The organism is Bacillus sp. LM 4-2 (assembly GCF_000978495.1).
In the GTDB taxonomy this organism is placed as follows: domain Bacteria; phylum Bacillota; class Bacilli; order Bacillales; family Bacillaceae; genus Bacillus; species Bacillus subtilis.
The window spans coordinates 2,647,437-2,705,107 of record NZ_CP011101.1 but is presented as its reverse complement, the minus strand read 5'-3'; the positions used below and the strand labels follow the sequence as shown (position 1 = coordinate 2,705,107).

The window sequence follows — 57,671 nt, the reverse complement described above, 5'->3', positions numbered from 1 at the left end:
CGGCCATAATAATCTAGCTATTGCAGCAGACGTATTACATGATGGAAAAATGATGGTTCAAAGCCTATTGGAGCGTGGATTTCCATTCGACCGCAATGAACGAGGCGGTGTTTGTCTTGGAAGAGAAGGGGCCCACTCATACAACCGCATATTTCATGCAGGCGGAGACGCAACAGGCAGGCTGCTTATCGATTATTTGCTCAAACGGATCAACAGCAAAATCAAATTAATCGAGAATGAAATGGCAGCAGATTTGCTTATAGAGGACGGACGATGTATCGGCGTCATGACAAAAGACAGCAAAGGGCGGCTCAAGGTAAGGCACGCAGACGAAGTTGTGCTGGCTGCCGGCGGCTGTGGAAACCTGTTTCTTCACCATACGAATGATCTCACTGTCACAGGTGACGGTCTTTCTCTGGCTTACCGGGCCGGGGCGGAATTAACGGATTTGGAGTTTACTCAGTTTCACCCGACACTGCTTGTGAAAAATGGTGTTTCCTACGGGCTTGTTTCAGAAGCTGTCAGAGGGGAAGGCGGATGTTTAGTAGACGAAAACGGCCGCAGGATTATGGCTGAACGGCATCCTTTAGGTGACCTGGCTCCAAGAGATATTGTCTCACGGGTTATTCACGAAGAAATGGCAAAAGGAAATCGCGTTTATATAGACTTCAGTGCGATTTCTGATTTTGAAACGCGTTTCCCTACCATCACCGCTATTTGTGAAAAAGCAGGGATTGATATCCACAGCGGAAAAATTCCTGTTGCTCCGGGAATGCATTTCTTAATGGGAGGTGTTTCAGTTAATCGCTGGGGAGAAACGACAGTGCCGGGGCTTTATGCGATTGGCGAGACAGCATGCTCCGGTTTACATGGAGCAAACCGGCTTGCAAGCAATTCTTTATTGGAAGCGCTGGTATTTGGAAAAAGGGCAGCAGAGCATATTATCCAAAAACCGGTTTATAACAGGCAATATCAATCAGGGCTAGAAACCAGTGTCGTCTACGAGGTGCCGGATATAGAGGTGTATGAACTGCAAAGCAAAATGACAAGCCACATGTCTATTCTGCGGGAACAAAGCAGTTTGATTGAGCTTAGCATCTGGCTTCATACGCTGCCTTTTCAGGAAGTAAATGTGAAGGATATCACAATTCGGCAGATGGAGCTTTCTCATCTATGGCAAACTGCAAAGCTGATGACGTTTTCTGCGCTTTTGCGGGAGGAAAGCAGAGGGGCTCACTTCCGAACCGATTTTCCTCATGCTGAGGTGAGCTGGCAAGGAAGACAAATTGTCCATACAAAAAAAGGAACGAAGATCAGAAAAAACGAGGGGATTTGGAACAATGAATCATTTACAGCTGAAAAAATTACTGAATCACTTTTTTCTTGAGGATATTGGGACAGGGGATCTTACATCGCAGTCTATTTTTGGAGAACAGAGCTGTGAAGCGGAGATTGTTGCAAAGTCAGAGGGTATTTTTGCAGGAGCAGCGATCATAAAAGAAGGCTTTTCGTTATTGGACGAAAATGTTCAAATCATTTTACACAAAAAAGATGGGGACATGTTGCATAAAGGTGAAGTGATTGCCGAGTTACACGGTCCCGCAGCTGCGCTCCTTTCAGGAGAGCGGGTCGTATTAAATCTTATTCAGAGGCTGTCAGGAATTGCGACAATGACAAGAGAGGCTGTTCGGTGTCTGGATGATGAACAGATTAAAATTTGTGACACGAGAAAAACAACACCGGGGCTCAGAATGCTGGAGAAATATGCTGTCAGAGCCGGCGGTGGGTATAATCATCGATTCGGTTTGTATGACGGCATCATGATTAAAGATAATCATATCGCAGCATGCGGCTCTATTTTAGAGGCGTGCAAAAAAGCCCGTCAGGCCGCAGGGCACATGGTAAATATCGAGGTGGAAATTGAAACGGAGGAACAGCTGCGGGAAGCAATTGCAGCTGGAGCGGATGTTATTATGTTTGACAACTGTCCGCCTGATACGGTCCGTCATTTTGCAAAGCTCACACCGGCTCATATAAAAACTGAAGCCTCTGGCGGGATTACGTTAGAATCTTTGCCTGCTTTTAAAGGGACGGGTGTGAATTATATTTCATTAGGATTTCTGACTCATTCCGTCAAAAGTTTAGATATCAGCATGGATGTTACGTTATCAAATGAATCTGTGGAGGAATGCCGTTATGTCAATTCTTGATGTGATCAAACAATCGAATGATATGATGCCCGAAAGTTATAAAGAACTATCGAGAAAGGATATGGAAACGCGCGTTGCCGCCATTAAGAAAAAGTTCGGCAGCAGGCTCTTTATACCAGGCCATCATTATCAAAAGGATGAAGTGATACAATTTGCTGACCAAACAGGCGACTCCCTGCAATTGGCCCAAGTAGCGGAAAAAAACAAAGAAGCGGATTATATCGTATTTTGCGGCGTTCACTTTATGGCAGAAACCGCCGATATGCTGACAAGCGAGCAGCAAACGGTCGTCCTGCCAGATATGAGAGCTGGATGTTCTATGGCTGACATGGCTGACATGCAGCAGACCAATAGGGCATGGAAGAAGCTTCAGCATATATTTGGAGATACGATCATACCTTTAACTTATGTGAACTCCACTGCGGAGATCAAGGCATTCGTCGGAAAGCATGGCGGAGCAACTGTAACTTCTTCGAATGCGAAAAAAGTGCTTGAATGGGCGTTTACACAGAAAAAAAGAATTTTATTTTTGCCTGATCAGCATTTAGGGAGAAATACGGCTTATGATCTGGGCATTGCGCTTGAAGATATGGCTGTGTGGGATCCGATGAAAGATGAATTAGTAGCTGAATCCGGGCATACGAATGTGAAAGTGATTTTGTGGAAAGGGCATTGCTCTGTTCACGAGAAATTCACCACTAAAAATATCCATGATATGAGAGAGCGAGACCCCGACATTCAGATCATTGTGCACCCGGAATGTTCACACGAAGTCGTGACACTAAGCGATGATAACGGATCAACGAAATATATTATCGACACAATCAATCAGGCTCCGACGGGAAGCAAGTGGGCAATCGGGACAGAAATGAATCTTGTTCAGCGGATCATTCACGAGCATCCAGATAAACAAATCGAATCACTCAACCCTGACATGTGCCCTTGCCTGACAATGAACCGAATTGATTTGCCGCATTTGCTGTGGTCGCTGGAACAAATTGAAAAAGGAGAACCTTCAGGCGTCATCAAGGTGCCAAAAGCCATTCAGGAAGATGCACTCCTTGCTCTGAATCGAATGCTTTCGATCACGTAGATCAGAAATATTTTCCCTTCCTTTACTCATAACTTCTTTTGTTCAGGCATATGTTGTGAAGAAACATATTGTAATCACAGCTGAACTGTTCACGTTTTGCATAGGAGGGGAAAACGTTGAAAATCCATATCGTTCAAAAAGGCGATTCGCTCTGGAAAATAGCTGAAAAGTACGGAGTCGATGTTGAGGAAGTGAAAAAACTCAATACACAGCTTAGCAATCCAGACTTAATCATGCCTGGAATGAAAATAAAAGTGCCGTCAGAAGGAGTCCCGGTCAGAAAAGAGCCAAAAGCGGGCAAAAGTCCTGCGGCCGGGAGTGTGAAGCAAGAACATCCATATGCGAAAGAGAAGCCTAAATCCGTTGTCGATGTAGAAGACACAAAGCCGAAAGAAAAGAAGTCCATGCCGTATGTCCCGCCGATGCCTAATTTGCAGGAAAATGTGTACCCTGAAGCTGATGTGAACGATTATTATGATATGAAACAGCTTTTCCAGCCTTGGTCGCCTCCTAAACCGGAGGAGCCAAAAAAACATCATGACGGAAATATGGATCATATGTATCATATGCAAGACCAATTTCCACAACAGGAGGCTATGAGTAATATGGAAAATGCAAATTATCCGAATATGCCTAATATGCCAAAGGCGCCAGAGGTAGGCGGTGTAGAAGAGGAAAACGTTCATCACACAGTTCCGAATATGCCGATGCCGGCTGTTCAGCCTTATTATCATTATCCGGCTCATTTCGTACCGTGTCCGGTGCCTGTTTCGCCAATTCTTCCAGGATCAGGATTATGCTATCCGTACTATCCGGCACAAGCTTATCCAATGCATCCGATGCATGGATACCAGCCAGGCTTTGTATCGCCTCAGTATGACCCGGGTTATGAAAACCAGCATCATGAAAACAGCCATCACGGACATTACGGTTCATACGGTGCGCCGCAATACGCATCTCCGGCTTATGGATCTCCGTATGGACATATGCCGTATGGCCCTTATTACGGCACTCCCCAAGTAATGGGAGCATACCAGCCTGCTGCGGCTCATGGTTACATGCCATACAAAGATCATGACGACTGCGGCTGTGACGGTGATCATCAGCCATATTTCTCTGCGCCTGGCCATTCGGGAATGGGAGCTTATGGAAGCCCTAATATGCCATATGGCACAGCTAACCCAAATCCAAACCCATATTCGGCAGGAGTTTCTATGCCAATGACGAACCAGCCTTCTGTAAACCAAATGTTTGGCCGGCCGGAAGAAGAAAATGAGTGATCGTTCGGAACGATGTAAATCGTTCCTTTTTTTATTTTCAAGCTGATCACTGCCAAATGGAGAGAACTGACACGCTTAACATGCCTCCCATACGCACATGATAAAAGCGAGCAAACATGCTCAATTCGTCCACGGGGGGTTTTTCCATTGGGTAAAAAAATGACGATCGCTAGCCTGATTCTAATGACAGCCGGCTTAACAGCATGCGGAGCAAACGATAATGCTATGAATGATACGCGCAATAACGGCAATACCCGTCCAATCGGATATTATACAAATGAAAATGACGCCGATAGACAGGGAGACGGAATCGACCACGATGGTCCTGTTTCTGAATTAATGGAGGATCAGAACGACGGTAACCGAAACACCACGAATGTAAATAACCGTGACCGTGTTACTGCTGACGATCGTGTTCCTTTGGCAACTGACGGAACATATAACAACACGAATAACCGAAACATGAATCGGAATGCAGCGAACAACGGGTATGACAACCAAGAAAACAGAAGACTGGCTGCAAAAATTGCCAACCGTGTGAAACAAGTGAAAAACATCAATGACACACAAGTTATGGTATCGGATGACCGAGTAGTTATCGCAGTCAAAAGCCACAGAGAGTTCACAAAGTCTGACAGAGATAATGTCGTAAAAGCAGCGCGCAACTATGCAAATGGCCGTGACGTTCAAGTATCAACAGATAAAGGGCTGTTCAGAAAACTTCATAAAATGAACAACCGCTAGGAAGGAAGGGCTGCCGGAAGTGATATTCGGCAGCCTTTTTCTTTGCATCAGCGAACAATTCCCATTAAAGTGTACATAGAAAATGTAAAAGAAGGTGAAAACATGGCAGGCCATTCCAAGTGGAAAAACATTCAAAAAAGAAAAAATGCACAGGATGCAAAGCGCGGCAAAATATTTATGAAGCTGGCAAAAGAAATCTATGTGGCAGCGAAAGAAGGCGGAGCGGATCCAGAAGCAAATTCAGCATTGCGTCTTGTCATCGAAAAAGCAAAAGGCGCCAATATGCCGAATGAAAATATAGATCGGGCCATTAAAAAAGCTGCGGGAGGCCAAGATGGAAGCAGTTATGAAGAAATCACCTATGAAGGCTACGGCCCTTCAGGGATTGCCGTCATGGTTGAATGCGTAACAGATAATAAAAACCGAACGGCGTCAAATGTGCGGACAGCCTTTAATAAAAATGGCGGAAGTCTGGGAGAAAGCGGATGTGTAGCCTTTTTATTTGAACGGAAGGGTTTCATTACGATAGACCGCACTGAACGGCAAATAGAAGAAGATGAGCTCATGCTTGATGTGCTTGAAGCAGGAGGAGAAGAGCTGCGAATTGAAGAAGACCTATATGAGGTTTTCACAGAGCCTGAGCATTTTGAAGAGGTGAAAACAGCCCTCGAATCGAAATATCCAATTTCTTCGGCGGAGGTGACCATGCTTCCCAATACCTATGCAGATGCCGATGATCAGGCTGTTGAGAAGCTGGAAACATTAATAGACATCTTTGAAGATGACGATGATGTTCAAGAAGTGTATACAAACTATCGCTCATAAAAAACCGGCACGATGTCATATCGGGCCGGTTTTAGTATGTTCAGGAGACACGTTCACTATCATGAGTGTATTCTTTCTCCCAGAAATCAGCGTTTTTGATACCCAGCGCTTTTGGATCAAAGACCGGGTCTAAGCCCTGCTTCTTTTGGCGCTCATAATCCTTTAAAGCAAGAAGCGCCGGTTTGGCAAGCAGCACAATGGCAATGACGTTCAGCCATACCATAATGCCAAGCCCTGCATCCCCTAATGCCCAAGCTAGTGAAGCTGTTTTCACAGTACCATAGAATGTGGCGGCTAAAATAATCAGTTTTAAGCCAAGCATTGCCCATTTGCTTTCTCTGCCTCGTGCTAAATAGGCGATATTTGTTTCTGCGATGTAGTAATACGCCATAATTGTTGTAAAAGCGAAGAAGAATAAAGCGATGGCAACAAAGCCTGCACCGAATCCGGGAAGAACACTGTCAATTGCCGCTTGTGTGAAACCAGGTCCTGCTTCTACGCCTTTAAGCTGGTGAACGATAAAGGAACCATCTGCAGCCTGGGTATTGTACATGCCGGTAAACAAGATCATGAAAGCTGTAGCGGAACATACAAACAAGGTGTCAATATAAACAGAAAATGCCTGAACCAGTCCCTGCTTGACCGGATGAGAAACCTCTGCAGCGGCTGCCGGATGCGGGCCTGTTCCCTGGCCGGCTTCGTTTGAGTAAATGCCACGTTTAACGCCCCAGGAAATCGCCATGCCGATCAAGCCGCCAAAAGCGGAATCCAATGCAAAGGCGCTTTTGAATATTAATGAGAGCACAGCAGGTAATTCAGACACATTCATGACAATAATAATCAAAGACAGCAGGATATATCCAATGGCCATAAATGGAACAATCATTTGCGCCGCACTGGCAATTCGTTTGACGCCGCCAAAAATAATGAACCCTAATAATAAAACCAGACCACACCCTGTGACGAAAGGAGAGATACCGAATGCATTTTGGATCCCAGCCGCAATGGAGTTGGACTGTACGCCCGGCATTAGAAAGGCCATTGCAATAAGGGCAGCAGCGGCAAATAAGACGGCAAACCACTTAATGCCTAAGCCTTTTTCTATATAATAAGCAGGGCCGCCCCGATATTGACCGTCTTGTTTCACTTTGTAAATTTGAGCAAGCGTTGATTCTACAAAGGCACTCGCCGCCCCGATAAAGGCAATCGCCCACATCCAGAACACTGCACCGGGTCCGCCGAATGCAATTGCTGTCGCCACTCCCGCGATGTTTCCTGTGCCCACACGGCCGGACAGCGCAATCGATAACGCTTGGAAAGATGAAACGCCGGCTTCAGAGCTCTTGCCTTTGAACATCTGAACAATCATTTCTTTTAAATGTCGGACTTGTAAAAAACGGGTCATAATTGAAAAGGCGAATCCAATTCCCAATAAAATATAAATGACGGGCGTACTCCATAAGACCGCATTCAAACTAGCAACAAAATCTGCCATCAAGCTTCCCCCTCACTTCAAATTCGAATACATGTATAAAAAGGATTTTGGTCTAATCGAACTATTTCTACAATCGATTTGTCACATTATATGACCTGTAATTATCAATAAGAAGAGGAAGGGAAAAAGAAAAAACGCGGCGTATCGACTACGCTGCGTTTTTCTACAGAGGCAAACTTATGGCAATTGTTATAAAATCCTTCAGCAACAAATAGCCTAGTTCAGTCAAACCGTATATAAAGGATAAAGCAATCACAAAATGATTGAAATGCTTGTCATCATTTGTTCCGTTTATCTTATTCATGTTTCATCACCTCGCTGACGCCTGCGGCGGTTCTTCACGGATCCAATGATCATCTTTTCGCCAATCATATGTTTCATCAGTATCAAGATGTAAAGTCTGATTGCCGATTTTCACTGTATTGTGATTGACCCACGTCACTGCTGGGCGGCTGTCTGGGTAATTCCAGTAGATTGTTCTCTTGACAAGTGTTTTTTCATTTGCAAGTTCACCTCTGGCTGCATCTAAGCTCAAGGTGTTTTCGGATACATAAGTGTTTAACGTATAGCTGCCGTCCGGCGATTCAACCGATTGGACGAGATTTCCTTTCGGAACGTTTTTTAGTGAAAATAACATCCAATAGATGGCGCCGCCGAAGAAGACCAGCAGGGCAAACATAATAAGCGGGATGTTGCTGCGTGTCTTAATGTCTCTCCCTTTTTTTCTCTCATTTTACTATATATCGGATTCATATGATCTTTACATTTCTTTAAAATTACCTTAATAAAGCAATGATAAGATGAAATAAAGCCAATAAAGGGTGAGGGGAGACAGAAATGGAGAAAACGTATTGTCATTCCGGCGAGAAGGACCCAGAAGCGGTCTACTTAACTGTGAGAGGCTATCGAATTAAGCTGTCGCCTGAACAAATGAAACTGATTTCTGCCGTCAGAAAGTAAAAAATACATGATAAAGGCAGCCGCTTGTGCGGCTGCCTTTTTGATTTAAGAATATTTTCTTTTCCGCTGTGCGAAATGCTTTTGAAACCAATCTTTCTTATATAAAAATGCGATGATCTCCAGCCAAAAACCCGGAATCTTTTTGGGGAATATCGGTTTTTTGTAGAGTGCATGATATGCGGATTTTAAGTCGTCCCACTGCGTGCATGTTTTTGTCTGCTCAAATCTCGCAACATCAATCACCCGCACCGCCCCGGTTTCTGTCAATATCAGATTCCGCAAATGGATATCTGACGGGTTCAGGCCGGCAGCCCGGGCGTCAGAAAGTGCTTCTTCAACCTGCTGAATCATGTCATCACTGATCGCAATGCCTTTCTTCAGACAGTTATAAAAGGTTTCACCTTTAATATATTCCATGAGAATAAATGAATCGCCAGTTTCGTAAATGTCAGGATAGAATGCGGACCCGGCTAATTTTTCATAGATCGCTGCTTCTTTGACTGCTGTCGCTTGATATTCCGGAAAAAATACTTTCAGCGCCATTTTTCGACCGCCTTCTGTTAAGGCAAACACATAGGCGCTTCTTCCCTTGCCGATTAGTGTTAATTCCTCGGATTTCTCTTTGACTTTATCAAATCTGCTGTTCTTGCGGTATATGACGGTATGGGCCAGTGCCTCTGCTTTTGTCAGCATTTCATTCACCTTCTTTGCTCTATTTTATGCAGCTGTTTATAGGAAAATCATAAACTGTTCAGGAAAAAGAGCCTAATTCTAGTGTATCTGGTCTTGAAGAAGAAGGCTACTTATAAGCATGAATTGTGATAAAAGAGACATAGAACGTTTAATTTCCATTCTTGAAAAGCGCTTACAAATGGGATAGTATTAATTTTAAATAAAGCGCTTTCGTGAATGATCAAGGGGGAAGAAGCCATGACAAAACAGATTGTGACAGGGATTATCGGTGCAGGCCGCATCGGCAAACTTCATGTTCAAAATATAAGCCGGATTCCTCACATGAAAATAAAAGCAGTCTCTGACATTCAGGCAAGCCGTATAAAAAGCTGGGCCGACAGTCATCAGATTGAATACATAACCTCTGATTATCGTGATTTATTACATGATCCTGATATTGATGCTATTTTTATTTGCTCTCCTACAGCCGTACATGCACAGATGATCAAAGAAGCAGCCGAGGCGAAAAAGCATATATTTTGTGAGAAGCCCGTTAGTTTCTCTCTGGACGAAACGAGTGAAGCGCTTGCGGCTGTCCGGAAACACGGGGTAACACTTCAAGTCGGATTTAACCGCCGCTTTGATCCTCATTTTAAGAAAATCAAAACGATTGTTGAAAATGGTGAAATCGGTACACCTCATTTATTAAAAATCACGTCCCGGGACCCAGAACCCCCGAATATAGATTATGTCCGTACGTCAGGCGGATTGTTTATGGATATGTCGATCCATGATTTTGATATGGCCAGATATATTATGGGAAGCGAAGTGACGGAAGTGTATGCCAAAGGGGCGGCTTTGGTGAATCCTTCTTTTGCAGAGCTGGGTGATATTGATACAGCTGTTATTACACTGACTTTTGAAAACGGTGCCATGGCTGTGATTGATAACAGCCGCCAAGCTGTGTACGGATATGACCAGCGGGTTGAGGTTTTCGGGACGAAAGGCTCTGCAGCGGCTGACAATAGCAGGCCGACAACGGTTGAGGTGTCAACAGCTGATTTTGTGATGAAGGATAAACCGCATTTCTTTTTCCTTGAACGCTATAAGGATTCATATGAGGAGGAGATTCTCCGTTTTGCAGAAGCGATCGGCACAAACCAGGAGACTCCCTGCACCGGCAATGACGGTTTACAGGCCGGAAGGATCGCCAGAGCAGCACAGCAATCGCTTGCTTTTGGCATGCCTGTCAGCATTGAGCACTCTGAAAAAATCGCTTTTTAATCTAACAGGATTACAATTCAGCAAGCTTGGGTATATACTCCATTGATACTTTAAGTAGGCGGTGGAGAAAATGAATACAGTACATGCTAAAGGAAATGTTTTGAACAAAATCGGAATTCCTTCTCACATGGTTTGGGGTTATATTGGCGTTGTCATCTTTATGGTTGGAGACGGCCTCGAACAAGGCTGGCTGTCTCCTTTTCTCGTTGATCATGGTCTCAGTATGCAGCAATCCGCATCGTTATTTACCATGTATGGCATTGCTGTCACCATCTCAGCTTGGCTCTCAGGAACGTTTGTCCAAACTTGGGGGCCGAGAAAAACGATGACTATCGGATTGCTTGCATTTATCCTCGGTTCGGCCGCTTTTATCGGCTGGGCGATTCCTCATATGTATTATCCGGCTCTCTTGGGCAGCTATGCTCTTAGAGGCTTGGGATATCCGCTGTTTGCATACTCTTTTCTCGTATGGGTGTCATACAGCACCTCTCAAAATATTCTCGGAAAAGCCGTCGGATGGTTTTGGTTTATGTTTACGTGCGGCCTTAACGTGCTCGGCCCGTTCTATTCCAGCTATGCGGTTCCGGCCTTTGGAGAAATCAATACGCTTTGGAGCGCTTTACTGTTTGTGGCGGCAGGCGGATTTCTGGCCTTGTTTTTTAACAAAGATAAATTTACTCCGATACAAAAACAAGATCAGCCGAAATGGAAAGAATTGTCGAAGGCATATACAATTATGTTTGAAAACCCTAAGGTAGGCATCGGCGGAGTGGTCAAGACGATTAATGCGATAGGACAATTTGGATTTGCCATCTTTCTTCCTACTTATTTAGCACGATACGGGTATTCGGTTTCGGAATGGCTGCAAATATGGGGGACGCTGTTTTTTGTGAATATTGTGTTTAATATCATTTTCGGTGCAGTCGGAGATAAACTTGGCTGGCGCAATACGGTCATGTGGTTTGGCGGTGTCGGATGCGGTATTTTTACGCTGGCGCTGTATTACACGCCTCAGCTGATCGGGCATCAGTATTGGGTGCTCATGATTATCGCCTGCTGCTACGGCGCGGCTTTAGCAGGGTACGTCCCATTAAGCGCGCTTTTGCCGACGCTTGCACCTGATAATAAAGGTGCTGCCATGTCAGTGTTGAATTTGGGATCTGGTTTATGTGCGTTTATCGCGCCGGGCATCGTGAGTCTTTTCATTGGGCCGCTCGGTGCAGGCGGCGTGATTTGGATCTTTGCGGCATTGTATTTTTTCAGTGCCTTTCTGACGCGATTCTTGACAATTTCTGAGCAAAGCACAGATGTGTATACGGAGGAACGGTTTGTCAGGGAAAATGTGCAGACAAATTTTGATAAAACGGTTAAGCAGTAGCCTCTTTGGTCAAACTAATCATAAACGTGTGCAAAGAGGTGTAGAGGGTGAAACGATTCAGCACGGCGTATCTTTTGCTGGGCATTCTTTGCTCAGCGGCAGTATTTTTAATAGGAGCTCCTTCCCGCGCACTTGGCGCGGAAGTGGAGCACTATGAGCCGCTGCAGGTGCATGTGCAGCTTGAAAAGGTGTATTTGGACGGCGATGTCAGCATTGAGCATAAGCATGAAAAAGTGTTTTCTATGGATGATTTTTGGGCAGCTTATGCCGGATGGACGCTTGTGGAACAAAAAAAGGGATATGTGCTCTTTCGGAAGCAAATGGACGATATTTCTCCGCTCAGCAAGGTCAACGGGTATATCGGTGTATCGGATAATGGAGTGATTTCCACTTTTCATGGGCGGCCTGAGCCAGCTTCCGAACCAATTCAGTCTTTTTTTCAAATTGATTTAGAAAGGCTGGAAAGCCATATGCAAAAAAATCTGCTGAAAGGCATTCCATTTCGGACAAAAGCGGAGTTTGAGGATGTCATCGAACATATGAAGACATACAGCGGGTAACGCCCGCTGATTGAAGACATGAATTCATGTCTTTTTTTTCGTGAAAGAATGAGAGAGAAGCGAACATATGTTAACTTTTCTATAAGACTTTGGCTGTTTTTATGGTACAATGAAGAACAGTCAAAGAGGTGAATTTGCGTGATTGAATTTGTTAAAGGGACGATTGATTATGTATCTCCCCAATATATTGTCATAGAGAACGGCGGCATCGGCTATCAGATTTTCACGCCGAATCCGTTCATATATAAGGAGAGAAGCCAAGAAACGATTTTTACATACCATCATATCAGAGAGGATGCTTTTTCGCTTTACGGTTTTTCAACAAGAGAGGAGAAGGCGCTCTTTATAAAGCTGTTAAACGTGACCGGAATTGGCCCGAAAGGAGCACTTGCCATCTTGGGCTCGGGTGATCCCGGAGCGGTCATCCAAGCAATTGAAGATGAGGATGAAGCTTTTTTGGTCAAGTTTCCTGGAGTAGGAAAGAAAACCGCACGCCAGATTATTCTAGATTTAAAAGGAAAGCTGGCAGATGTTGTGCCTGAAATGATTGAAAATCTGTTTAATCATGAAGAAAGGCTTGAAAAGCAAACAGCGGAAACGGCTCTTGAAGAAGCACTTGAAGCCCTCAGGGTTCTCGGATATGCTGAAAAAGAAATCAAAAAGGTGCTTCCTCACCTTAAAGAAGAAATTGGGCTGACAACAGACCAATATGTGAAAAAAGCATTACAAAAACTATTAAAGTAAGGTGATGTTCATGGATGAACGGCTCGTCTCAAGTGAAGCAGACAACCATGAATCAGTGATAGAGCAAAGCCTGAGGCCGCAAAATCTGGCACAGTATATCGGACAGCATAAGGTAAAAGAAAATTTGCGCGTGTTTATAGATGCGGCGAAAATGAGACAGGAGACGCTGGATCATGTTCTTCTGTACGGGCCGCCCGGACTCGGAAAAACAACGCTTGCTTCGATTGTTGCTAATGAAATGGGAGTGGAATTGCGGACGACATCAGGGCCTGCGATTGAAAGGCCTGGTGATTTGGCTGCTATATTAACGGCGCTGGAACCGGGAGATGTATTATTTATTGATGAAATACATAGGCTGCACAGATCGATCGAAGAGGTGCTTTATCCTGCAATGGAAGACTTTTGCCTGGACATTGTGATTGGCAAAGGCCCATCTGCCCGCTCGGTTCGGCTCGACCTTCCGCCTTTTACGCTGGTGGGAGCCACGACGAGGGTGGGGCTTTTGACGGCTCCTTTAAGAGACAGATTCGGCGTCATGTCTCGCCTTGAGTACTATACACAAGAAGAACTGGCGGATATTGTCACAAGAACCGCTGATGTATTCGAGGTTGAGATTGATAAACCGTCGGCTCTTGAAATTGCAAGAAGATCGAGAGGGACGCCCCGCGTGGCGAACCGCCTGCTGAGAAGGGTGCGCGATTTCGCCCAAGTGCTGGGTGACAGCAGGATTACGGAAGACATTTCTAAGAATGCGCTGGAGCGGCTTCAGGTTGACCGCCTCGGTTTGGATCATATTGATCATAAGCTGCTGATGGGCATGATCGAAAAATTCAACGGCGGCCCAGTAGGCCTTGATACGATTTCAGCTACCATCGGCGAGGAATCGCATACGATTGAAGACGTATATGAACCATATCTGCTGCAAATTGGATTTATACAAAGAACGCCGCGTGGAAGGATCGTGACACCGGCCGTTTATCATCATTTCCAAATGGAGGCTCCCCGATATGACTGAATTTCCGAAGATCATTATGATTCTTGGTGCTGTTTTGCTTATTATCGGAGCAGTTTTGCATTTTGTCGGCAAGATGCCGGGAGATATTTTTGTAAAAAAAGGAAATGTCACGTTTTTCTTCCCGGTTGTCACTTGTATTATTATAAGTGTGGTATTATCAATTTTGCTTAATCTTTTTGGCAGAATGAAATAACAAAAGACTAGAATAAAGGTGAAATCATCATGAAAGTCGATTTATTTGATTTTGAACTACCAGAACGTTTAATTGCACAAGTACCGTTGGAGCAGCGTGATGCTTCAAGGCTGATGGTGCTCGATAAACATACAGGAGAGCTTACTGACAGCTCGTTTAAACACATTATCAGCTTCTTTAACGAAGGCGATTGTCTAGTCCTGAACAATACCCGGGTACTGCCTGCGCGGTTATTCGGCACAAAAGAGGATACCGGCGCAAAAGTGGAACTTCTTTTGTTGAAACAGGAAACCGGTGATAAATGGGAAACACTTGCCAAACCGGCGAAACGGGTGAAAAAAGGAACTGTTGTCACATTTGGAGACGGAAGATTGAAGGCAATCTGCACGGAAGAGCTTGAGCACGGCGGCAGAAAGATGGAATTTCAATATGACGGTATTTTCTACGAGGTGCTTGAATCCCTTGGAGAGATGCCGCTCCCTCCATATATCAAAGAACAGCTTGATGACAAAGAGCGCTACCAGACAGTGTATTCAAAAGAAATCGGCTCTGCTGCTGCGCCTACAGCTGGCCTTCACTTCACGGAAGAAATCTTACAGCAGCTGAAAGACAAAGGCGTGCAAATTGAGTTCATCACACTGCACGTAGGCCTTGGAACGTTTCGCCCTGTGAGTGCCGATGAAGTGGAAGAGCATAATATGCATGCAGAGTTTTATCAAATGTCAGAAGAAACGGCTGCAGCCTTAAACAAAGTAAGAGAAAATGGCGGCCGGATCATTTCTGTCGGCACGACCTCGACACGCACGCTTGAGACGATTGCCGGGGAACATGACGGGCAATTTAAAGCATCAAGCGGCTGGACATCTATTTTTATTTATCCGGGCTATGAATTTAAAGCCATTGACGGAATGATTACAAACTTCCATTTGCCGAAATCGTCATTGATTATGCTGGTCAGCGCGCTTGCTGGAAGAGAAAACATTCTGCGTGCCTATAACCATGCAGTGGAAGAGGAATACCGTTTCTTCAGCTTCGGAGACGCGATGCTGATTATATAATTTGAGAACAGGAGGCCTCATCAAAAGTGGCTGAACAACCAATACGCTATGAATTTATAAAAGAATGCAAACAAACAGGAGCGCGGCTGGGCAAAGTGCATACGCCTCACGGCTCCTTCGAAACGCCGGTTTTTATGCCGGTCGGCACACTGGCGACAGTCAAAACAATGTCGCCTGAAGAGCTGAAAGCAATGGATGCAGGCATCATTTTGAGCAACACTTATCATCTATGGCTTCGTCCGGGCCAAGACATTGTCAAAGAAGCGGGCGGGCTCCATAAATTTATGAACTGGGACCGCGCAATTTTAACAGATTCAGGCGGTTTTCAGGTCTTTTCTTTAAGCAAGTTTCGTAATATAGAGGAAGAGGGTGTCCATTTCCGCAATCATCTAAATGGAGACAAGCTGTTTTTATCTCCGGAAAAAGCGATGGAGATCCAAAACGCACTCGGCTCTGATATTATGATGGCGTTTGACGAATGCCCGCCATACCCGGCGGAGTACGACTACATGAAGAGGTCAGTTGAACGGACAAGCCGCTGGGCGGAACGCTGCCTGAATGCCCACAATCGTCAGGATGAACAAGGGCTGTTTGGTATTGTACAAGGCGGAGAATATGAAGATCTGCGGACACAAAGTGCGAAGGACTTGATTTCGCTTGATTTTCCGGGATATGCTATAGGCGGATTGTCTGTAGGTGAACCGAAGGATGTCATGAACCGTGTACTCGAATTCACAACACCGCTCTTGCCGAAGGATAAACCGAGATATCTGATGGGAGTAGGTTCTCCGGACGCACTGATCGACGGAGCGATCCGCGGGGTCGATATGTTTGACTGTGTGCTGCCTACACGGATTGCAAGAAACGGCACAGTGTTTACTGCTGAAGGACGACTCAATATGAAAAATGCGAAATTTGAAAGAGACTTCCGTCCGATTGATGAAGAGTGTGATTGCTATACATGTAAAAACTACACTCGCGCGTACATTAGGCACTTGATTCGCTGCAATGAAACATTCGGTCTTCGATTAACAACTTACCATAACCTTCATTTTCTGTTACACTTAATGGAGCAGGTAAGACAGGCTATTCGCGAGGATCGTCTGGGTGATTTCAGAGAAGAGTTCTTTGAGCGTTACGGCTATAACAAGCCAAATGCGAAAAGCTTCTAAATAAACATAACAGGCTTACAGAAAGGGGTGAAAATGATGACTGGCACTTTAGGTACATTGGTTCCTATTATTTTAATGTTTGCGGTCCTTTACTTCTTGCTGATTCGTCCTCAGCAAAAGCAGCAAAAGGCTGTACGCCAAATGCAAGAGGAACTGAAAAAAGGCGATTCAGTAGTGACAATCGGGGGATTGCACGGTACTGTTGACTCTATCGACGAAAGCAAAGTCGTAATTAAGACTGGTGATAACACACGTCTTACGTTCGACCGCCGCGCGATCAGAGAAGTTTCTGCTGCTGAATAACAGCAGGAGCTATACATAGCAAACAAAAAAGAGCGGGCAAGTGAGCCCGCTCTTTTTTATGTGGAAGACCTGTTTCCCCTCATGTTCACGCCGAAAATCCCGCCCAGCATGCACACCCCTAAAAATCCCAGATGGAAGATCAGCTGTTCTGCTGTAAATGTCTTTCCGAATCCTAAATACTGAAACAATAAGATAATCAGAGAAAAACTTAAGGCGGTCAATGCGCCAATCATCCAGCCTCTTTCCTTGCCTTTCCCGCCTGAAATGAACCCGCCGATAAATAAAGAGAGAAATGAGATAGCTGTGATCAGCCAGTTAAATGATGATTCTTCCAGCGAGGTTGCGGTCAATAAAAGTGAAACCGCCAAACTTGTCAGGAGCATGGCTGCAAATATGGCGATTAAGCCGTAAAGAATGCCTTTTCCAACTTGTTTCGTCTCCTCCATGATTGTCTCCTTTCTGCCTGTATTAAAAGGCTTCTGTTCTTTTTGCACAAAGCCGTCAGACATGCTGATGGCTCGTCTTTGTAAAAATGTATTCCCTTATCCCATGAATTAGACGTAAAAGCTTTGTGAAATGCAATCGGTTTTTCTTACATAAATTGATCATTTTGTTGCAACCTATAATGAGTTGGAGGTGCATGATGGAAGAGCTTCTCACTATTGCGTTTCGCACAGTCGTATTGTATTTTGTGATATTGATCATTTTTCGTCTCATGGGCAAGCGGGAGATCGGAGAGCTTAGTATATTAGATCTCGTTGTCTTTATCATGATGGCTGAAATTGCCGTTTTAGCCATAGAAAACGTAGACGATCATCTATTTCATACCATTTTGCCAATGCTTGTATTAATGATCATTCAAGTGACTTTGGCATACTTTTCTTTAAAAAACCGAAAAGTCCGCCAGCTTCTTGACGGTAAGCCGACCATAATTATCAAATATGGAAAAATTGACGAAGAAGCCATGAAATCACAGCGTTATAATTTTGATGATTTAATGGTTCAGCTCAGAGAAAATAGCATCGACAGAGTAGCTGACGTATCATTTGCTATTTTAGAGCCGTCGGGCAAACTGACTATTGTTAAGAAAGAAAACAGCGGAGAGCATCGGCAGCTCGAAATGCCGCTCATTATAGACGGCTTCATTCAAACAGAAAACCTGTCCAGAATCAGTAAAGATAAAAAATGGCTGCTTGAAAATTTGCAAAAACACGGATACACAAACCCTTCAGATATTTCATTTTGCTCGTTTACAGACGGAGAATTATTTATTGACGAAAAAGATGGGTACCGCACGTGACTATTATCGGATGATCAGACGTCCGATAATGGGAATGCGGCGAAGCTCATCTTTTTTAATTAAACGGAAAACGAGCAGGAGGATCATATAAATGGCGGCGCTCACCGCAATCCATCCGGCTAGATTGACAGCCTCAGATGCTCCAAAGCTTATATAATGTTTGATGGCGGAGCTGATGAATCCGCAAATTACAATAACAGCGAAGCTGAGCGCGTACTCCTTGATTTTGATGCTGATCGGCAGCACTTTGCTTACGGTTGCTGCGTGCAATAGCGTGACGAGCACCATGCCTGTCACAATGGCTAATGCCGCGCCCATAATGCCAAGAGAAGGCCTTGTGGCAAGGACAAAAATAAGGCCTGTTTTGACTAGCGCTCCGATTAAGCTGTTCATCATCGCAGCTCCTGCCAAATTAAGCGCCTGCAGAACAGCTTGAAGCGGGCCTTGAAAATAATAAAGCAGAAAAAACGGGGCCATCACTTTTATAAATACAGCTGCGCCTGAAGAACCGTACATCACTCTCATCAGCTCATCCGCAAATACAAATAAAATAACAACTGAAATGCCTCCGCTGAGCAGACAGAGACGCATCGCCTGTTCCAAGCGGTATTCCACCACCTGCAATTTTTTCTGCTCCATTCCTTCACTGATCGCAGGAACAAGCGCGGTCGACAAAGAATATGTAATAAAGCTGGGCAGAGTCAGCAGCGTCATGGCAAAGCCGGTCAGTTCCCCGTATTGCTTTGTTGCGGCAACTGTTGCCACACCGGCGATGGCAAGGCTTTGAGCGACGACGATTGGCTCGAAAAACCAAGATAGGTTTCCGATAAAGCGGCTCCCGGTTGTTGGAAGGGACACGCTCATTAATTGGGTAAAGGTTTGTTTTCCGTTTTTAATTGACTGGAAAAAATGCTTTCTGATTTTAATTGTCTTTTTATACTTAAAGCAAACGAATAAATAAAGAAGTGATGCCAGCTCCCCTGCCACTGAGGATAGCATTGCCCCCGCTGCAGCATATTCAATTCCGTAAGGGAGAAAAATCGTTGTGCAGACAGCCACGAGTGAAATGCGGACAACCTGTTCAAGGACTTGTGACATAGCAAGCGGGTTCATATTCTGTTTTCCTTGAAAGTATCCCCTCAGCACACTCGATATAGCAATAATCGGCACAACCGGCGTAATGGCCAAGAGCGGATACAGTGTTCGCTTATCTGTCAGCATCGTTTCAGCCATAACCGGGGCGAAAAACAGAAACAGCGGTGTAAAGATGAGGCTGAGCACTCCCGTGATGGTCAGAGACATGACTAAAATATTTTTCGTTTTTTGATGATCTCCGCGCGCACTGGCTTCAGCGACTAGCTTACTGATCGCGACCGGCAGACCGAATTGAGTTAATGTAGTGGCCAAGAAGAAGGTAGGCGCCGCCATCATGTAAAGCCCGACTCCTTCTTCACCGATAAAACGGGCGATAACCACCCGGTTGACAAACCCGAGCATTCTTGTAACCATTCCTGCTGCGATAAGGATAAGAGTGCCCTTTAAAAACGTCTGTTTCGCCATTTTTACCCCCTGCCTTCTCAAACTACCTGGAATCATATACAATAAAGATATGCGTATATGTCGTCCAAGCATGACAAGTCTTCTTGAAAAACAATAAAAAAGGAGCGTGGAATTCGTGGAGAAGCATCCAGCCGATCTATATAAAGACCACGTCAGGCCGTTTCTTTACAGCAAACTGGAAGAGTTTAAGATCCTCGGGTATGATGATGTTGAACTCGAAAGTTTGTGGTCATACTTAACAGATAAGAAGTGGAAAAAGAAAACGGAACTGAGCATTTATGAACTGGCGAGTGATATTTTATCAGTGAAAATTGGCGAATTTATGAACTATGCAACCGTTGAGTCATTTAAAACGTCTAATTGGCTGGGCAGTGAAGAGGGCCAGGAAGCATTGGAAGAACTGCTGAGATAGCAGGTTGATTCGCACAGGTTTAAGGGAGGATATACATAATGAAAAAAGGACGCTTGATTGCGTTTTTCCTTTTCGTTCTATTGATCGGCACGGGCTTGGGCTACTTTACGAAGCCTGCCGCTAACAATATTACGTTAGGATTGGATTTGCAAGGCGGATTTGAGGTGCTGTATGATGTACAGCCTGTAAAAAAAGGTGACAAAATCACAAAAGACGTTCTGGTCAGCACAGTAGAGGCACTGAACCGCCGGGCCAATGTTCTCGGTGTCAGCGAACCGAACATCCAAATTGAAGGGAATAACCGGATTCGCGTTCAGCTCGCTGGTGTGACAAACCAAAACAGAGCGCGTGAAATTTTGGCGACTGAAGCGCAGCTTTCTTTCAGAGATACGAATGACAAAGAATTGCTGAATGGCTCTGACCTCGTCGAAAACGGAGCTAAACAAACGTATGATGCCAAAACAAATGAACCGATTGTCAGCATTAAACTGAAAGATGCTGATAAATTCGGCGAAGTGACCAAAAAGGTCATGAAAATGGCGCCAAACAACCAGCTTGTTATTTGGATGGATTACGAAAAAGGGGACTCATTTAAAAAAGAGGTTCAAAAAGAGCACCCTAAATATGTATCCGCCCCAAATGTAAGTAAGGAATTAAACACAACTGACGTTACAATTGAAGGGCAATTTACGGTTCAAGAAGCAAAAGATTTAGCCAGCATTTTAAACGCAGGCGCACTTCCTGTGAAACTGACTGAAAAGTATTCGACATCAGTAGGGGCACAATTCGGCCAGCAGGCTCTCCATGATACGGTGTTTGCCGGTATTGTCGGTATCGCAATTATTTTCTTATTTATGCTTTTCTATTACCGTCTGCCGGGATTAATCGCGGTGATTACACTATCTGTTTATGTATACATTACGCTCCAGATTTTTGACTGGATGAATGCTGTACTTACACTTCCGGGGATTGCCGCTCTCATTTTAGGTGTCGGGATGGCTGTTGACGCCAACATTATTACCTATGAGCGGATTAAAGAAGAGCTCAAGCTAGGGAAGTCAGTCCGCTCTGCCTTCCGTTCAGGAAACAGACGGTCATTTGCGACGATTTTTGACGCGAATATTACAACCATTATTGCAGCGGTTGTGCTCTTTATCTTTGGGACAAGCTCTGTTAAAGGGTTTGCGACAATGCTGATCCTATCGATTTTGACAAGCTTTATCACTGCCGTTTTCTTATCGAGATTTCTCCTCGCTCTCCTTGTGGAAAGCAGATGGCTTGATCGGAAAAAAGGCTGGTTTGGTGTGAATAAGAAACATATCATGGATATTCAGGATACGGATGAAAATACAGAGCCGCATACGCCATTCCAAAAATGGGATTTCACGAGCAAACGCAAATACTTCTTTATTTTCTCCAGTGCGGTCACGGTTGCCGGGATTATTATCCTGCTCGTGTTCAGGCTGAATCTTGGCATTGACTTTGCAAGCGGTGCACGGATTGAAGTACAAAGCGACCATAAGCTGACGACAGAGCAAGTTGAGAAGGATTTTGAATCTCTGGGTATGGACCCTGATACTGTAGTTCTGTCAGGAGAAAAGAGCAATATCGGTGTTGCCCGGTTTGTCGGGGTGCCAGATAAAGAAACCATTGCAAAAGTAAAAACGTATTTTAAAGACAAATACGGATCTGATCCAAATGTCAGCACAGTTTCACCGACAGTCGGTAAGGAGCTGGCAAGAAATGCGCTGTACGCAGTTGCTATAGCTTCTATTGGCATCATTATTTACGTTTCAATCCGATTCGAATACAAAATGGCGATTGCTGCCATTGCTTCATTGCTATATGACGCATTCTTTATCGTCACATTCTTCAGTATTACAAGGCTTGAGGTAGATGTTACGTTCATCGCGGCCATCTTGACGATAATCGGGTATTCCATTAACGATACAATCGTTACATTTGACAGGGTCCGCGAGCATATGAAAAAGCGTAAGCCGAAAACATTTGCCGATTTGAACCATATAGTAAACCTGAGCCTGCAGCAAACCTTTACACGTTCAATTAACACTGTATTAACTGTTGTGATTGTTGTTGTGACATTGCTTATCTTTGGAGCATCTTCTATTACTAACTTCTCAATTGCTTTATTGGTCGGGCTGTTAACAGGCGTTTATTCTTCTCTATACATTGCCGCACAAATTTGGCTTGCATGGAAAGGAAGAGAACTGAAAAAAGATTCGGCGCAATAAAAAATATCAGGCTGTCCTCTGCAGGGCAGCCTGTTTTTTGAAGTTTCATTGAACTTAAAATAGAAATTTGCTATAATGACATACGCTTACATTTAAACATATATATGGTGTTAAAAGTGTTTATGACTGGTTTTCAGATATGTAGGAGGGTTTATATATGAGGGTTCGCGAATCAGAGCTGCCGGGCATAGGACAAAAAGTTGAAATGATTACTAGAAACCGTGATAAAATTTCAATTATCATTCATCATGACGGACGGAGAGAGCTTTACTATTTTGACGAAAACGACCATGAGGAATGTGTTGCCTCCGTGCAGTTTGATGACGCTGAAGCAAGGCAAATGTCTGCAATTCTTGGCGGAATGGCATATAAACCGAAAGCATTAGAACAGGTCGAGTCAGCCCTTGATGATTTGATTATAGAGTGGTGTAAAGCAGAGGCGGGAGCGCCTGCCATTCATCAGACGATTGGTGATTTGAATGTGGGTCAGGAATATCATGTGACGGTCATTGCAATTGTTAAAAAGAATCAGGATAAACAACTGAATCCGAGCTCTGAAACAGTCATTGACGAAGGCGATACACTTGTGATTTCCGGTGAGGGAACCGGACTGAAGAGGCTGATCCGGGAAAAATTAACAGCAAAGGGAGCTTAACCTAGTGTTAAGCCATGTTTAAAACCAGTCTTGATGGGGAAAGTTACCTCAATAAGAAGTTTGGGGGAAAAGAGAATGAATAAACAATGGACCATTATTTTCGCACTTATTTTCACCTTAATTGTCGCTATTTTCGCAGTCATTAATGTTCGATCCGTAGAAGTTGATTACCTGTTTGGAAGATCAGAATGGCCGCTCATTCTTGTTATTTTGGGCTCAGTTTTAATGGGAGCACTGATCGTATTTTCTGTCGGCATTTTTCAGGTAATGAAATTGAAGCGGGAAATAAAAACCTTGCGGAAAGAAAATAGAACAGCAATACATAAACAAGAGGATACTCATCTTGCTGATCAGACTGACACACAGGATGCATCAGCCATGATTGAGAAAAAAGACTAGTTTTCGAATATTATTTGAAACCCCTCAGCCTGCTCTAGTATAATAGGGTGGTTGAGGGGTGAATTTATGTTAGCGTCAAAAATGCGATGGGAAATCCAGCGACCAGATCAGGATAAGGTCAAATCACTCACAGAACAATTGCATATAACACCTCTTGTTGCGTCCCTGCTTGTAAAAAGAGGCTTTGATACGGCAGAAAGCGCTAGGCTGTTTTTACATACAAAGGATGCCGATTTTTATGATCCTTTTGAAATGAAAGGCATGAAAGAAGCGGCAGATCGAATAAAACAGGCGATTTCACAACAAGAAAAGATTATGATATATGGCGATTATGACGCCGATGGGGTTACAAGTACGTCAGTGATGCTTCACACGCTGCAAAAACTGTCGGCTCAAGTTGATTTTTATATACCTGACCGTTTTAAAGAAGGATATGGACCTAATGAACAGGCGTTTCGTTCGATTAAAGAACGGGGCTTCTCTTTGATCATTACGGTTGATACAGGAATTGCCGCTGTGCATGAAGCGAAGGTGGCAAAGGAACTCGGACTGGATGTCATCATTACCGATCATCATGAACCGGGACCGGAGCTTCCGGATGTCCGTGCGATCGTCCACCCGAAGCAGCCTGGCTGCACTTACCCGTTTAAAGAGCTTGCCGGGGTTGGAGTCGCGTTTAAGCTTGCCCACGCTTTATTGGGTGAACTTCCTGATGAACTGCTTGACCTGGCGGCTATCGGCACCATTGCCGATCTAGTCCCGCTGCATGACGAAAACAGATTAATAGCAACACTAGGACTTGAAAGGCTTCGACGGACAAATCGGCTCGGCTTAAAAGAGCTGATTAAGCTGTCAGGCGGAGACATCGGAGAAGCGAACGAAGAAACAGTCGGATTTCAGCTCGCACCAAGGCTGAATGCCGTCGGAAGAATCGAACAGGCGGATCCCGCTGTTCATTTGCTTATGTCAGAGGATTCGTTTGAAGCGGAAGAGCTTGCCGCAGAAATTGACCAGCTGAACAAAGAGCGCCAAAAAATGGTCAGCAAAATGACGGATGAAGCGATTGAAATGGTTGAACAGCAAGGGCTCGATCAAACTGCAATTGTCGTGGCCAAAGCCGGATGGAACCCGGGAGTCGTCGGGATTGTGGCTTCAAAGCTTGTGGACCGTTTCTACCGACCGGCCATTGTTCTTGGCATTGATGAAGAAAAGGGAATCGCTAAAGGTTCGGCCCGAAGCATCAGAGGATTTAATTTATTTGAGAGCCTTTCTGAATGCAGAGATATTCTTCCTCATTTCGGCGGCCATCCAATGGCTGCGGGGATGACGCTGAAAGCCGAAGATGTGCCGGATTTGCGAAGCAGGCTGAATGAAATAGCGGACAATACGCTTACGGAAGAGGATTTTATTCCCGTACAGGAAGTCGACCTTGTCTGCGGCGTCGAAGACATTACAGTTGAAAGCATCGCAGAAATGAACATGCTGTCTCCTTTTGGCATGCTGAACCCGAAACCGCACGTTCTCGTAGAAAACGCAGTACTGGAAGATGTCCGCAAGATAGGGGCAAATAAAACTCATGTCAAAATGACGATCAGAAACGAGTCGTCCCAGCTTGATTGCGTCGGTTTTAATAAAGGCGAGCTTGAAGAAGGCATCGTACCGGGTTCAAGAATTTCTATTGTCGGTGAGATGTCAATCAACGAATGGAACAATCGAAAAAAGCCGCAGCTTATGATAAAGGATGCCGCTGTTTCTGAATGGCAGCTGTTTGATTTAAGGGGAAAACGGACGTGGGAAGACACAGTTTCCGTCCTTCCATCTGCTAAACGGGCCATTGTCTCTTTCAAAGAAGACTCAACAACATTACTTCAAACTGAAGACCTTCGCCGAGAAGTGCACGTCATCAGTTCTAAAGATCAAGCAAAGGCGTTTGACCTCGATGGTGCATATATTGTATTACTGGATCCGCCGCCTTCGCTGGACATGCTCGCACGTTTGCTGGAAGGCAAGGCGCCCGAGCGGATATATTTTATTTTTCTCAATCATGAGGACCACTTTTTATCAACTTTTCCCGCAAGAGACCACTTTAAATGGTATTATGCGTTCTTGCTGAAAAGAGGCGCTTTTGACGTGAAAAAACACGGTTCAGAGCTTGCAAAACATAAAGGCTGGTCCGTTGAAACAATCAATTTCATGACAAAGGTGTTTTTTGATCTCGGTTTTGTTAAAATAGAGAATGGTGTGCTGTCTGTTGTGAGCGGAGCAAAGAAACGCGACTTAACAGACTCACAAACATATCAGGCGAAACAGCAGCTGATGGAACTGGATCAAAAGCTGAATTATTCTTCTGCTGAAGAGCTGAAGGAATGGCTGAATAAGCTGATGAAACAAGATTCAGAGGCTTATGAAAGTACGAGGAGGACATAAAACAGATGGATTTAAAACAATACGTAACAATTGTACCGGATTACCCGAAAGAGGGCGTGCAATTTAAAGATATTACGACACTGATGGATAAAGGCGATGTATACCGCTATGCCACAGATCAAATTGTTGAATATGCGAAAGAAAAGCAAATTGATTTGGTCGTTGGCCCTGAAGCGCGCGGCTTTATTATCGGCTGTCCCGTTGCTTACGCGCTTGGCGTAGGTTTTGCGCCGGTCCGCAAAGAAGGCAAGTTGCCTCGTGAAGTAATCAAAGTGGATTATGGCTTGGAATACGGAAAAGACGTATTAACGATCCACAAAGATGCGATTAAGCCTGGTCAGCGTGTGCTTATTACAGATGACCTGCTTGCGACAGGCGGCACAATTGAAGCGACAATCAAACTTGTTGAAGAACTTGGCGGCGTTGTTGCTGGTATCGCTTTCTTAATCGAGCTTTCTTACCTTGACGGCAGAAATAAGCTCGAAGATTACGACATCTTAACATTGATGAAATACTAAGGATAACCGCATAACGAAAAAGCACTCCATGTCAGGGTGCTTTTTTCCTATTGTTTTGCATTTATTTTATATAATATTTGGCTATTTGAACTTCTGCTCTTTACATCTTTCGTTTTTTTCTTGATAATAAACTACAATACAGTTTACATTTTAAAAAAGGTGATTCCATGGCGAACGAACAAGTATTGACTGCCGAGCAAGTTATAGATAAAGCGCGCAGCTATCTATCTGATGAGCATATCGCATTTGTCGAAAAAGCATATCTGTACGCTGAAGATGCTCATCGCGAGCAATACCGCAAATCGGGCGAGCCATATATTATTCATCCGATTCAGGTTGCGGGGATACTCGTTGATCTTGAAATGGACCCTTCCACAATCGCGGGCGGATTTTTGCACGATGTCGTGGAAGATACAGATGTGACGCTCGATGACCTGAAAGAAGCATTTTCCGAAGAAGTGGCAATGCTTGTAGACGGCGTAACGAAACTCGGCAAAATTAAATATAAATCTCAAGAGGAACAGCAGGCGGAAAATCATCGCAAAATGTTTGTCGCTATGGCTCAAGATATCAGGGTCATATTGATCAAGCTGGCGGATCGTCTTCACAATATGCGGACACTGAAACATCTGCCTCAGGAAAAACAGCGGAGAATCTCCAATGAAACGCTGGAAATTTTTGCTCCTTTGGCGCATCGTCTCGGGATTTCAAAAATTAAGTGGGAATTGGAAGATACGGCGCTCCGTTATTTGAACCCTCAGCAATATTACAGAATTGTCAACCTCATGAAGAAGAAACGCGCAGAACGTGAGCTTTATGTTGATGAGGTTGTCAATGAAGTGAAGAAACGTGTCGAAGAAGTAAATATCAAGGCTGACTTCTCGGGACGCCCGAAACATATTTACAGCATTTATCGAAAAATGGTGCTGCAAAATAAGCAATTCAATGAAATTTACGATTTGTTGGCTGTCCGTATTCTTGTGAATAGCATAAAGGACTGCTACGCGGTGCTTGGCATCATTCACACATGCTGGAAACCGATGCCCGGCAGATTCAAAGATTATATCGCAATGCCGAAGCCGAATATGTATCAATCACTTCATACAACGGTTATTGGGCCTAAAGGCGATCCGCTTGAAGTGCAGATCCGCACCTTTGAAATGCATGAAATAGCGGAATACGGGGTTGCGGCTCACTGGGCTTATAAAGAAGGGAAAGCAGCCAATGAAGGTGCAACCTTTGAGAAAAAGCTTTCTTGGTTCCGTGAAATTTTAGAATTTCAAAATGAATCGACAGATGCAGAAGAATTTATGGAATCGCTCAAAATTGATTTGTTCTCTGACATGGTGTATGTCTTTACGCCAAAAGGAGATGTAATCGAGCTTCCGTCCGGTTCTGTTCCGATTGACTTTTCTTACCGGATTCACTCTGAAATCGGCAATAAAACAATCGGTGCCAAAGTAAACGGAAAAATGGTTACGCTTGACCATAAGCTTCGGACAGGTGATATCGTTGAAATTCTCACCTCTAAGCATTCCTACGGTCCGAGCCAGGATTGGGTGAAGCTTGCCCAAACATCCCAAGCGAAGCATAAAATCCGTCAATTCTTTAAGAAACAGCGGCGTGAAGAAAATGTCGAAAAAGGCCGTGAGCTGGTCGAAAAAGAAATTAAAAACTTGGATTTTGAATTGAAGGATGTTTTAACGCCAGAGAATATTCAAAAGGTTGCTGACAAATTTAATTTCTCAAATGAAGAGGATATGTACGCGGCGGTCGGTTACAACGGCATCACAGCTCTGCAGGTGGCGAACCGCCTAACAGAAAAAGAGAGAAAGCAGCGCGACCAGGAAGAACAGGAAAAGATCGTTCAGGAAGTCACTGGGGAACCTAAGCCATACCCGCAAGGAAGAAAACGGGAAGCTGGCGTTCGTGTCAAGGGCATTGACAACCTCCTTGTCCGTTTATCAAAATGCTGCAATCCTGTGCCAGGTGATGATATTGTCGGCTTTATCACAAAAGGCAGAGGGGTTTCGGTCCATCGCGAAGACTGTCCGAATGTCAAAACGAATGAAGCCCAAGAGCGGCTGATCCCGGTAGAGTGGGAGCATGAGTCACAAGTTCAAAAGCGCAAGGAATACAATGTTGAGATAGAGATTCTTGGGTATGACCGCCGCGGATTGCTGAACGAGGTGCTCCAGGCAGTGAATGAAACGAAAACAAATATTTCATCTGTCTCTGGCAAATCGGATCGCAATAAAGTGGCAACCATCCATATGGCGATTTTCATACAGAATATCAATCACTTGCACAAAGTCGTCGAGCGTATTAAACAGATTAGAGATATCTACTCTGTGCGCCGCGTCATGAACTAAAGGGGTTAGAAAATGAGATTAGTTGTTCAGCGAGTAACAGAAGCAAGCGTTACAGTGGACGAAGAGGTCGTCGGCCAAATTGGACAAGGCCTTATGGTGCTGGTCGGCATCACTCACGATGATACAGAAGATGATGCAGCTTATTTAGCCGATAAAGTTGTCAATCTCCGTATTTTCGATGACAGTGAAGGGAAAATGAATCTGTCTCTTGTAGATATAGGAGGAGAGATTTTATCCGTCTCACAGTTTACGCTTTATGGAGATACGAAAAAAGGGCGCCGGCCGAACTACATGAACGCGGCCAAACCTGATAAAGCTTTAGGTCTTTATGAAAAATGGAATGACCTGCTTCGTGAAAAAGGAATCAAAGTGGAGACCGGAACGTTTGGAGCAATGATGGATGTTCAGCTTACAAACTCCGGACCGGTCACGCTCATTATGGATTCAAAATAAAAAAAGCTGCCAAAAGGCAGCTTTTTTTATTGGAAGTATTTCTCTAATCCGCTTTCGATCCCATCTGTTACTTTTTCTTGGTATGAATTGCTATGTACAATGGCTTCTTCCTGCGGATGGCTTACATATCCCAGCTCGTACAGCATAGCGGGCTGTCTGTTTTCCCGGAGCACATAATAATCTCCGAATAATACGCCGCGGTCTGGAATGGAAGAACGCTTCACCACTTCTGAGTGGACATCTGATGCGAGTTCCTGATCTTTGGCAGGACTGTAGTAATATGCTGTACTGCCTCTTGTAGAGGTATCCGCATAGCTGTCATAATGAATGCTGATAAAGGCGTCAGCGTTGCGGTAGTGAGACGTAGAGACCCGTGACTGCAGGCTGACAAAGGTATCATCCTGGCGTGTCACATATACATCCGCTCCAGCCGATCTAAGTTTGCTGGCGAGCAGTTTTGCCGTTTTGATCGTCAGGTTTTTCTCGAATTTCCCCGAATACCCGATCGTTCCGCTGTCTTTTCCTCCATGTCCCGGGTCAACAATAATCGTTTTATTGTTTAGAGAGCCGTTTCCAGACGGGGAATCAGAGACTGGCGGTTCACCTGCTTCTTCTGCGCTTTTAGACGTTTGGACCACCCAATTGGCTACATAAGCAGTTTGCCCGTTATCAAGCTTTATTTCATACCAGCTTCCCTTTGAACCGGTAATGGTGTATGAATCTCCTTTGGCAGCGCGCTCAACGATCGAAGCTGATGTTGACGCATCACTTCTTAGATTCGTTCCTCCGTACATGATATAGGCTTTTTTAGCGGAGGATGAACTGCCGGCATTTGCTGAATCATCAGCTGGAACAGAACTAGTCAAAAGGTAATGGCTTGCAACCCAGCCTTTTAGCCCGTTCACCTCAATGTGAGCCCAGCCATTTTTCTCGTTGAGAACCGTCAGTTTCGTTCCGCGATCAAGTTTTGTTATAATTGCCGCGTCATGTGAGGCGGAGGCTCTTACATTTAGCGAAGAAACACCGACTGTGCCCGTCGTTGACGCACCGGAATCCTTGGTTTGGTCATTCTCATCAGACGCTGAACTGCTGCCTCCTGATGTGACATATTCAGATGATACCCATCCGGTGGCACTGTGATAGGATATCTTGATCCAGCCCGAATCTTTATCAATGACAGATGCTTGGCTGCCTTGCGGGAATTTGCCGATGACTTCGTAGGAAGTGCCCGGGCCGCTTCTCATCCGCAGATCGGGGTCTGTTGATGTCACAGTGTCACTGCTTCCTGAGGAGCTTGTGCTGGCCTGGTCTTCCTTTGTAATAAGCCAGGAGACTACCCAGCCCTTTTCTCCGGAACCAAGCTGTATCTGCACCCAGTCTCCATCTTCCTTTAAAATCGGATAGCGTTCTCCCTTTTTTACTTCCGCTGTAATGCCGTAGCTAAGCCCAGGGCCGCTTCTGACGTTCATTTCATCTGTTGCGATGACCGCTTCTCCTTGAGCAGCTGTAACGGATGAAGAGGTCGGGAATAGCGCTGCGGTGAAAATAATACATACAATAAGGACAAAGTATTTCTTGTTCATTGTGTCCTCCTTTCTGATGATCATTAAAAAAAGCATTCTTGTTTAATATCGTAAAGTCCTTTCTGATTTTTAAATAAAAATAAAATGATTTGTTTATACTAAGCGTAAATACAATCAAAAAGGTGTGCAAATCATGAAATATCATCCAAAAATGGGACGTGCATTTCACGACGGTGAAGCGAATCTGCATTACAGCGATCACGCAGATCCCGATACGACTGGTTATCTTACGGAAACAGCATCTGAATTTGGTCTTATGTCCAAAGAAGCAGCGCTGAGGAAAAACAACCGGAATAAAGCTTGACAGAGAACCCCAATCCCATTATTATAATAGAAATTGAGTACATAGCAAATGATGAAAGATTTGAACCAATAATGGAGAAGAGTAGGTCAGATTGCATGATTAGAGAGGAACCCGCCCTAGGCTGAAAGCGGATCCCATTGCGTCTTTCTCGAAACAACACTCCGGAGGTTTCCTGCTGAACGCGTGAATAACGCCATTAGGCAGTGAACGTGAACCTGCGTTAAAGGATCGAGCGGGAATATGAACGTATTCCAACTAGGGTGGCACCACGGGTATAACTCTCGTCCCTACTATCATGTATAGTAGGGGCGGGAGTTTTTTTCATTTTCATCATTAACGATCATTGGATATTTTATAAGGAATACATAAGGAGGTCTACCTATGGGATATAACATTCCGAGAGGAACACAGGATATTCTGCCTGGAGAATCAGATCGCTGGCAGTATGTTGAACAAATTATGAGAGACACTTGCCGCACTTATCAATATAAAGAAATCCGCACACCGATTTTTGAGCATACAGAACTGTTTGCCAGAGGCGTCGGAGAATCAACGGATATCGTACAAAAAGAAATGTATACCTTCGAGGACCGCAAAGGCAGAAGCCTGACACTTCGTCCGGAGGGAACAGCTGCTGCGGTTCGCGCTTTTAATGAAAACAAGCTGTTCGCAAATCCTGTACAGCCGACAAAGCTTTATTATGTCGGGCCGATGTTCCGTTATGAACGTCCTCAGACGGGCCGTTACCGCCAGTTTTATCAGTTTGGAATTGAAGCGATTGGTTCGAAAGACCCTGCAATCGACGCTGAAGTAATGGCGCTTGCGATGAGTATTTATGAAAAAGCAGGTTTAGAAAACGTTAAGCTTGTCATAAACAGTCTCGGCGATCAAGATAGCCGCAAAAGCTACAGAGAAGCGCTTGTGAAACACTTCGAGCCTCGCATCGAAGAATTTTGTTCAGACTGCCAGTCCCGGCTGCACACGAACCCGCTTAGAATTTTGGACTGCAAAAAAGACCGAGATCATGAGCTGATGAAATCGGCACCTTCGATTTTGACATATTTAAATGAAGAATCAGCCGCTTATTTTGACAAAGTGAAACAATACTTAAATGATCTTGGCATTTCGTATGAAATCGATCCGAACCTTGTGAGAGGGCTGGATTATTACAACCACACCGCATTTGAAATTATGAGCAATGCGGAAGGCTTTGGCGCGATTACGACACTTGCCGGCGGCGGACGCTACGACGGGCTTGTCGAACAGATCGGCGGACCTGAAGCACCGGGCATCGGATTTGCGATGAGCATCGAACGCTTGCTTGCCGCAATTGATGCTGAAAAAAGAGAGCTGCCTGTTGATAAGGGAATCGACTGCTATATCGTCACACTCGGCGAAAAAGCAAAGGATTATTCTGTTTCATTGGTGTACAAACTGAGAGAAGCAGGCATTTCCAGTGAAATCGATTATGAAAATAAGAAAATGAAAGGCCAGTTTAAAACAGCTGATCGCTTAAATGCCAGATTTATTGCGATTTTGGGTGAAGATGAGCTTGCCCAAAACAAAATCAATGTAAAGGATGCACAGACGGGCGAACAGATTGAAGTGGCACTTGATGAATTTATACATGTGATGAAGGCAAACCAAAAGGGATAAGGAGTGAAACGCATTGTTTGGAAGAACATATTATTGCGGTGATATAACTGAAAAAGCAATTGGCGAATCTGTAACGCTGAAAGGCTGGGTCCAAAAAAGACGAGACCTCGGCGGATTGATTTTTATTGACTTGCGTGACCGTACGGGCATTGTTCAAGTTGTTTTTAACCCTGATGTGTCAAAAGAAGCGCTTGCTGTTGCGGAAGGCATCAGAAATGAATACGTGCTTGATATTCAAGGAAAAGTGGTGGCGCGTGAAGAGGGAACAGTTAATCCGAATTTGAAAACAGGCGCGATCGAAATACATGCTGATGGAGTGAACGTATTAAATGCTGCAAAGACACCTCCATTTGCGATTTCTGATCAAGCTGAAGAAGTGTCAGAGGACGTTCGTTTAAAACACCGTTACTTAGATTTGCGCAGACCGGCTATGTTCCAGACGATGCAGCTGCGCCATAACGTGACGAAAGCTGTTCGCAGCTTTTTAGATGAAAATGGGTTTCTTGATATTGAAACGCCGATTTTAACAGGAAGCACGCCTGAAGGCGCACGTGACTACTTGGTGCCGAGCCGTGTGCACGAAGGTGAGTTCTACGCGCTGCCGCAGTCTCCGCAGCTATTTAAACAGCTTCTGATGGTATCAGGCATTGAACGATATTATCAAATTGCCCGCTGTTTCCGCGATGAAGACTTGCGTGCGGACCGTCAGCCTGAGTTTACGCAAATTGATATTGAAATGTCCTTTATGAGCCAGGAAGACATTATGTCATTGGCTGAGGAGATGATGGCAAAGGTTATGCGTGAAACAAAAGGTGAGGAACTTAAGCTTCCTCTTCCTCGAATGACGTATGACGAAGCAATGAACAAGTACGGTTCTGATAAACCGGATACGCGTTTTGACATGCTTTTGACGGATGTGTCTGACATTGTAAAGGATACGGAATTTAAAGTGTTCTCATCGGCTGTAGCAAACGGCGGCGTGGTTAAAGCCATCAACGTAAAAGGCGGTGCCGGCGATTACTCCAGAAAAGACATCGACGCTCTTGGCGCTTTTGCTGCAAACTACGGGGCAAAAGGGCTTGCCTGGGTGAAGGTTGAGGCAGACGGAGTGAAAGGACCGATCGCTAAATTCTTTGATGAAGAAAAGCAGTCTAAGCTGATTGAAGCACTTGATGCTGCTGAAGGTGATTTGCTGCTGTTCGGAGCGGATCAATTCGAAGTTGTGGCCGCATCACTCGGCGCCCTGCGCTTAAAGCTTGGGAAAGAGCGCGGGCTGATTGACGAAAAATTGTTCAATTTCTTATGGGTCATCGACTGGCCGCTATTAGAGCATGATCCGGAAGAAGGCCGTTTTTACGCAGCGCACCATCCGTTCACAATGCCTGTCCGCGAAGACCTTGAGCTGATTGAAACAGCGCCTGAAGACATGAAAGCACAAGCTTATGACCTCGTCTTAAACGGCTATGAGCTTGGCGGCGGTTCAATCCGTATTTTTGAAAAGGATATTCAGGAAAAAATGTTCGCGCTTCTCGGCTTCTCACCAGAAGAAGCGGCTGAACAGTTCGGATTCCTGCTGGAAGCATTTGAATACGGCGCTCCTCCGCACGGCGGAATCGCACTCGGCTTAGACCGTCTCGTTATGCTTCTCGCTGGACGTACGAACCTGAGAGATACGATTGCATTCCCGAAAACGGCAAGTGCAAGCTGCCTGATGACAGAAGCGCCAGGTGAAGTAAGCGACGCCCAGCTTGACGAGCTTCATCTTTCTATCAAGAAAAAAGTTAAGAACTGATTGGGCAGTTCGATTCTTGAAAATCAAAATCGTCTGTGATATGATTTTGACAAGTTAAATAAAGTCCTGATGTGTTAGTTGTACACCTAGTTTTGACCGAACATTTTTTTGATTTGGGAGCCCGCATTTTTAAATGGCGTACATGCCTCTTTTCATTCGGTAAAGAGGACTTACAAGATTTAAAAGAGGGCACCCACCTGCTGAGAGCGGGTTCAAAACAAAGGAAAGCTGCAACGGCACTATTGGGACTTTATTTTTTGTGCGCAGAAAAAACGGCTGCTCATGGATCAGCCATTTTATAGATGAAACCAGAATACGAATGTGGAGTGAGGTTCTTGTTACACCAGTTTTCACGCAATGAATTAGCTATCGGAAAAGAAGGCCTTGAAACGCTGAAAAACAGCACAGTTGCTGTGCTTGGAGTCGGGGGGGTCGGGTCGTTCGCGGCGGAAGCTCTCGCGCGGTCAGGCGTCGGCCGCATTCTGCTTGTCGACAAAGATGATGTCGACATTACAAATGTAAATCGTCAGCTTCACGCGCTGCTTTCAACTGTCGGACAGCCGAAAGTTGATTTAATGAAGGCGCGGATCGCAGACATTAACCCGGAGTGTGAAGTGATCGCGTTAAAAATGTTCTATACGGAGGAAACGTATGAGCAGTTTTTTGACTATGATCTTGACTATGTCATTGATGCGTCAGACACCATTTGTTATAAAATTCATTTAATGAAAGAATGTCTAAAACGGGATATTCCGCTCATCTCCAGCATGGGTGCTGCAAATAAAACGGATCCGACACGCTTCCAAATCGCTGATATCTCAAAAACGCACACTGATCCAATTGCGAAGGTCGTTCGTACGAAATTACGCAAGGAGGGTATCAAAAAAGGCGTTCAAGTGATTTTCTCTGATGAAAGCCCGATTGTTATTCGGGAAGATGTCAGAAAAGAAGTGGGGAATGACGAAGCGAAAATACGTAAAGCAAAAATGCCGCCTTCCTCTAATGCTTTTGTGCCGTCAGTTGCAGGTTTGATTATGGGCGGACATGTTGTCATGGATCTTTTGAAAGACATTGAAATCAAACGTGTGAAGGATAAATAATGCATAAAAACAGCCTTGATGATCAAGGCTGTTTTTTTGTTTTATTTTCTTTTCTTTTCATTAATTTATCGTACACCTGCTTTAAGGCAGATTCGAACTTTCCAGTCTGTTTCGGCTTATAGTATTGCTTATTTTTCAGAGGATCAGGGAGGTATTGTTGTTCGACCCAACCGTTGTCGTAATTGTGCGGGTATTTATAGTCGATTCCTCTTCCTAATTCCTGAGCTCCTTTATAATGCGCGTCTTTTAAATGCTTCGGGACATCCCCAATTTTTCCGGCTCTGATATCTGCCAGGGCCTCATCGATTGCCAGAATGGCAGAGTTTGATTTCGGTGAGAGGCAAAGCTCAATAACTGCGTTGGCCAGCGGGATTCGCGCTTCAGGAAACCCGACTCGCTCAGCGGTCTGAATAGCGTTCAGCACTCTAGGGCCGGCTTGCGGGCTTGCTAAACCGATATCCTCATAGGCGATAACAAGCAATCGTCTTGCGATGCTCTCCAGATCACCGGCTTCAATTAATCTAGCCAAATAGTGAAGAGCAGCGTTGGCATCAGAGCCGCGGATTGATTTTTGAAAAGCGGACAGTACATCATAATGCGCGTCACCATCTTTATCGTGAGAAAAGCTTTTTTTCTGCAAGCATTCTTCCGCGGTTTCTAATGTAATGTGAATTTCACCGTCTGCTGACTCCTTCGTTGACAACACGGCAAGCTCAAGCGCATTTAAAGCGGAGCGGACATCTCCTCCGCATCCGTGGGCAAAATGCTCCATCGCCTGATCATCAATGGATACAGAATAGGTGCCAAGGCCCCGATGCTCATCATGGAGCGCACGTTCCAGTGCCTGTTTAATCAGTTCAGGTGTTAACGGTTCAAGCTCAAAAATCTGGGTCCGGCTTCTGATCGCCGGATTAATGGCATGATACGGGTTAGCCGTCGTTGCTCCGATCAAAATGATCATTCCGTTTTCTAAATAGGGTAATAGAAAATCCTGTTTTCCTTTATCCAGCCTGTGGACTTCATCCAGAATCAAAATCACTTGGCCGGACATCTTGGCTTCCTGAGCTACGATTTCCATATCTTTTTTATTGTTAATGACAGCATTCAGCTTTCGAAAAGCAATACTTGTTGAACCGGCGATTGCTGTTGCGATTGATGTTTTTCCAATTCCGGGCGGCCCGTACAAAATCATGGATGACAAATGTTTTGCCTGGACCATTCTGCCAATAATTTTATCTTCAGCCACCAGATGCTGCTGGCCGATAATATCCTCTATTTTTGTCGGACGCATCCGATATGCCAATGGCTTCATCTATCATCTCTCCTTACTTAATTACAGGGTAACGGAAAACCGTACATTAGAAAAGGGTAAAGGCCCCTTTCCTTCTGCCTCAATGAAAATTCGCTGAAGGTATGTTATAATAACAGTTGGTCTATAAGATAATAAACGGACGAAACATATAGAAATTACCATTATAAATGTGGAAAATCATGAAATAACAGAGGTGTTCATGTTGAAAATATCAACTAAGGGAAGATACGGGCTCACCATTATGATCGAGCTTGCAAAAAAGCACGGTGAAGGCCCGACTTCATTAAAAAGCATCGCACAGACGAATAATTTGTCCGAGCATTATTTGGAGCAGCTGGTATCGCCGCTCAGAAATGCCGGTTTAGTGAAAAGCATCAGAGGCGCATATGGCGGATATGTATTAGGCAGTGAGCCGGATGCCATTACTGCGGGAGATATTATCCGTGTGCTTGAGGGGCCGATCAGCCCTGTTGAAGTGCTGGAAGATGAGGAGCCTGCCAAGCGTGAGCTCTGGATTCGCATCCGGGATGCTGTAAAAGAGGTTTTAGACAGTACAACATTAGAGGATCTTGCCAGCTATACAGACGGAGAGCAAGAAGCTTATATGTTCTATATTTAGATCAGAGGTGTAAACATAATGGAACGGATTTATTTAGATCATGCCGCAACGTCTCCGATGGATGAGCGCGTGCTGGAAAAAATGATACCGCACTTCTCCGGCAGTTTCGGTAATCCCTCCAGTATTCATTCATTTGGCAGAGAATCTCGAAAATGGGTGGATGAAGCAAGAGCGCAGATCGCAGCAGAAATCGGAGCGGCAGAGCAGGAGATCATTTTTACAAGCGGGGGAACGGAAGCTGATAACTTGGCGATCATGGGAACCGCACTTGCAAGAAAAGATCTTGGCAGACATATCATCACAACAAAAATTGAGCATCACGCCGTGCTTCACACATGTGAAAAACTTGAGGGAGACGGATTTGACATAACGTATCTGGACGTTGACCAAAATGGAAGAGTCAGTGCAAAACAGGTGAAAGAAGCACTGCGTGATGATACAATCCTTGTGACAGTGATGTATGGAAATAATGAAGTCGGAACAGTGCAGCCGATCGAAGAAATCGGTGAGCTGTTAAAGGAACACAAAGCTTATTTTCATACCGATGCTGTTCAGGCATTCGGGTTGCTGCCAATTGATGTGAAAAACAGCCATATTGACCTTCTGTCTGTTTCCGGGCACAAGCTCAACGGGCCAAAAGGGACAGGCTTTTTATATGCTAGTAAAGATGTGAAGCTTTCACCCCTTTTATTCGGAGGAGAGCAAGAAAGAAAACGCCGTGCCGGAACGGAAAATGTTCCAGGCATTGTCGGGCTGAAAGAAGCGATCAAGCTGTCAAGTGAAGAACGTGACGAAAAAAACGAGAAGTATCAATCGTTTAAAGCAATCTTTGCCGACACGCTTAGAGATGCAGGTGTGGCATTCGAGGTCAACGGGGACAAAGAGCATAGTCTGCCGCATGTTCTGAATCTTTATTTCCCCGGTGTGTCAGTGGAAGCGCTGCTGGTTAATCTTGATATGGCTGGTGTCGCTGTCTCCAGCGGTTCAGCGTGCACGGCCGGTTCAGTCCTGCCGTCACATGTTCTGACTGCTATGTTCGGCGAAGAGAGTGACCGGCTGACGTCCTCTATTCGAATCAGCTTCGGCCTCGGCAATACGGCTGAGCAAGTGAAAACTGCTGCCAAACATGTGGCCGACGTTGTCAAACGGCTGACACAATAAGGCGGCGTAGTAATTGGAGTGAATGAAATGGAAAAACGGCCGGAGGATACAAGAGTCGTCGTCGGCATGTCCGGCGGAGTAGACTCATCTGTGGCGGCCCTGCTGTTAAAAGAACAGGGCTATGATGTAATCGGAATCTTTATGAAAAACTGGGATGATACGGACGAAAACGGTTTTTGCACGGCGACAGAGGATTATGAAGATGTGATCCGCGTCTGCAACCAAATCGGAATTCCGTATTATGCCGTAAACTTTGAAAAGCAATATTATGAGAAGGTATTTCAATACTTCCTTGATGAATATAAAGCAGGCAGAACACCAAACCCGGATGTATTGTGCAACAAAGAAATTAAATTCAAGGCCTTTTTGGAGCATGCATTGTCACTTGGCGCCGACTATTTAGCGACTGGCCACTATGCAAGAGTAGACAGAAGCGGCGGAAAAGTCAGAATGCTGCGCGGCATTGATGAAAACAAGGATCAAACGTACTTCCTGAATCAGCTGACAGAAGATACGCTGAGCAAAGTCATGTTCCCGATCGGCGAACTTCAAAAAAGCCGTGTGCGTGAAATTGCCAAAGAAGCAGAACTTGCAACAGCGACGAAAAAAGACAGTACAGGCATCTGCTTTATCGGCGAACGCAACTTCAAAACGTTTCTCAGCCAATATCTCCCTGCACAGCCGGGCGATATGATGACGATGGACGGCGAAGTAAAAGGCCGCCACGACGGGTTGATGTACTATACGATCGGACAGCGTCACGGCCTTGGCATCGGCGGAAGCGGCGAGCCGTGGTTTGCGGTAGGCAAAGATCTTGAAAAGAACATCCTCTACGTAGATCAAGGGTTCCATAACCCGCTTTTATATTCCGACAAAATCACAGCAACAAATATCAGCTGGGTACGTTCGGATATCATGAAGGGCGAAGAGATTTCCTGCACGGCTAAATTCCGTTACCGCCAAGAGGATCATAAAGTAACAGTGCGCATGACTGGCGAAGGTGAAGCGGAAGTCATCTTTGATGAACAAGTCCGCGCTGTAACGCCGGGACAAGCCGTTGTCTTCTATGACGGCGAAGAATGCCTTGGCGGCGGGACAATTGATGATGTGTACAAAGACGGAACAAAATTGTGGTACGTATAAAAGATGAAAAACCTCAACACTGAGTTGGGGTTTTTTAATGAAAGGAAGATGATCGGTGGATTATAATCAACTCGGTATAGAGGCGATGCAGGAAGGCGATTACGAGAAAGCGGCAGAGGCATTTACAAAAGCGATTGAAGAAAATAAAGAAGACGCGATTCCGTATATCAATTTTGCCAACCTGCTTTCATCCGTAAACGAGCTGGAACGTGCGCTTGCGTTTTATGATAAAGCGCTTGAATTAGACAATAGCGCAGCCACTGCTTATTATGGAGCAGGAAATGTCTATGTTGTAAAAGAAATGTACAAAGAAGCGAAAGACATGTTTGAAAAAGCGCTTCGTGCGGGGATGGAAAACGGCGACCTGTTTTACATGCTCGGAACGGTGCTTGTCAAGCTCGAACAGCCTAAGCTTGCACTGCCATATTTACAAAGAGCAGTCGAACTGAATGAAAACGATACGGAAGCGCGTTTTCAATTCGGGATGTGCTTAGCCAACGAGGGCATGCTGGACGAAGCGCTCAGCCAATTCGCAGCTGTGACAGAGCAAGACCCGGGGCATGCAGATGCATTTTATAATGCCGGTGTCGCTTATGCTTATAAAGAAAACCGAGAAAAAGCGCTGGAAATGCTGGACAAGGCAATCGATATCCAGCCAGATCATATGCTTGCGCTTCATGCTAAAAAACTGATTGATCCATCATAACAGGCACAGGAGGAGGGACAGCTCGTGCAGCAGCATCCGGATCAGCTTAAACTGGAGGAAGAGCCCTATTTAAAAGGGACAGTCAACACAGTCATCTATCATAATGACACCAATTTATATACGGTTCTGAAAGTGAAAGTCACAGAGACCTCCGAAGCCATTGAAGATAAAGCCGTATCCGTGACGGGCTACTTCCCTGCGCTTCAAGAAGAAGAGACCTACACGTTTTACGGAAAGATCGTAACCCATCCAAAATTCGGGCTCCAATTTCAGGCGGAGCATTTCAAAAAGGAGATTCCAACGACTAAGGAAGGCATCATTCAATATTTATCGAGTGATTTATTCGAGGGGATCGGCAAAAAAACAGCTGAAGAAATTGTGAAAAAGCTGGGCGACAGCGCCATTAATAAAATATTGGCTGATGCTTCAGTGCTTTATGATGTTCCCAGACTCTCAAAAAAGAAAGCAGACACGCTGGCTGGCGCATTGCAGCGGCATCAGGGACTGGAGCAAATCATGATTTCCTTGAATCAGTTTGGCTTTGGCCCGCAGCTGTCTATGAAAATCTATCAAGCCTATGAATCCGAGACGCTTGAAAAGATTCAGGAAAATCCTTATCAGCTTGTGAAGGATGTAGAAGGCATCGGGTTTGGAAAAGCGGATGAGCTGGGCAGCAGAATGGGTCTTTCGGGTAATCATCCTGAGCGGGTAAAAGCTGCTATTTTGTACACGCTTGAAACGACTTGTCTGTCAGAGGGGCACACGTACATAGAAACGGAACAGCTGATCATCGACACTCAATCACTGTTAAACCAGTCAGCAAGGGAAGGGCAGCGCATTACAGAAATGGATGCCGCTAACGCAATTATTGCCCTTGGAGAAAATAAAGACATTGTCATAGAAGATGGCCGCTGTTATTTTCCTTCGCTGTTTTACGCAGAACAAAACGTTGCAAAGCGTGTGAAACATATCGCTAGCCAAACCGAATATGAGAACCAGTTTCCCGAATCAGAGTTTTTGCTCGCGTTGGGAGAACTGGAAGAACGGATGGACGTTCAGTATGCCCCCAGCCAGAAGGAAGCGATTCAAAAAGCCCTTTCCTCGCCGATGCTTCTTTTAACAGGCGGCCCGGGAACAGGAAAAACGACGGTAATCAGAGGGATTGTCGAGCTCTACGGAGAGCTTCACGGTGTGTCACTAGACCCGTCAGCTTATAAAAAGGATGAAGCTTTTCCGATTGTTTTGGCCGCTCCGACAGGGAGAGCAGCAAAACGGATGAGTGAATCAACGGGACTCCCTGCAGTTACGATACACAGGCTGCTTGGCTGGAACGGCGCTGAAGGCTTTACTCATACAGAGGATCAGCCGATCGAAGGGAAGCTGTTAATTATCGATGAAGCCAGTATGCTTGATATATGGCTGGCGAATCATTTGTTCAAGGCGATCCCTGATCATATACAAATCATCATTGTCGGAGACGAAGACCAGCTGCCTTCCGTCGGTCCGGGACAAGTGCTCAGAGACCTGCTGACATCCCAGGTGATTCCGACTGTGAGACTGACAGACATCTATCGTCAGGCGGAGGGGTCATCAATCGTCGAGCTTGCCCACCAGATGAAAAATGGATTGCTGCCGAACAATTTGACTGCCCCGACAAAGGACCGTTCCTTTATTCGCTGCGGCGGGTCGCAAATCAAAGAAGTAGTTGAGAAGGTTGTCGCCAATGCATTGAAAAAAGGCTATACAGCAAAGGACATTCAGGTCCTCGCTCCGATGTACAGAGGAAAAGCCGGCATTAATGAATTGAATGTGATGCTGCAGGACATTTTAAATCCTCCTAAAGAAAAACGGAGAGAATTGAAGTTCGGGGATGTTGTCTACAGAACCGGAGATAAAATTTTGCAGCTAGTCAATCAGCCGGAAAACAATGTGTTCAACGGAGATATTGGCGAAATCACGTCGATATTTTATGCAAAGGAAAATACAGAAAAAGAAGACATGGCCGTCGTTTCTTTTGACGGCAATGAAATGACATTTACGAAAAAAGATTTTAATCAATTTACCCATGCGTATTGCTGTTCTATTCATAAATCGCAGGGAAGTGAATTTCCGATTGTGGTTTTGCCTGTTGTGAAAGGCTATTATAGAATGCTCAGAAGAAACCTTCTTTATACCGCGATTACAAGAGCGAAGAAATTTCTCATTTTATGCGGGGAAGAGGAGGCGCTGGAGTGGGGCGTGAAAAATAATGATGCAACTGTCAGACAGACCTCCTTGAAAAACAGGCTGTCCGTACAGGTTGAGGAAATGGATGCCGAGCTTGAAGCTTTGCAAAAAGAGCTCCCGTTCAGCGTACACGACGCCAACATTGGCATGGAAGGCATTACACCATTCGATTTTATGAAAGAAGAACAGCAATAAAATGCTCCCGTGCAAGCGGGAGTTTTTTTTCATTTGCAGTGGAATTGATTTCATCGTATGAGTCTAAGGCGCAAAGCAAAACCTAAGCCTGTTCAACAAAAGGTGGTTGATCACACTTTGAGAACATGCCATGAAGTAGAAGGATTCCCAGTATACTCAGAACGAACTTCTTGTTATCTCGGGGCAATTTCCGATATTTGTTTTTCTCTGAAAGGAGATTGTCTTGGGTTTATTCTTGAACAAAAACGCTTTTTGCATCATCATCATGCGCTATTACGGGCGTGTGATATCTCTTCCATTCTTGATGACCGCATATTGGCTTCGGTCAGTTCAGAACAGCTTTTGCCTCTTCCGAAATTATGCTTCACATACGAGCAGATGAAGATGAAGCTTGTGAAATCGCAAGAGGGGGATATATTGGGGATGCTGGAAGATGTATACTTTTGTTTGGACAGGGGCATAATCGTAGCATATGAACTCTCGGACGGTTTCTTTTCTGACCTGGCGGGAAGCAAGCGCCAGATCCAAAGAGCGGATTCGCTTGTCGAGGTGCGGAAAGACGAGATCGTTCTGAACGGATAGAGGTGTGAGGTATGCTTATATGCCCGAATTGCAAAAGTAAGGATATCGGCAAAATCGGCGTGAACCAATATTATTGCTGGGGCTGTTTTATTGAACTGACAGTGGCGAAAGGGAAGATTGCAACTCATCAGGTGGAAGAAGACGGAACGTTAAGCAGCTTGGATGATTTGTTTTCTGAGGATGAACGCAGCATCAATTTTTAATCATGAAAGGAGATGCGCAGGATGAATCGGACGATGACTTCTCTTTTGGCAATGGGAGCCGGAGCTCTCGTGTACCGAATGGCGACTCAATCTGACATGCTGAATAATCGAAGCATGAAGCGGATGAGAAGAAGAATTACGAAAATGTTTTAATGCAAAAAGGATACTCTCCAAAGAGTATCCTTTTCTATGTTTGCCGGACCTCGAGGCGTCTTGCTGCGAGTGAAAGGCTGTAGTTGACTGCGAAATACATAAGGGCTGCAAGTAAAAAGATCGGGAAAAAATAACTGCCGTCTGCGCTTTGGCCGTTAATAATTTGCGCGTTGTGAATCAGTTCAGGCAGGGCGATCACAACAGCGAGCGATGTATCTTTTAATAAAGAAATAAACTGGCTTACGATGGGCGGAACCATGCGGCGAAGCGCTTGCGGCATAACGATAAAGAACAGGGTCTGTGTATAGCTCAGCCCGGAGGAGCGCGCCGCTTCAATTTGTCCTTTGTCAATTGATTTCAGTCCGCTTCGGATAATTTCAGATAGCATAGCGGATTCAAAAATCGTTAGTGCTGTAATTGCAGCAGCTGTTATTTCAAGCTTAATACCAATTTCCGGAAGGGCAAAAAACGTAAAGAAAATAATTAACAGCAAGGGGAGGTTTCTGATCGTTTCAACGAGAACCGCAATCAATTGAGAAAGAACGGGAACTTTCGCATAACGCAGGGTGCCTGCGATTAAACCGAAGAAAAAGCTCAGAATGATGGAGATGAAAGCAACGTACAAGGTGACGAGAAAGCCATCCCATAAAAACGCTAAATGCTCCTGTGAATAAGCACCGATGAAATCCAATGTAACTCACTCCTTATCAATAGCTTTTTTCCAGCCGTTTTTCCAGATAGTTAACACCGATGCTAAGCGGAATCGTCAGCACTAAGTAAAAAAGCGCCACAAAAATATAAACATCAAATACAACGAGTGTGCTCGACGAAACTAAATCGGCTTGGTACATAAGATCCAATCCGGCCACAACCCCAAGAATCGAAGAGTTTTTGACTAAGTTTAAAAATTGATTGCCTAAAGGCGGAATGACGATTTTGATTGCCTGCGGCAAAATGATATGGAGCATGGCTTGGCTGTAGGTAAAGCCTGACGAGCGTACCGCTTCCATCTGCCCTTTTGAAACAGACTGGATTCCTGCTCTGATGGCTTCAGCGATAAACGCAGAGGTATAAATGGTGAGAGCAACCGTTCCCGCTTGAAAACCGTCAAGCCTCAGGCCTGCGTTTGGAAGTCCGAAATAGAAAACAAAGGTAATTAAAAGAAGAGGGATGTTGCGGATGAATTCTACATATGCGGTCCCGAGCCATTGCAGCGGCTTAAAGACTGTTATTCTCATAACCGCTACAGCAACGCCGAGGACAAAACTGCCGGCCAGCGCGATAACACTTGCGAGCAAGGTATGGTAAAAACCGTCCATATACATGCTGAAGTTATCGAAAAGAATTGACACATTCATCTGCCTATTCACTCCTTATCAAATTGGGATGAGCATCGCCTGCTCATCCCGGGATGGTTGTTATTCAGCTGGGTCTTCTTTGATCCATTTTTTATAAATTTCATCGTATCTGCCATCCGACTTCATCTTTTTAAGTGAAGCGTTGATTTCTTTCGCGAGAGCAGATTGCCCTTTTTTCACGGCGATCCCGTAAGGCTCATCTGTAAAAGGCTTTCCTGTTAATTGATAATTTTTATTTTCATCAGCCATTCCATATAAAATCGCATTATCTGTGGTGAGGGCATCGCCTTGCCCCGATTTAAGGGCTGTAAAGGCTTCTGCGTAGTTTTCAAATTCTAAAACAGATGCTTCAGGCGCCTTTTCACGAATGTTTTGAGAGGAGGTGGAGCCTTTTACTGCAAGAACTTTTGAGCCTTTGCCAAGATTCTCGACACTCTTGATTTTGCTGCCTTTTTTCACGAGAAGCGATTGCCCGGCCTCGAAATAGACATCAGAAAAGTCAACTTCCTTTTTTCGTTCTTCAGTGATCGTCATTGTGGCGACAATGGCGTCGATATCCCCGTTTTGCAGCATAGGAATCCTTGTTTTTGAGGTGACCTCTTTAAATTCAGCTTTTTTCTCATCACCTAAAATGTCTTTAGCGATTTGTTTGGCAATATCAATATCAAAACCCTCAATCTCACCTGAGCTTGGATTTTTAAGACCGAACAGTCGAGTGTCCGTTTTTACGCCGAAGACAATTTTGTCATTGTCTTTAATGGCGGCTAGCGTATCTTTTTTGCTCTCCTTTGAGGCTTCTCCGTTTGATCCCTTGCTGCCGCAAGCGGCAAGCAAGATGACAGCGAATAAAGAAATCAATGCTAAAGAAAAAATCTTTTTCATACAAGCTCCCCCATTTCTGTTTTAATGATTTAAAATACGGCTTAAGAATAAGCGGGCCCGTTCTTCCTTCGGGTTCGCGTAAAATTCAGCCGGCACTGCTTCTTCTAAAATTTTTCCTTCGTCAATGAAGACAATCCGATCGGCAACTTCTTTGGCAAACCCCATTTCGTGTGTCACGACAACCATTGTCATGCCTTCTTTGGCGAGTGTTTTCATGACATCTAGCACCTCACCGATCATTTCAGGATCAAGTGCTGATGTCGGCTCGTCAAACAGCATGACCTCCGGCTTCATCGCCAGTCCTCTTGCGATGGCAACACGCTGCTGCTGCCCGCCGGAAAGCTGGGAAGGATAGGCGTCAGCCTTGTCTGGGATGCCGACTTTTTCAAGATAGTACCGCGCCGTTTCCTTTGCTTGTTCAGGTGATTGTCTAAGCACTTTTACCGGAGCCAGCATGATGTTCTGCAGCACTGTTTTATGCGGATATAAATGAAAGTGCTGAAACACCATCCCGATATTTTGCCGCACTTGATTGATATCAGTTTTTCTGTCGTTAATGGCGGTGCCGTTTACTGTAAGCACTCCCTCATTGATCGACTCAAGTCTGTTGATGCATCTGAGCAATGTGCTTTTACCGGAACCGGATGGGCCGATGATAACAACGACTTCACCTTTTTCGATTTGAAGATTAATTTGTTTTAACACGTGAAAATCTCCGTAATGCTTGTTTACATTTTGAAATGTGATCATCGCAATCCTCCTATCAGAAAATTTGACCAAAAAGTAAATGATCAAACTTTTCTGAAAATTAAAAGTGAAAAAATGTCCATGACTTCTGACTGACTAAAGAAACATAAAGAATAATTCCTTGTAAACCTCAAAAGATATAGGTGAGGTGAAAGCAGATGCTCCAAAAACCGGTGCAGCTTTTGTTGTGGGTGGCTATTTGTTTGCTGGTTCTGTTAACAGTCTATGTCTTTTTTATGCTTGATATGTTATGGTCACCCTTTTGGCTCGTCATAAAAACGATCTTTATTCCCTTGATCATTTCTATTTTTATATCTTATTTATTGCTTCCGGTCACAGAATGGCTGCATGGCAAAGGATTGCCTAGGACTTTGAGCATCTTGGTCATTTATGTTCTTTTTTTTGGCGGGATTGGCTGGGCGTTGTATAAAGGGGTGCCTGTTTTAATCGTGCAGCTGACGGATTTGTCAGAAAATATACCCATGTTTGCCGAAACGTATAACGGGCTTCTTCTTCATGTGCATAACCATACGGATGACTGGCCTGATGGTATGCATCACCGTATAGATAAAATGATCCGCCAGACGGAGGCGTTTTTTGCGGGAACGATCGAGGGTGCGATCAGCGGGATCCGCAATGTGCTTGATTACTTCTTAATTGCTGCAACAATCCCTTTTCTCGTGTTTTATATGGTGAAGGACATTGAGTTAATGAAAAAGACAGTATGGTACTTGACTCCGAAGTCGTGGAGAAAGCGGGGCAGCGCCTTTTTGCGGGATGTGGATGATTCGCTTGGCGATTATATCCGCGGCCAGCTTTTGGTCTGCTTGATTCTTGGCGTGATTGCAGGCATTTCGTTCTGGGTATTTGGGCTTCCGTATCCGCTGATACTTGGCCTTATCTCTGGGGTAACGAATGTCATCCCGTATTTTGGCCCTTTCATCGGAGCTGTTCCTGCGTTGTTAATTGCGATGACGATCTCAGTCAAGGCGGTTCTTGTTGTGGTGATTACGGTGTTTATTCTGCAGTTTATGGAAGGAAATATCCTCAGTCCGTTCATTGTCGGCAGAAGCCTTAAAATGCATCCGGTCGTTATCATGCTTGCACTCCTTGCCGGAGGGGAGCTTGCGGGTATCGTCGGGATGATTCTGGCTGTTCCTGCGACGGCTGTTTTAAAAGTAATGATGATCCATTTTTTGCGGATGAGGACGGAGCATTGACATCGGCGTGCCGCTTGTCTATAATTTCTCGTAGAATACATACGAATCTCGAGTGACGGATCTGAGTACGCCGAAGCCCTGTTAAAGAGAGAAGCTCCATAAGCTGAAAGGAGCTTTATCAGAAGATCGGAGGAAGCTAATCCTGAGTGCAGTTAATCACTGCCGCTTATCCTGCGTTACAGGGTTAAAGGTGACGGGCGAATGAATGCCCGTAATCAGGGTGGTACCGCGAGACAGCTCTCGTCCCTGTGTAAACGTTGGTTTGCATAGGGGGAGGGCTTTTTTGCTGTCACTGAAGAGAATTTCGATTTTTATAGAGGAGGAAATACAATGAAACACTTAACTTCTGCGGAAGTGCGTCAAATGTTTTTGGATTTCTTTAAAGAAAAAGGACATGCGGTAGAGCCAAGCGCGTCATTAGTGCCTCATGAGGATCCTTCACTGCTTTGGATCAACAGCGGTGTTGCGACGCTGAAAAAATATTTTGACGGCCGTGTCGTGCCGGAAAATCCAAGAATCGTAAACGCTCAAAAAGCGATCAGAACAAACGATATAGAAAATGTAGGTAAAACTGCGCGCCATCACACTTTCTTTGAAATGCTCGGAAACTTTTCCATCGGCGATTATTTCAAAGAAGAAGCCATTACATGGGCTTGGGAGTTTTTAACGAGCGACAAGTGGATTGGCTTCGACAAAGAGCTTCTCTCTGTTACGGTTCATCCTGAAGATGAAGAGGCATATGAGTTTTGGGCGAAAAAAATCGGTATTCCTGAAGAAAGAATTATCCGTCTGGAAGGGAACTTCTGGGATATCGGTGAAGGGCCGAGCGGACCGAATACGGAAATCTTTTACGACCGCGGTGAAGCATACGGTAATGATCCAGAAGATCCGGAGCTTTACCCAGGCGGGGAAAACGACCGTTACCTGGAAGTATGGAACCTTGTGTTCTCAGAGTTCAACCATAACCCTGACGGCACGTACACACCGCTTCCAAAGAAAAACATTGATACAGGCATGGGTCTTGAAAGAATGGTATCTGTTATCCAGAATGTTCCGACAAACTTTGACACCGATTTGTTTGTTCCGATCATTAAAGCAACAGAATCGATTTCTGGTGAAACATATGGCAAAGACAATGTGAAAGACACTGCGTTTAAAGTGATTGCCGACCATATCAGAACGGTTGCCTTTGCTGTCAGTGACGGTGCGCTGCCGTCAAATGAAGGCCGCGGCTATGTATTAAGACGCTTATTACGCCGTGCCGTGCGTTATGCCAAAACGATCAACATCCATCGTCCGTTCATGTTTGATTTAGTGCCGGTTGTCGCAGAAATCATGGCTGATTTCTATCCTGAAGTGAAAGAGAAAGCGGATTTCATCGCAAAAGTCATTAAAACCGAGGAAGAACGCTTCCATGAGACCCTTAATGAAGGGCTTGCGATCCTGTCAGAAATGATCAAAAAAGAAAAAGACAAGGGCAGCAGCGTTATCTCAGGTGCTGATGTGTTTAAACTGTATGATACGTATGGATTCCCGGTTGAATTGACTGAAGAATACGCAGAAGACGAGAACATGACGGTTGACCATGAGGGCTTTGAGGAGGAAATGAACCAGCAGCGTGAACGGGCAAGAAACGCCCGCCAGGATGTCGGCAGCATGCAGGTGCAGGGCGGCGCACTGCGCGACGTGACAGATGAAAGCACATTTGTCGGCTACTCTCAAACCAAAGCTGATGCCAATATCATTTTGCTTCTTCATGACGGCCAATTAATCGAAGAGGCTCATGAAGGAGAAAGCGTTCAAATCATTCTTGATGAAACACCGTTCTATGCAGAAAGCGGCGGCCAAATCGGCGATAAAGGCTATCTCCGAAGCGAGCAGGCAGTTGTAAGAATTAAAGATGTTCAAAAAGCGCCGAATGGCCAGCATGTGCATGAAGGTGTTGTGGAGAGCGGTACTGTTCAAAAAGGCCTGCATGTTACGGCTGAAGTTGAAGACCATATGAGAAGCGGCGTCATTAAAAACCACACGGCAACGCATTTATTGCATCAGGCTCTAAAAGATGTTCTTGGAACTCATGTCAATCAGGCGGGCTCTCTTGTAACGGAAAACCGTCTTCGTTTTGACTTCTCGCACTTTGGCCAAGTGACAAAAGAAGAGCTCGAACAAATTGAAAGAATCGTAAACGAAAAGATCTGGGCGAGCATCCCGGTCAGCATTGATTTGAAACCGATCGCTGAAGCAAAAGAAATGGGTGCGATGGCACTGTTCGGCGAAAAATATGGCGATATTGTCCGTGTCGTTCAAGTTGGAGATTACAGCTTAGAGCTGTGCGGCGGCTGCCACGTCAGAAATACAGCAGAAATCGGCTTGTTTAAAATCGTTTCTGAATCCGGAATCGGAGCAGGCACAAGACGGATTGAAGCTGTAACGGGACAAGGCGCTTACGTCGAAATGAACAGCCAGATTTCTGTATTGAAGCAGACCGCTGACGAGCTGAAAACAAATATCAAAGAAGTGCCGAAACGGGTCGCGGCTCTGCAGGCTGAACTGAAGGAAGCGCAAAGAGAAAATGAATCTCTTCTTGCAAAACTAGGCAACGTGGAAGCAGGAGCAATCCTGTCGAAAGTAAAAGAAGTTGACGGCGTAAACGTGCTTGCGGCAAAAGTAAATGCAAAAGACATGAATCATCTCCGCACTATGGTCGATGAACTCAAAGCAAAGCTTGGCTCTGCGGTGATCGTGCTTGGTGCGGTACAAAACGATAAAGTTAATATCTCTGCCGGAGTCACAAAGGACCTCATTGAGAAAGGACTTCACGCCGGCAAGCTGGTTAAACAAGCTGCGGAAGTTTGCGGCGGAGGCGGCGGAGGCCGTCCGGACATGGCGCAGGCAGGCGGTAAACAGCCGGAAAAATTAGAAGAAGCTTTGGCTTCTGTAGAAGATTGGGTGAAATCCGTTTTATAATTCGCCCATGTAGTGTAGAATGATGGTAAGATTAGGACCCCAGGCTGAACTTTGCCTGCGAATTTGGGAAAGAGGTGCAAAACGGTGAGCTCGTTTGATAAAACGATGAAATTTAATTTCTCCGATGATTCTGCTGAGACTAACGTAAATGAGGTGCTGATTACAGTGTATGACGCGCTTCAGGAAAAGGGCTACAATCCAATCAACCAGATTGTCGGATACTTGCTGTCAGGTGATCCCGCTTATATTCCTAGGCATCGTGACGCTCGCAATTTAATTCGCAAACTTGAAAGAGACGAATTAATCGAGGAATTGGTAAAGTCTTATTTAGAACAGCATAAAGAGGCGTAAATAAAGAATGAGAATATTAGGACTCGATTTAGGAACCAAAACACTCGGTGTAGCTCTGAGCGATGAAATGGGCTGGACTGCTCAAGGCATTGAGACCATAAAGATAAATGAAGCAGAAGGCGATTATGGTTTATCCCGTTTATCTGAACTGATAAAGGACTATACTATAGATAAAATCGTGCTCGGCTTTCCTAAGAACATGAACGGAACAGTCGGCCCGAGAGGCGAAGCCAGCCAAACATTTGCGAAAGTGCTTGAAACAACGTACAATGTTCCTGTTGTGCTGTGGGACGAGCGTCTTACCACAATGGCGGCTGAAAAAATGCTGATTGCAGCTGACGTCAGCAGGCAAAAACGAAAAAAAGTCATTGATAAAATGGCGGCTGTTATGATTTTACAAGGATATCTTGACAGCTTAAATTAAAGCCAGAGGTGAAGAAAATGGAACACGGCGAAAAAAATATTACAATTGTTGACGATCAAGGAAATGAACAGCTTTGTGAAGTGCTGTTTACATTTGAAAACGAAGAGTTTGGCAAGTCTTATGTCTTGTACTATCCAATCGAATCAAAAGATGACGAAGAAGTAGAAATTCTTGCTTCCAGCTTCACGCCAAACGAAGACGGTGAAAACGGTGAGCTATTCCCGATTGAAACTGACGAAGAATGGGATATGATCGAAGAAACACTAAACACATTCTTAGCGGACGAAGACGAAGAGTAAAACATCGCGCCAAACCAAAGCCGGAGCTATACTGCTCCGGCTTTTTTCTGCTTTATGCAGGCCTCTTTTTGTAATAAATTGCCGAAATACAATGAATCATGTAGTATAAGAGCTGATGGGAGGAGACCTAATGTATATCAATCAGCAAAAAAAATCGTTTTTTAATAAAAAAAGAATCATACTGTCTTCCATTGTTGTGCTGTTTCTCATCATTGGCGGGGCATTTTTATATGGGAAATCATTGCTTGAACCTGTTGAAAAAGACAGTAAAACGACAGTTAATATTAACATTCCGAGCGGTTCGTCTGTTTCAGCCATCGCATCGATATTAAAGAAAAATGATGTCATAAAAAGCGAGAAGGCGTTTCAGTACTATGTGAAATATAAAGGTGCTTCCGGGTTTCAGGCCGGATTCTACCATCTGAATAAAGGTATGGATTTAGATGCCATTATTCAGAAGCTGACAAGCGGGGCTGCAGGTTACGCTTTTCAAATCACAGTGACTGAGGGAGCACAGCTGACCCAAATCGCGGCTGCTATTGCTGATGAAACAAAATACTCTAAAAAACAAGTCATAGCGAAGCTGGACGATGAAACATTTATCAATCAGCTGAAGAAAGAATTCCCGGACACTGTGACAAATGATGTTTTCAATAAAAACATTAAGCACCCGCTTGAAGGGTACCTATTCCCGGCTACATACCCTTTTAACGATCCGGACACATCACTTGAAGACATTATCAAGGCAATGATTAAGCAGACAAATTCTTATGTGGAAACATATAAATCAGAAATGAAGAAAAACAAAGTTTCTGTGCATAAGCTGCTGACAATGGCTTCTTTGATAGAAGAAGAAGCGACTGAAAAAGCCGACCGCCATAAAATTGCGAGCGTCTTTTATAACCGCCTGAAAAAGAAAATGCCGCTCCAAACAGATCCGACCGTCCTGTACGCGGCAGGCAAGCATAAAGATCGGGTTCTTTATAAGGATCTGGAAATCGATTCACCATACAATACGTATAAAAACACAGGGCTGACGCCAGGGCCGATTGCCAATGCCGGCATGTCATCATGGGAAGCGGCGCTGCATCCGGATAAAACGGACTATCTGTATTTCTTGGCCAAATCAAATGGTGAGGTCGTATTTACAAAAACGCTAAAAGAGCATAATAAAGCAAAAGAAAAATACATTTCCTCAAAAAATGAGAAATAAAAGGAGAGCAAAAAGCTCTCCTTTTGTTCGCTTTCCGCAAGGTTTTATGATAAAATATATCGGGTTGTTTACCGATGTATCATGATGTATTCAGAGAGTGTCCTGCGCATAAGACTGGGGCACTCCTTTTTAGAACGGGAGGCTGTTTGTAGTGACTGACCGGTATGAACAAATAAATGACTATATAGAAGCATTATTAAAGCCTCGGCCGGATAACGTGAAGAAGCTTGAAGCATATGCAGAAGAACATCATGTCCCGATCATGGAAAAAGCGGGCATGGAGGTGCTGCTTCAAATTTTGTCTGTGAAACAGCCGAAAAAAATACTAGAAATCGGAACGGCCATTGGTTATTCAGCTATTCGAATGGCGCTGGAGCTGCCGTCTGCTGAAATATATACAATTGAACGCAATGAGAAACGGCATGAAGAAGCGGTAAACAATATCAAGGAATTTCAGCTTGATGACCGGATTCATGTTTTTTACGGAGATGCGCTTGAATTAGCCGACGCCGTTCATGTAACTGCGCCTTACGATGTCATTTTTATTGACGCTGCAAAAGGTCAGTATCAAAACTTTTTTCATTTATATGAACCGATGCTTTCACCGGACGGGGTGATTTTAACGGACAACGTGCTGTTTAAGGGTCTGGTGGCAGAGGATTACAGCAAAATAGAACCGAAGAGAAGGCGCAGGCTTGTAGCAAAAATTGATGAATATAATCATTGGTTGATGAATCATCCGGATTATCAAACTGCGATTATTCCTGTCGGGGACGGACTTGCGATTAGTAAAAAGAAGAGGTGAACGTCATGAAAAAACCAGAGCTCTTAGTGACGCCGACGAGCACAGCGGACATTTTGCCGCTCATACAGGCGGGGGCAACTGCGTTTTTAGTTGGGGAACAGAGATACGGCTTGAGATTAGCCGGAGAATTTTCTCGTGAAGATGTAACAAAAGCCGTAGAGATTGCTCACAAAGAAGGAGCAAAAGTATACGTTGCTGTAAATGCAATTTTCCATAACGATAAAGTGGGTGAGCTTGGCGAATATCTGGCTTTCTTAGCAGAAGCCGGTGTCGATGCAGCGGTATTCGGCGATCCTGCCGTGCTGATGGCTGCCCGTGAATCTGCGCCTGATCTGAAGCTTCATTGGAGCACAGAAACGACAGGCACCAACTATTATACATGCAACTACTGGGGACGCAAGGGTGCGGCGCGCTCTGTGCTTGCCAGAGAATTAAACATGGACAGCATTGTTGAGATTAAAGAAAATGCTGAAGTCGAAATTGAAATCCAGGTGCATGGAATGACGTGCATGTTCCAATCGAAGCGTTCTTTGATTGGAAACTATTTTGAATATCAGGGCAAAGTCATGGACATTGAAAGAAAGAAAAAAGAATCAGGCATGTTTTTACACGATAAAGAACGCGATAATAAATATCCGATTTTCGAAGATGAAAACGGCACTCACATCATGAGCCCGAACGATGTGTGCATCATTGATGAGCTTGAGGAATTGATAGATGCCGGAGTTGATTCTTTCAAAATCGATGGGGTTTTGAAAACGCCTGAATACCTAATAGAAGTCACCAAAATGTACAGAGAAGCAATTGATTTGTGCGTGGAAAACCGTGACGAATACGAAGCGAAAAAAGAAGACTGGATCGAACGCATTGAAAGCATCCAGCCAGTAAACAGAAAAATTGATACCGGATTCTTCTTCAAGGAAACGGTTTATTAATCAAAAGGAGGTTAAGCTATGACTGCCGTAAATGATAAAATATCCACAATCGTTAATGGAAAGCGTGTGATTACGAAAAAGCCGGAGCTTCTCGCACCTGCGGGTAATCTTGAAAAGCTGAAAATCGCTGTTCATTATGGAGCGGACGCGGTCTTTATCGGGGGACAGGAATACGGGCTGCGCTCGAATGCCGATAACTTTACGATCGAAGAAATTGCAGAAGGCGTAGAATTCGCAAAGAAATATGGCGCGAAGATCTACGTAACAACGAATATTTTCGCTCATAATGAAAACATGGACGGGCTTGAAGACTATTTAAAAGCGCTTGGAGACGCCAACGTTGCCGGTATTATTGTGGCAGATCCGCTTATTATTGAAACATGCCGCAGAGTGGCGCCGAATGTTGAGGTTCACTTGAGCACACAGCAGTCTCTTTCAAACTGGAAGGCTGTCCAGTTCTGGAAGGAAGAAGGTCTCGACCGCGTCGTGCTGGCACGTGAAACTAGCGCTCTTGAAATCAGAGAAATGAAAGAAAAGGTAGATATCGAAATCGAATCCTTCATTCATGGCGCAATGTGTATTGCATATTCCGGCCGCTGCGTGCTGAGCAATCACATGACAGCGCGGGATTCCAATCGCGGAGGCTGCTGCCAGTCATGCCGCTGGGATTATGATCTCTACCAAACAGACGGTGCCAACGCCGTTGCTTTGTATGGTGAAGAAGATGCACCATTTGCGATGAGCCCGAAAGATTTGAAGCTGATTGAATCCATTCCAAAAATGATTGAAATGGGGATCGACAGCTTAAAGATTGAAGGCCGCATGAAATCCATTCACTATGTAGCAACTGTTGTCAGCGTATACCGCAAAGTAATCGATGCTTATTGCGCTGATCCAGAGAACTTTGTGATTCAAAAAGAATGGCTTGAAGAGCTTGATAAGTGCGCCAACAGGGACACTGCGACAGCTTTCTTTGAAGGAACGCCAGGCTATGAAGAGCAAATGTTCGGCGAACACGCCAAGAAAACGACATATGATTTTGTCGGCTTAGTGCTGAATTATGATGAAGATACACAAATGGTCACGCTTCAGCAGCGCAATTTCTTCAAAAAAGGCGACGAAGTGGAATTTTTCGGTCCAGAAATCGAAAACTTTACACATACGATTGAAACCATTTGGGACGAAGACGGAAATGAGCTAGATGCTGCCCGCCATCCCCTGCAAATTGTCAAATTCAAACTAGACAAAAAGATTTATCCGAGCAACATGATGAGAAAGGGGAAGTAACAGCCCATGGGTAAGAATCCAGTAGTCATTGGAATCGCAGGAGGTTCCGGTTCAGGAAAAACGAGTGTCACACGGTCCATTTATGAACAATTTAAAGGACACTCGATTTTAATGATCCAGCAGGACCTTTATTATAAAGACCAAAGCCATCTTCCGTTTGAAGAAAGGCTGAACACAAACTATGATCATCCGCTTGCGTTTGATAATGACTATTTAATCGAGCATATTCAGGATCTATTGAATTATCGCCCGATTGAAAAGCCGATTTATGACTATAAGCTTCACACACGTTCAGAAGAAACGGTTCACGTAGAGCCAAAGGATGTTATTATCCTTGAAGGCATTCTTGTTCTTGAAGACAAAAGGCTTCGTGATCTGATGGATATCAAGCTTTATGTTGATACGGACGCTGACTTGCGTATCATCAGACGGATTATGAGAGATATTAATGAGCGCGGACGCTCTATTGATTCTGTCATTGAACAATATGTGTCAGTGGTCCGTCCGATGCATAACCAATTCGTCGAGCCGACGAAACGATACGCTGATATTATTATCCCGGAAGGCGGTCAGAATCACGTCGCAATTGATCTGATGGTCACAAAAATTCAAACCATTCTTGAACAAAACGCGATTTTGTAATACCATAGCATAGACATAAATAACTCTGACCATATTATGTATAGGCAGGAAGGGAATGTGCGAATTCCCTTCTTTCCCTGTTTATAAACGCGAAATATTTGCAGAACGACACGATTCAGTTTAAGATAAACAGTACCTATATGGGAGAGAAGAACGAGGACTGCCCTGTGTTCTCATTCTTGTATTTTTTAGTTTATGCTCTCATACATAATCGAAGATGTTGAGGGACAACCAGAAGGAGTGAAGGGACATGGCACAAGAGAAAGTTTTTCCTATGACTGCAGAAGGAAAACAAAAACTTGAACAAGAATTAGAATATTTGAAAACGGTTAAACGAAAAGAAGTAGTAGAGCGAATCAAAATTGCGAGAAGCTTCGGAGACCTTTCCGAGAACTCTGAATACGATTCAGCGAAAGAAGAGCAGGCATTTGTAGAGGGCCGCGTGACGACTCTTGAAAATATGATTCGCAAT

The 57,671-nt window shown here is 44.6% G+C and carries 60 protein-coding genes, 1 other RNA gene and 1 other annotated feature (2 of these 62 cut by a window edge); of the genes, 49 read left to right on the top strand and 12 right to left on the bottom strand.

What is annotated here, in order from left to right; all coding sequences use genetic code 11:
- The 6 genes from nadB to bslm_RS13460 form a co-directional block, all read left to right on the top strand.
- Positions 1 to 1,387, top strand: the 3' portion of a protein-coding gene (nadB, locus tag bslm_RS13485) for an L-aspartate oxidase (RefSeq protein ID WP_046381245.1). Its footprint begins 209 nt before the window's first position; the window shows 1,387 of its 1,596 coding nt (coding positions 210–1,596); the start codon falls outside the window, past its left edge; its stop codon occupies positions 1,385 to 1,387.
- Entirely contained in the window at positions 1,341 to 2,210 is an 870-nt protein-coding gene (gene nadC / locus bslm_RS13480) for a carboxylating nicotinate-nucleotide diphosphorylase (protein ID WP_046381244.1), read from the top strand. Before nadB ends, nadC begins: the two co-directional genes overlap by 47 nt.
- The gene (nadA, locus tag bslm_RS13475; RefSeq protein ID WP_046381243.1) at positions 2,197 to 3,303 is read left to right on the top strand and encodes a quinolinate synthase NadA; all 1,107 of its coding nucleotides are present in this window, start codon (positions 2,197 to 2,199) and stop codon (positions 3,301 to 3,303) included. Before nadC ends, nadA begins: the two co-directional genes overlap by 14 nt.
- Positions 3,304 to 3,419: 116 nt before the next feature.
- On the top strand, positions 3,420 to 4,583 hold the full coding sequence (safA, locus tag bslm_RS13470) for a spore coat assembly protein SafA (protein WP_021480233.1): 1,164 nt from the start codon (positions 3,420 to 3,422) through the stop codon (positions 4,581 to 4,583).
- Between the two features lie 147 nt (positions 4,584 to 4,730).
- Positions 4,731 to 5,327: a spore germination protein SgpA gene (gene sgpA, locus bslm_RS13465; protein WP_015714450.1), complete on the top strand. Its 597-nt coding sequence runs from the start codon at positions 4,731 to 4,733 to the stop codon at positions 5,325 to 5,327.
- A 102-nt stretch (positions 5,328 to 5,429) separates the two neighbouring features.
- Positions 5,430 to 6,152 (top strand): YebC/PmpR family DNA-binding transcriptional regulator, encoded by a 723-nt coding sequence (locus tag bslm_RS13460; RefSeq protein ID WP_046381503.1) that lies wholly within the window; start codon positions 5,430 to 5,432, stop codon positions 6,150 to 6,152.
- 40 nt (positions 6,153 to 6,192) lie between these two features.
- Here bslm_RS13460 and bslm_RS13455 read toward each other — a convergent pair whose 3' ends face one another.
- The 3 genes from bslm_RS13455 to bslm_RS21530 all read right to left on the bottom strand — a co-directional run bounded on the left by bslm_RS13455 (position 6,193) and on the right by bslm_RS21530 (position 8,284).
- Entirely contained in the window at positions 6,193 to 7,647 is a 1,455-nt protein-coding gene (locus tag bslm_RS13455) for an alanine/glycine:cation symporter family protein (RefSeq protein WP_017696342.1), read from the bottom strand.
- A gap of 163 nt (positions 7,648 to 7,810) precedes the next feature.
- Entirely contained in the window at positions 7,811 to 7,951 is a 141-nt protein-coding gene (locus bslm_RS20960) for a hypothetical protein (protein WP_017696343.1), read from the bottom strand.
- A gap of 6 nt (positions 7,952 to 7,957) precedes the next feature.
- Entirely contained in the window at positions 7,958 to 8,284 is a 327-nt protein-coding gene (locus tag bslm_RS21530) for a DUF5412 family protein (RefSeq protein ID WP_175405008.1), read from the bottom strand.
- A 200-nt stretch (positions 8,285 to 8,484) separates the two neighbouring features.
- On the opposite strand from bslm_RS21530, the gene bslm_RS21410 reads away from it, so the two are divergent.
- Positions 8,485 to 8,607, top strand: coding sequence for a hypothetical protein (locus tag bslm_RS21410; protein WP_003229707.1), 123 nt, complete (start codon positions 8,485 to 8,487; stop codon positions 8,605 to 8,607).
- A gap of 45 nt (positions 8,608 to 8,652) precedes the next feature.
- Here the strand turns inward: bslm_RS21410 and bslm_RS13440 are convergent, their stop codons facing one another.
- On the bottom strand, positions 8,653 to 9,300 hold the full coding sequence (locus tag bslm_RS13440) for a phosphotransferase (RefSeq protein ID WP_003246159.1): 648 nt from the start codon (positions 9,298 to 9,300) through the stop codon (positions 8,653 to 8,655).
- Positions 9,301 to 9,537: 237 nt separating this feature from the next.
- Between bslm_RS13440 and iolG the strand changes: the two genes are divergently transcribed.
- From iolG to yajC, 9 genes are all read left to right on the top strand, one after another.
- The gene (iolG, locus tag bslm_RS13435) at positions 9,538 to 10,563 is read left to right on the top strand and encodes an inositol 2-dehydrogenase (protein WP_046381242.1); all 1,026 of its coding nucleotides are present in this window, start codon (positions 9,538 to 9,540) and stop codon (positions 10,561 to 10,563) included.
- A gap of 70 nt (positions 10,564 to 10,633) precedes the next feature.
- A complete protein-coding gene (locus bslm_RS13430) occupies positions 10,634 to 11,941 on the top strand; it encodes an MFS transporter (protein WP_046381241.1) in 1,308 nt (435 codons plus the stop codon).
- Between the two features lie 47 nt (positions 11,942 to 11,988).
- Positions 11,989 to 12,501 (top strand): sporulation cell-cell signaling protein BofC, encoded by a 513-nt coding sequence (gene bofC, locus bslm_RS13425; RefSeq protein ID WP_003229715.1) that lies wholly within the window; start codon positions 11,989 to 11,991, stop codon positions 12,499 to 12,501.
- Positions 12,502 to 12,639: 138 nt separating this feature from the next.
- On the top strand, positions 12,640 to 13,245 hold the full coding sequence (ruvA, locus tag bslm_RS13420) for a Holliday junction branch migration protein RuvA (protein WP_046381240.1): 606 nt from the start codon (positions 12,640 to 12,642) through the stop codon (positions 13,243 to 13,245).
- A 10-nt stretch (positions 13,246 to 13,255) separates the two neighbouring features.
- Positions 13,256 to 14,260: a Holliday junction branch migration DNA helicase RuvB gene (gene ruvB / locus bslm_RS13415; RefSeq protein WP_046381239.1), complete on the top strand. Its 1,005-nt coding sequence runs from the start codon at positions 13,256 to 13,258 to the stop codon at positions 14,258 to 14,260.
- Positions 14,253 to 14,453 (top strand): DUF2905 domain-containing protein, encoded by a 201-nt coding sequence (locus bslm_RS13410; protein ID WP_003222669.1) that lies wholly within the window; start codon positions 14,253 to 14,255, stop codon positions 14,451 to 14,453. Before ruvB ends, bslm_RS13410 begins: the two co-directional genes overlap by 8 nt.
- A gap of 29 nt (positions 14,454 to 14,482) precedes the next feature.
- Entirely contained in the window at positions 14,483 to 15,511 is a 1,029-nt protein-coding gene (gene queA, locus bslm_RS13405) for a tRNA preQ1(34) S-adenosylmethionine ribosyltransferase-isomerase QueA (protein WP_003229723.1), read from the top strand.
- A gap of 26 nt (positions 15,512 to 15,537) precedes the next feature.
- Entirely contained in the window at positions 15,538 to 16,683 is a 1,146-nt protein-coding gene (gene tgt / locus bslm_RS13400) for a tRNA guanosine(34) transglycosylase Tgt (protein WP_003229725.1), read from the top strand.
- Positions 16,684 to 16,719: 36 nt separating this feature from the next.
- The gene (gene yajC, locus bslm_RS13395; protein ID WP_004398708.1) at positions 16,720 to 16,986 is read left to right on the top strand and encodes a preprotein translocase subunit YajC; all 267 of its coding nucleotides are present in this window, start codon (positions 16,720 to 16,722) and stop codon (positions 16,984 to 16,986) included.
- Between the two features lie 56 nt (positions 16,987 to 17,042).
- On the opposite strand, the gene bslm_RS13390 is transcribed toward yajC, so the two are convergent.
- A complete protein-coding gene (locus tag bslm_RS13390) occupies positions 17,043 to 17,432 on the bottom strand; it encodes a TIGR04086 family membrane protein (RefSeq protein ID WP_031315243.1) in 390 nt (129 codons plus the stop codon).
- 197 nt (positions 17,433 to 17,629) lie between these two features.
- Between bslm_RS13390 and bslm_RS13385 the strand changes: the two genes are divergently transcribed.
- Complete coding sequence (locus bslm_RS13385; RefSeq protein WP_046381238.1) at positions 17,630 to 18,286, top strand: DUF421 domain-containing protein; 657 nt, start codon at positions 17,630 to 17,632, stop codon at positions 18,284 to 18,286.
- A 3-nt stretch (positions 18,287 to 18,289) separates the two neighbouring features.
- On the opposite strand, the gene spoVB is transcribed toward bslm_RS13385, so the two are convergent.
- The gene (gene spoVB / locus bslm_RS13380; RefSeq protein WP_014480435.1) at positions 18,290 to 19,846 is read right to left on the bottom strand and encodes a stage V sporulation protein B; all 1,557 of its coding nucleotides are present in this window, start codon (positions 19,844 to 19,846) and stop codon (positions 18,290 to 18,292) included.
- Positions 19,847 to 19,961: 115 nt separating this feature from the next.
- Here spoVB and comN point away from each other — a divergent pair, with 115 nt between their 5' ends.
- The 8 genes from comN to dtd all read left to right on the top strand — a co-directional run bounded on the left by comN (position 19,962) and on the right by dtd (position 29,334).
- Entirely contained in the window at positions 19,962 to 20,258 is a 297-nt protein-coding gene (comN, locus tag bslm_RS13375) for a post-transcriptional regulator ComN (protein WP_004398498.1), read from the top strand.
- Positions 20,259 to 20,296: 38 nt separating this feature from the next.
- Positions 20,297 to 22,510, top strand: coding sequence for a protein translocase subunit SecDF (gene secDF, locus bslm_RS13370; RefSeq protein WP_046381237.1), 2,214 nt, complete (start codon positions 20,297 to 20,299; stop codon positions 22,508 to 22,510).
- Positions 22,511 to 22,667: 157 nt separating this feature from the next.
- A complete protein-coding gene (locus bslm_RS13365) occupies positions 22,668 to 23,165 on the top strand; it encodes a cation:proton antiporter regulatory subunit (RefSeq protein WP_003229739.1) in 498 nt (165 codons plus the stop codon).
- Between the two features lie 75 nt (positions 23,166 to 23,240).
- On the top strand, positions 23,241 to 23,564 hold the full coding sequence (locus bslm_RS13360) for a LapA family protein (RefSeq protein ID WP_003229740.1): 324 nt from the start codon (positions 23,241 to 23,243) through the stop codon (positions 23,562 to 23,564).
- Between the two features lie 66 nt (positions 23,565 to 23,630).
- Complete coding sequence (gene recJ / locus bslm_RS13355) at positions 23,631 to 25,991, top strand: single-stranded-DNA-specific exonuclease RecJ (protein WP_046381236.1); 2,361 nt, start codon at positions 23,631 to 23,633, stop codon at positions 25,989 to 25,991.
- Positions 25,992 to 25,996: 5 nt separating this feature from the next.
- The gene (locus tag bslm_RS13350; RefSeq protein WP_003229745.1) at positions 25,997 to 26,509 is read left to right on the top strand and encodes an adenine phosphoribosyltransferase; all 513 of its coding nucleotides are present in this window, start codon (positions 25,997 to 25,999) and stop codon (positions 26,507 to 26,509) included.
- 167 nt (positions 26,510 to 26,676) lie between these two features.
- The gene (gene relA, locus bslm_RS13345; protein WP_003229747.1) at positions 26,677 to 28,881 is read left to right on the top strand and encodes a GTP diphosphokinase; all 2,205 of its coding nucleotides are present in this window, start codon (positions 26,677 to 26,679) and stop codon (positions 28,879 to 28,881) included.
- 12 nt (positions 28,882 to 28,893) lie between these two features.
- Positions 28,894 to 29,334, top strand: a complete 441-nt coding sequence (gene dtd, locus bslm_RS13340) for a D-aminoacyl-tRNA deacylase (protein WP_004398689.1) — start codon at positions 28,894 to 28,896, stop codon at positions 29,332 to 29,334.
- Between the two features lie 26 nt (positions 29,335 to 29,360).
- Here the strand turns inward: dtd and bslm_RS13335 are convergent, their stop codons facing one another.
- Complete coding sequence (locus tag bslm_RS13335) at positions 29,361 to 30,917, bottom strand: N-acetylmuramoyl-L-alanine amidase family protein (protein ID WP_046381235.1); 1,557 nt, start codon at positions 30,915 to 30,917, stop codon at positions 29,361 to 29,363.
- Between the two features lie 133 nt (positions 30,918 to 31,050).
- On the opposite strand from bslm_RS13335, the gene bslm_RS20950 reads away from it, so the two are divergent.
- From bslm_RS20950 to bslm_RS13320, 5 genes are all read left to right on the top strand, one after another.
- Entirely contained in the window at positions 31,051 to 31,221 is a 171-nt protein-coding gene (locus tag bslm_RS20950; RefSeq protein ID WP_004399157.1) for a YrzK family protein, read from the top strand.
- Positions 31,222 to 31,280: 59 nt separating this feature from the next.
- Positions 31,281 to 31,513, top strand: a binding site (T-box leader).
- A gap of 89 nt (positions 31,514 to 31,602) precedes the next feature.
- Entirely contained in the window at positions 31,603 to 32,877 is a 1,275-nt protein-coding gene (gene hisS / locus bslm_RS13330) for a histidine--tRNA ligase (RefSeq protein ID WP_014480430.1), read from the top strand.
- Between the two features lie 13 nt (positions 32,878 to 32,890).
- Positions 32,891 to 34,669, top strand: coding sequence for an aspartate--tRNA ligase (gene aspS, locus bslm_RS13325; RefSeq protein ID WP_015251570.1), 1,779 nt, complete (start codon positions 32,891 to 32,893; stop codon positions 34,667 to 34,669).
- Positions 34,670 to 34,729: 60 nt separating this feature from the next.
- Positions 34,730 to 34,922: non-coding RNA, 6S RNA (ssrS, locus tag bslm_RS20945), on the top strand.
- Positions 34,923 to 35,004: 82 nt separating this feature from the next.
- Positions 35,005 to 35,769 carry a tRNA threonylcarbamoyladenosine dehydratase gene (locus tag bslm_RS13320; protein ID WP_003229763.1) on the top strand — a complete coding sequence of 255 codons (765 nt, stop codon included), beginning with the start codon at positions 35,005 to 35,007 and terminating at the stop codon, positions 35,767 to 35,769.
- A 22-nt stretch (positions 35,770 to 35,791) separates the two neighbouring features.
- On the opposite strand, the gene bslm_RS13315 is transcribed toward bslm_RS13320, so the two are convergent.
- Positions 35,792 to 37,081 (bottom strand): replication-associated recombination protein A, encoded by a 1,290-nt coding sequence (locus bslm_RS13315; RefSeq protein ID WP_046381234.1) that lies wholly within the window; start codon positions 37,079 to 37,081, stop codon positions 35,792 to 35,794.
- Positions 37,082 to 37,283: 202 nt separating this feature from the next.
- Between bslm_RS13315 and cymR the strand changes: the two genes are divergently transcribed.
- The 8 genes from cymR (at position 37,284) to bslm_RS20940 (ending at position 44,069) form a co-directional block, all read left to right on the top strand.
- Positions 37,284 to 37,700: a cysteine metabolism transcriptional regulator CymR gene (cymR, locus tag bslm_RS13310; RefSeq protein WP_003225879.1), complete on the top strand. Its 417-nt coding sequence runs from the start codon at positions 37,284 to 37,286 to the stop codon at positions 37,698 to 37,700.
- Between the two features lie 18 nt (positions 37,701 to 37,718).
- Positions 37,719 to 38,861, top strand: a complete 1,143-nt coding sequence (locus bslm_RS13305; RefSeq protein WP_046381233.1) for a cysteine desulfurase family protein — start codon at positions 37,719 to 37,721, stop codon at positions 38,859 to 38,861.
- A gap of 27 nt (positions 38,862 to 38,888) precedes the next feature.
- Positions 38,889 to 40,004, top strand: a complete 1,116-nt coding sequence (gene mnmA / locus bslm_RS13300) for a tRNA 2-thiouridine(34) synthase MnmA (RefSeq protein WP_004398509.1) — start codon at positions 38,889 to 38,891, stop codon at positions 40,002 to 40,004.
- 85 nt (positions 40,005 to 40,089) lie between these two features.
- On the top strand, positions 40,090 to 40,710 hold the full coding sequence (locus bslm_RS13295) for a tetratricopeptide repeat protein (protein WP_202926392.1): 621 nt from the start codon (positions 40,090 to 40,092) through the stop codon (positions 40,708 to 40,710).
- A 24-nt stretch (positions 40,711 to 40,734) separates the two neighbouring features.
- Positions 40,735 to 43,131: an SF1B family DNA helicase RecD2 gene (recD2, locus tag bslm_RS13290; RefSeq protein ID WP_046381232.1), complete on the top strand. Its 2,397-nt coding sequence runs from the start codon at positions 40,735 to 40,737 to the stop codon at positions 43,129 to 43,131.
- Positions 43,132 to 43,188: 57 nt separating this feature from the next.
- Positions 43,189 to 43,713, top strand: a complete 525-nt coding sequence (locus bslm_RS13285) for a PRC-barrel domain-containing protein (RefSeq protein WP_080481014.1) — start codon at positions 43,189 to 43,191, stop codon at positions 43,711 to 43,713.
- 11 nt (positions 43,714 to 43,724) lie between these two features.
- Entirely contained in the window at positions 43,725 to 43,916 is a 192-nt protein-coding gene (locus tag bslm_RS13280; protein WP_003225893.1) for a hypothetical protein, read from the top strand.
- A 21-nt stretch (positions 43,917 to 43,937) separates the two neighbouring features.
- Positions 43,938 to 44,069 carry a YrzQ family protein gene (locus bslm_RS20940; RefSeq protein ID WP_003229780.1) on the top strand — a complete coding sequence of 44 codons (132 nt, stop codon included), beginning with the start codon at positions 43,938 to 43,940 and terminating at the stop codon, positions 44,067 to 44,069.
- Positions 44,070 to 44,103: 34 nt separating this feature from the next.
- On the opposite strand, the gene bslm_RS13275 is transcribed toward bslm_RS20940, so the two are convergent.
- From bslm_RS13275 to bslm_RS13260, 4 genes are read right to left on the bottom strand one after another with little or no spacing between them, the layout of a single operon-like run.
- A complete protein-coding gene (locus bslm_RS13275) occupies positions 44,104 to 44,760 on the bottom strand; it encodes an amino acid ABC transporter permease (protein WP_003229784.1) in 657 nt (218 codons plus the stop codon).
- A 16-nt stretch (positions 44,761 to 44,776) separates the two neighbouring features.
- Entirely contained in the window at positions 44,777 to 45,427 is a 651-nt protein-coding gene (locus tag bslm_RS13270) for an amino acid ABC transporter permease (RefSeq protein WP_046381230.1), read from the bottom strand.
- 60 nt (positions 45,428 to 45,487) lie between these two features.
- A complete protein-coding gene (gene glnH / locus bslm_RS13265) occupies positions 45,488 to 46,309 on the bottom strand; it encodes a glutamine ABC transporter substrate-binding protein GlnH (protein ID WP_032722249.1) in 822 nt (273 codons plus the stop codon).
- A 21-nt stretch (positions 46,310 to 46,330) separates the two neighbouring features.
- On the bottom strand, positions 46,331 to 47,059 hold the full coding sequence (locus bslm_RS13260) for an amino acid ABC transporter ATP-binding protein (RefSeq protein ID WP_003246180.1): 729 nt from the start codon (positions 47,057 to 47,059) through the stop codon (positions 46,331 to 46,333).
- A gap of 155 nt (positions 47,060 to 47,214) precedes the next feature.
- Here bslm_RS13260 and bslm_RS13255 point away from each other — a divergent pair, with 155 nt between their 5' ends.
- From bslm_RS13255 to greA, 11 genes are all read left to right on the top strand, one after another.
- Entirely contained in the window at positions 47,215 to 48,276 is a 1,062-nt protein-coding gene (locus bslm_RS13255; protein ID WP_009967889.1) for an AI-2E family transporter, read from the top strand.
- A 330-nt stretch (positions 48,277 to 48,606) separates the two neighbouring features.
- On the top strand, positions 48,607 to 51,243 hold the full coding sequence (gene alaS, locus bslm_RS13250; protein WP_046381229.1) for an alanine--tRNA ligase: 2,637 nt from the start codon (positions 48,607 to 48,609) through the stop codon (positions 51,241 to 51,243).
- A gap of 84 nt (positions 51,244 to 51,327) precedes the next feature.
- On the top strand, positions 51,328 to 51,594 hold the full coding sequence (locus bslm_RS13245; protein WP_003225903.1) for an IreB family regulatory phosphoprotein: 267 nt from the start codon (positions 51,328 to 51,330) through the stop codon (positions 51,592 to 51,594).
- Between the two features lie 7 nt (positions 51,595 to 51,601).
- Positions 51,602 to 52,018: a Holliday junction resolvase RuvX gene (gene ruvX / locus bslm_RS13240; protein ID WP_003229795.1), complete on the top strand. Its 417-nt coding sequence runs from the start codon at positions 51,602 to 51,604 to the stop codon at positions 52,016 to 52,018.
- Between the two features lie 17 nt (positions 52,019 to 52,035).
- Complete coding sequence (locus bslm_RS13235) at positions 52,036 to 52,317, top strand: DUF1292 domain-containing protein (RefSeq protein WP_003246199.1); 282 nt, start codon at positions 52,036 to 52,038, stop codon at positions 52,315 to 52,317.
- Between the two features lie 130 nt (positions 52,318 to 52,447).
- On the top strand, positions 52,448 to 53,530 hold the full coding sequence (gene mltG / locus bslm_RS13230; RefSeq protein ID WP_029318172.1) for an endolytic transglycosylase MltG: 1,083 nt from the start codon (positions 52,448 to 52,450) through the stop codon (positions 53,528 to 53,530).
- 151 nt (positions 53,531 to 53,681) lie between these two features.
- Complete coding sequence (locus tag bslm_RS13225; protein ID WP_015714429.1) at positions 53,682 to 54,335, top strand: O-methyltransferase; 654 nt, start codon at positions 53,682 to 53,684, stop codon at positions 54,333 to 54,335.
- Positions 54,336 to 54,340: 5 nt separating this feature from the next.
- Positions 54,341 to 55,270 carry a peptidase U32 family protein gene (locus tag bslm_RS13220; RefSeq protein ID WP_033882966.1) on the top strand — a complete coding sequence of 310 codons (930 nt, stop codon included), beginning with the start codon at positions 54,341 to 54,343 and terminating at the stop codon, positions 55,268 to 55,270.
- An 18-nt stretch (positions 55,271 to 55,288) separates the two neighbouring features.
- Positions 55,289 to 56,557 (top strand): peptidase U32 family protein, encoded by a 1,269-nt coding sequence (locus tag bslm_RS13215; RefSeq protein ID WP_003229802.1) that lies wholly within the window; start codon positions 55,289 to 55,291, stop codon positions 56,555 to 56,557.
- A 6-nt stretch (positions 56,558 to 56,563) separates the two neighbouring features.
- Entirely contained in the window at positions 56,564 to 57,199 is a 636-nt protein-coding gene (udk, locus tag bslm_RS13210; RefSeq protein WP_003225916.1) for a uridine kinase, read from the top strand.
- Between the two features lie 250 nt (positions 57,200 to 57,449).
- Positions 57,450 to 57,671 carry the beginning of a transcription elongation factor GreA gene (gene greA / locus bslm_RS13205; protein WP_004399078.1) on the top strand. It continues 252 nt past the right edge of the window, so 222 of the gene's 474 nt are visible here — the first part of the coding sequence; it begins with the start codon at positions 57,450 to 57,452; its stop codon lies beyond the right edge, outside the window.

What these genes read in the sequence shown, in the direction of transcription:
- nadC (WP_046381244.1), top strand. Translation starts at nt 1,341, where the DNA reads ATGAATCATTTACAGCTGAAAAAATTACTGAATCACTTTTTTCTTGAG.
- nadA (WP_046381243.1), top strand. Translation starts at nt 2,197, where the DNA reads ATGTCAATTCTTGATGTGATCAAACAATCGAATGATATGATGCCCGAA.
- bslm_RS13460 (WP_046381503.1), top strand. Translation starts at nt 5,430, where the DNA reads ATGGCAGGCCATTCCAAGTGGAAAAACATTCAAAAAAGAAAAAATGCA.
- bslm_RS13455 (WP_017696342.1), bottom strand. Translation starts at nt 7,647, where the DNA reads ATGGCAGATTTTGTTGCTAGTTTGAATGCGGTCTTATGGAGTACGCCC.
- bslm_RS20960 (WP_017696343.1), bottom strand. Translation starts at nt 7,951, where the DNA reads ATGAATAAGATAAACGGAACAAATGATGACAAGCATTTCAATCATTTT.
- bslm_RS21530 (WP_175405008.1), bottom strand. Translation starts at nt 8,284, where the DNA reads ATGTTATTTTCACTAAAAAACGTTCCGAAAGGAAATCTCGTCCAATCG.
- bslm_RS21410 (WP_003229707.1), top strand. Translation starts at nt 8,485, where the DNA reads ATGGAGAAAACGTATTGTCATTCCGGCGAGAAGGACCCAGAAGCGGTC.
- bslm_RS13440 (WP_003246159.1), bottom strand. Translation starts at nt 9,300, where the DNA reads ATGCTGACAAAAGCAGAGGCACTGGCCCATACCGTCATATACCGCAAG.
- iolG (WP_046381242.1), top strand. Translation starts at nt 9,538, where the DNA reads ATGACAAAACAGATTGTGACAGGGATTATCGGTGCAGGCCGCATCGGC.
- bslm_RS13430 (WP_046381241.1), top strand. Translation starts at nt 10,634, where the DNA reads ATGAATACAGTACATGCTAAAGGAAATGTTTTGAACAAAATCGGAATT.
- ruvB (WP_046381239.1), top strand. Translation starts at nt 13,256, where the DNA reads ATGGATGAACGGCTCGTCTCAAGTGAAGCAGACAACCATGAATCAGTG.
- bslm_RS13410 (WP_003222669.1), top strand. Translation starts at nt 14,253, where the DNA reads ATGACTGAATTTCCGAAGATCATTATGATTCTTGGTGCTGTTTTGCTT.
- queA (WP_003229723.1), top strand. Translation starts at nt 14,483, where the DNA reads ATGAAAGTCGATTTATTTGATTTTGAACTACCAGAACGTTTAATTGCA.
- yajC (WP_004398708.1), top strand. Translation starts at nt 16,720, where the DNA reads ATGACTGGCACTTTAGGTACATTGGTTCCTATTATTTTAATGTTTGCG.
- bslm_RS13390 (WP_031315243.1), bottom strand. Translation starts at nt 17,432, where the DNA reads ATGGAGGAGACGAAACAAGTTGGAAAAGGCATTCTTTACGGCTTAATC.
- bslm_RS13385 (WP_046381238.1), top strand. Translation starts at nt 17,630, where the DNA reads ATGGAAGAGCTTCTCACTATTGCGTTTCGCACAGTCGTATTGTATTTT.
- spoVB (WP_014480435.1), bottom strand. Translation starts at nt 19,846, where the DNA reads ATGGCGAAACAGACGTTTTTAAAGGGCACTCTTATCCTTATCGCAGCA.
- secDF (WP_046381237.1), top strand. Translation starts at nt 20,297, where the DNA reads ATGAAAAAAGGACGCTTGATTGCGTTTTTCCTTTTCGTTCTATTGATC.
- bslm_RS13365 (WP_003229739.1), top strand. Translation starts at nt 22,668, where the DNA reads ATGAGGGTTCGCGAATCAGAGCTGCCGGGCATAGGACAAAAAGTTGAA.
- bslm_RS13360 (WP_003229740.1), top strand. Translation starts at nt 23,241, where the DNA reads ATGAATAAACAATGGACCATTATTTTCGCACTTATTTTCACCTTAATT.
- recJ (WP_046381236.1), top strand. Translation starts at nt 23,631, where the DNA reads ATGTTAGCGTCAAAAATGCGATGGGAAATCCAGCGACCAGATCAGGAT.
- bslm_RS13350 (WP_003229745.1), top strand. Translation starts at nt 25,997, where the DNA reads ATGGATTTAAAACAATACGTAACAATTGTACCGGATTACCCGAAAGAG.
- relA (WP_003229747.1), top strand. Translation starts at nt 26,677, where the DNA reads ATGGCGAACGAACAAGTATTGACTGCCGAGCAAGTTATAGATAAAGCG.
- dtd (WP_004398689.1), top strand. Translation starts at nt 28,894, where the DNA reads ATGAGATTAGTTGTTCAGCGAGTAACAGAAGCAAGCGTTACAGTGGAC.
- bslm_RS13335 (WP_046381235.1), bottom strand. Translation starts at nt 30,917, where the DNA reads ATGAACAAGAAATACTTTGTCCTTATTGTATGTATTATTTTCACCGCA.
- bslm_RS20950 (WP_004399157.1), top strand. Translation starts at nt 31,051, where the DNA reads ATGAAATATCATCCAAAAATGGGACGTGCATTTCACGACGGTGAAGCG.
- hisS (WP_014480430.1), top strand. Translation starts at nt 31,603, where the DNA reads ATGGGATATAACATTCCGAGAGGAACACAGGATATTCTGCCTGGAGAA.
- bslm_RS13315 (WP_046381234.1), bottom strand. Translation starts at nt 37,081, where the DNA reads ATGAAGCCATTGGCATATCGGATGCGTCCGACAAAAATAGAGGATATT.
- bslm_RS13305 (WP_046381233.1), top strand. Translation starts at nt 37,719, where the DNA reads ATGGAACGGATTTATTTAGATCATGCCGCAACGTCTCCGATGGATGAG.
- mnmA (WP_004398509.1), top strand. Translation starts at nt 38,889, where the DNA reads ATGGAAAAACGGCCGGAGGATACAAGAGTCGTCGTCGGCATGTCCGGC.
- bslm_RS13295 (WP_202926392.1), top strand. Translation starts at nt 40,090, where the DNA reads ATGCAGGAAGGCGATTACGAGAAAGCGGCAGAGGCATTTACAAAAGCG.
- bslm_RS13285 (WP_080481014.1), top strand. Translation starts at nt 43,189, where the DNA reads ATGAGTCTAAGGCGCAAAGCAAAACCTAAGCCTGTTCAACAAAAGGTG.
- bslm_RS13280 (WP_003225893.1), top strand. Translation starts at nt 43,725, where the DNA reads ATGCTTATATGCCCGAATTGCAAAAGTAAGGATATCGGCAAAATCGGC.
- bslm_RS20940 (WP_003229780.1), top strand. Translation starts at nt 43,938, where the DNA reads ATGAATCGGACGATGACTTCTCTTTTGGCAATGGGAGCCGGAGCTCTC.
- bslm_RS13270 (WP_046381230.1), bottom strand. Translation starts at nt 45,427, where the DNA reads ATGAATGTGTCAATTCTTTTCGATAACTTCAGCATGTATATGGACGGT.
- glnH (WP_032722249.1), bottom strand. Translation starts at nt 46,309, where the DNA reads ATGAAAAAGATTTTTTCTTTAGCATTGATTTCTTTATTCGCTGTCATC.
- bslm_RS13260 (WP_003246180.1), bottom strand. Translation starts at nt 47,059, where the DNA reads ATGATCACATTTCAAAATGTAAACAAGCATTACGGAGATTTTCACGTG.
- bslm_RS13255 (WP_009967889.1), top strand. Translation starts at nt 47,215, where the DNA reads ATGCTCCAAAAACCGGTGCAGCTTTTGTTGTGGGTGGCTATTTGTTTG.
- alaS (WP_046381229.1), top strand. Translation starts at nt 48,607, where the DNA reads ATGAAACACTTAACTTCTGCGGAAGTGCGTCAAATGTTTTTGGATTTC.
- ruvX (WP_003229795.1), top strand. Translation starts at nt 51,602, where the DNA reads ATGAGAATATTAGGACTCGATTTAGGAACCAAAACACTCGGTGTAGCT.
- bslm_RS13235 (WP_003246199.1), top strand. Translation starts at nt 52,036, where the DNA reads ATGGAACACGGCGAAAAAAATATTACAATTGTTGACGATCAAGGAAAT.
- mltG (WP_029318172.1), top strand. Translation starts at nt 52,448, where the DNA reads ATGTATATCAATCAGCAAAAAAAATCGTTTTTTAATAAAAAAAGAATC.
- bslm_RS13220 (WP_033882966.1), top strand. Translation starts at nt 54,341, where the DNA reads ATGAAAAAACCAGAGCTCTTAGTGACGCCGACGAGCACAGCGGACATT.
- bslm_RS13215 (WP_003229802.1), top strand. Translation starts at nt 55,289, where the DNA reads ATGACTGCCGTAAATGATAAAATATCCACAATCGTTAATGGAAAGCGT.
- udk (WP_003225916.1), top strand. Translation starts at nt 56,564, where the DNA reads ATGGGTAAGAATCCAGTAGTCATTGGAATCGCAGGAGGTTCCGGTTCA.